Annotated in this window: 52 protein-coding genes, 1 pseudogene and 1 riboswitch (2 of these 54 running past the window's edge); of the genes and pseudogenes, 30 read left to right on the top strand and 23 right to left on the bottom strand. The window is 72.9% G+C overall.

The annotated features are described in order from the left end of the window. The 3 genes in view from BMY19_RS19865 to nthA are tightly spaced (each overlapping or abutting the next) and all read right to left on the bottom strand, a layout consistent with a single transcriptional unit that may run on beyond the window. Positions 1-253, bottom strand: partial view of a nitrile hydratase accessory protein gene (locus BMY19_RS19865; RefSeq protein ID WP_056525624.1) — the 5' portion only. Its footprint begins 71 nt before the window's first position; 253 of the gene's 324 nt are visible here — the first part of the coding sequence; it begins with the start codon at positions 251-253; the stop codon falls past the left edge of the window. Then, on the bottom strand, positions 250-909 hold the full coding sequence (nthB, locus tag BMY19_RS19860) for a nitrile hydratase subunit beta (RefSeq protein ID WP_100252707.1): 660 nt from the start codon (positions 907-909) through the stop codon (positions 250-252). The genes BMY19_RS19865 and nthB overlap by 4 nt, the downstream gene beginning before the upstream one ends. Continuing rightward, on the bottom strand, positions 906-1,577 hold the full coding sequence (gene nthA, locus BMY19_RS19855) for a nitrile hydratase subunit alpha (RefSeq protein WP_091681267.1): 672 nt from the start codon (positions 1,575-1,577) through the stop codon (positions 906-908). The genes nthB and nthA overlap by 4 nt, the downstream gene beginning before the upstream one ends. Before the next feature lie 202 nt (positions 1,578-1,779). On the opposite strand from nthA, the gene BMY19_RS19850 reads away from it, so the two are divergent. Then, positions 1,780-2,484: a sigma-70 family RNA polymerase sigma factor gene (locus BMY19_RS19850; RefSeq protein WP_091924839.1), complete on the top strand. Its 705-nt coding sequence runs from the start codon at positions 1,780-1,782 to the stop codon at positions 2,482-2,484. Between the two features lie 165 nt (positions 2,485-2,649). After that, complete coding sequence (locus tag BMY19_RS19845) at positions 2,650-2,937, top strand: hypothetical protein (RefSeq protein ID WP_244534966.1); 288 nt, start codon at positions 2,650-2,652, stop codon at positions 2,935-2,937. A gap of 111 nt (positions 2,938-3,048) precedes the next feature. Here BMY19_RS19845 and BMY19_RS19840 read toward each other — a convergent pair whose 3' ends face one another. Continuing rightward, positions 3,049-4,440 carry an amidase gene (locus BMY19_RS19840; RefSeq protein ID WP_100252705.1) on the bottom strand — a complete coding sequence of 464 codons (1,392 nt, stop codon included), beginning with the start codon at positions 4,438-4,440 and terminating at the stop codon, positions 3,049-3,051. Between the two features lie 4 nt (positions 4,441-4,444). After that, the gene (locus BMY19_RS19835; RefSeq protein WP_100252704.1) at positions 4,445-6,046 is read right to left on the bottom strand and encodes an ABC transporter substrate-binding protein; all 1,602 of its coding nucleotides are present in this window, start codon (positions 6,044-6,046) and stop codon (positions 4,445-4,447) included. Positions 6,047-6,254: 208 nt separating this feature from the next. Between BMY19_RS19835 and BMY19_RS19830 the strand changes: the two genes are divergently transcribed. Genes BMY19_RS19830 through BMY19_RS19815 form a run of 4 tightly spaced genes read left to right on the top strand, consistent with a single transcriptional unit; the run spans position 6,255 to position 12,796 of the window. Next, on the top strand, positions 6,255-7,799 hold the full coding sequence (locus tag BMY19_RS19830; protein ID WP_170863008.1) for an acetolactate synthase large subunit: 1,545 nt from the start codon (positions 6,255-6,257) through the stop codon (positions 7,797-7,799). Then, positions 7,796-10,153 (top strand): penicillin acylase family protein, encoded by a 2,358-nt coding sequence (locus tag BMY19_RS19825; protein WP_100252702.1) that lies wholly within the window; start codon positions 7,796-7,798, stop codon positions 10,151-10,153. Before BMY19_RS19830 ends, BMY19_RS19825 begins: the two co-directional genes overlap by 4 nt. 31 nt (positions 10,154-10,184) lie before the next feature. Further along, positions 10,185-11,657, top strand: coding sequence for a M81 family metallopeptidase (locus BMY19_RS19820; RefSeq protein WP_100252701.1), 1,473 nt, complete (start codon positions 10,185-10,187; stop codon positions 11,655-11,657). After that, positions 11,654-12,796 (top strand): M20/M25/M40 family metallo-hydrolase, encoded by a 1,143-nt coding sequence (locus BMY19_RS19815; RefSeq protein WP_100252700.1) that lies wholly within the window; start codon positions 11,654-11,656, stop codon positions 12,794-12,796. Before BMY19_RS19820 ends, BMY19_RS19815 begins: the two co-directional genes overlap by 4 nt. A gap of 17 nt (positions 12,797-12,813) precedes the next feature. Here the strand turns inward: BMY19_RS19815 and BMY19_RS30980 are convergent, their stop codons facing one another. Next, entirely contained in the window at positions 12,814-12,978 is a 165-nt protein-coding gene (locus BMY19_RS30980) for a hypothetical protein (protein ID WP_165923085.1), read from the bottom strand. A 73-nt stretch (positions 12,979-13,051) separates the two neighbouring features. Beyond that, on the bottom strand, positions 13,052-14,446 hold the full coding sequence (locus BMY19_RS19810) for an amidase family protein (protein ID WP_100252699.1): 1,395 nt from the start codon (positions 14,444-14,446) through the stop codon (positions 13,052-13,054). A 317-nt stretch (positions 14,447-14,763) separates the two neighbouring features. Between BMY19_RS19810 and BMY19_RS30975 the strand changes: the two genes are divergently transcribed. Beyond that, positions 14,764-14,925, top strand: coding sequence for a hypothetical protein (locus BMY19_RS30975; RefSeq protein ID WP_012317896.1), 162 nt, complete (start codon positions 14,764-14,766; stop codon positions 14,923-14,925). Positions 14,926-14,988: 63 nt separating this feature from the next. Here the strand turns inward: BMY19_RS30975 and BMY19_RS19805 are convergent, their stop codons facing one another. Both BMY19_RS19805 and BMY19_RS19800 read right to left on the bottom strand, forming a co-directional pair. Then, positions 14,989-15,912, bottom strand: coding sequence for a metallophosphoesterase family protein (locus BMY19_RS19805; protein ID WP_042674390.1), 924 nt, complete (start codon positions 15,910-15,912; stop codon positions 14,989-14,991). Positions 15,913-15,973: 61 nt separating this feature from the next. Beyond that, a pseudogene (locus BMY19_RS19800) lies at positions 15,974-16,465 on the bottom strand (VIT1/CCC1 transporter family protein); the annotation flags it as partial. A gap of 295 nt (positions 16,466-16,760) precedes the next feature. On the opposite strand from BMY19_RS19800, the gene BMY19_RS19795 reads away from it, so the two are divergent. The 3 genes from BMY19_RS19795 to lpxK are packed head-to-tail and all read left to right on the top strand — an operon-like array spanning position 16,761 to position 19,854. Continuing rightward, on the top strand, positions 16,761-17,546 hold the full coding sequence (locus BMY19_RS19795) for a lysophospholipid acyltransferase family protein (RefSeq protein WP_100252698.1): 786 nt from the start codon (positions 16,761-16,763) through the stop codon (positions 17,544-17,546). Then, positions 17,543-18,874: a 3-deoxy-D-manno-octulosonic acid transferase gene (locus BMY19_RS19790; protein WP_100252697.1), complete on the top strand. Its 1,332-nt coding sequence runs from the start codon at positions 17,543-17,545 to the stop codon at positions 18,872-18,874. The genes BMY19_RS19795 and BMY19_RS19790 overlap by 4 nt, the downstream gene beginning before the upstream one ends. Beyond that, positions 18,874-19,854 carry a tetraacyldisaccharide 4'-kinase gene (gene lpxK, locus BMY19_RS19785; protein ID WP_100252696.1) on the top strand — a complete coding sequence of 327 codons (981 nt, stop codon included), beginning with the start codon at positions 18,874-18,876 and terminating at the stop codon, positions 19,852-19,854. The genes BMY19_RS19790 and lpxK overlap by 1 nt, the downstream gene beginning before the upstream one ends. A 16-nt stretch (positions 19,855-19,870) precedes the next feature. On the opposite strand, the gene BMY19_RS19780 is transcribed toward lpxK, so the two are convergent. Continuing rightward, the gene (locus BMY19_RS19780; RefSeq protein ID WP_020093695.1) at positions 19,871-20,089 is read right to left on the bottom strand and encodes a DUF2093 domain-containing protein; all 219 of its coding nucleotides are present in this window, start codon (positions 20,087-20,089) and stop codon (positions 19,871-19,873) included. A gap of 62 nt (positions 20,090-20,151) precedes the next feature. Continuing rightward, positions 20,152-21,138, bottom strand: coding sequence for a bifunctional riboflavin kinase/FAD synthetase (locus tag BMY19_RS19775; RefSeq protein ID WP_100252695.1), 987 nt, complete (start codon positions 21,136-21,138; stop codon positions 20,152-20,154). A 276-nt stretch (positions 21,139-21,414) separates the two neighbouring features. On the opposite strand from BMY19_RS19775, the gene BMY19_RS19770 reads away from it, so the two are divergent. The 6 genes from BMY19_RS19770 (at position 21,415) to BMY19_RS19745 (ending at position 25,541) form a co-directional block, all read left to right on the top strand. Continuing rightward, positions 21,415-21,798 (top strand): response regulator, encoded by a 384-nt coding sequence (locus BMY19_RS19770; RefSeq protein WP_012317888.1) that lies wholly within the window; start codon positions 21,415-21,417, stop codon positions 21,796-21,798. Between the two features lie 110 nt (positions 21,799-21,908). Next, positions 21,909-22,442, top strand: a complete 534-nt coding sequence (locus BMY19_RS19765) for a protein phosphatase CheZ (RefSeq protein ID WP_020093693.1) — start codon at positions 21,909-21,911, stop codon at positions 22,440-22,442. Between the two features lie 133 nt (positions 22,443-22,575). Further along, a complete protein-coding gene (locus BMY19_RS19760) occupies positions 22,576-23,364 on the top strand; it encodes a creatininase family protein (RefSeq protein ID WP_100252694.1) in 789 nt (262 codons plus the stop codon). Positions 23,365-23,434: 70 nt separating this feature from the next. Next, complete coding sequence (locus BMY19_RS19755) at positions 23,435-24,184, top strand: DUF1223 domain-containing protein (protein WP_100252693.1); 750 nt, start codon at positions 23,435-23,437, stop codon at positions 24,182-24,184. 110 nt (positions 24,185-24,294) lie between these two features. After that, positions 24,295-24,852: a sigma-70 family RNA polymerase sigma factor gene (locus tag BMY19_RS19750; RefSeq protein WP_100252692.1), complete on the top strand. Its 558-nt coding sequence runs from the start codon at positions 24,295-24,297 to the stop codon at positions 24,850-24,852. After that, on the top strand, positions 24,852-25,541 hold the full coding sequence (locus tag BMY19_RS19745) for an NrsF family protein (protein WP_100252691.1): 690 nt from the start codon (positions 24,852-24,854) through the stop codon (positions 25,539-25,541). Before BMY19_RS19750 ends, BMY19_RS19745 begins: the two co-directional genes overlap by 1 nt. A gap of 63 nt (positions 25,542-25,604) precedes the next feature. On the opposite strand, the gene BMY19_RS19740 is transcribed toward BMY19_RS19745, so the two are convergent. After that, complete coding sequence (locus BMY19_RS19740) at positions 25,605-26,096, bottom strand: YcgN family cysteine cluster protein (RefSeq protein WP_020093688.1); 492 nt, start codon at positions 26,094-26,096, stop codon at positions 25,605-25,607. Between the two features lie 314 nt (positions 26,097-26,410). On the opposite strand from BMY19_RS19740, the gene BMY19_RS19735 reads away from it, so the two are divergent. The 4 genes from BMY19_RS19735 (at position 26,411) to BMY19_RS19720 (ending at position 31,120) form a co-directional block, all read left to right on the top strand. Further along, complete coding sequence (locus BMY19_RS19735) at positions 26,411-28,708, top strand: transglycosylase domain-containing protein (RefSeq protein ID WP_100252690.1); 2,298 nt, start codon at positions 26,411-26,413, stop codon at positions 28,706-28,708. Between the two features lie 4 nt (positions 28,709-28,712). Then, positions 28,713-29,396: a DUF1214 domain-containing protein gene (locus tag BMY19_RS19730; RefSeq protein WP_100252689.1), complete on the top strand. Its 684-nt coding sequence runs from the start codon at positions 28,713-28,715 to the stop codon at positions 29,394-29,396. After that, positions 29,384-30,058 carry a DUF1254 domain-containing protein gene (locus BMY19_RS19725; protein ID WP_020093685.1) on the top strand — a complete coding sequence of 225 codons (675 nt, stop codon included), beginning with the start codon at positions 29,384-29,386 and terminating at the stop codon, positions 30,056-30,058. The genes BMY19_RS19730 and BMY19_RS19725 overlap by 13 nt, the downstream gene beginning before the upstream one ends. Positions 30,059-30,154: 96 nt before the next feature. After that, entirely contained in the window at positions 30,155-31,120 is a 966-nt protein-coding gene (locus tag BMY19_RS19720) for a PLP-dependent cysteine synthase family protein (protein WP_100252688.1), read from the top strand. A gap of 67 nt (positions 31,121-31,187) precedes the next feature. On the opposite strand, the gene BMY19_RS19715 is transcribed toward BMY19_RS19720, so the two are convergent. Further along, positions 31,188-32,018: a hypothetical protein gene (locus BMY19_RS19715; RefSeq protein WP_100252687.1), complete on the bottom strand. Its 831-nt coding sequence runs from the start codon at positions 32,016-32,018 to the stop codon at positions 31,188-31,190. A 53-nt stretch (positions 32,019-32,071) separates the two neighbouring features. Next, positions 32,072-32,284 carry a hypothetical protein gene (locus BMY19_RS19710; protein ID WP_056525564.1) on the bottom strand — a complete coding sequence of 71 codons (213 nt, stop codon included), beginning with the start codon at positions 32,282-32,284 and terminating at the stop codon, positions 32,072-32,074. Positions 32,285-32,720: 436 nt separating this feature from the next. On the opposite strand from BMY19_RS19710, the gene BMY19_RS19705 reads away from it, so the two are divergent. Together BMY19_RS19705 and gshB are read left to right on the top strand one after the other, a co-directional pair. Next, positions 32,721-33,014, top strand: a complete 294-nt coding sequence (locus BMY19_RS19705) for a hypothetical protein (RefSeq protein ID WP_100252686.1) — start codon at positions 32,721-32,723, stop codon at positions 33,012-33,014. A 46-nt stretch (positions 33,015-33,060) separates the two neighbouring features. Then, positions 33,061-34,017: a glutathione synthase gene (gene gshB, locus BMY19_RS19700; RefSeq protein WP_100252685.1), complete on the top strand. Its 957-nt coding sequence runs from the start codon at positions 33,061-33,063 to the stop codon at positions 34,015-34,017. A 10-nt stretch (positions 34,018-34,027) separates the two neighbouring features. Here the strand turns inward: gshB and BMY19_RS19695 are convergent, their stop codons facing one another. Next, positions 34,028-35,563, bottom strand: coding sequence for a cation:proton antiporter (locus BMY19_RS19695; RefSeq protein WP_100252684.1), 1,536 nt, complete (start codon positions 35,561-35,563; stop codon positions 34,028-34,030). 57 nt (positions 35,564-35,620) lie between these two features. Beyond that, positions 35,621-37,066, bottom strand: coding sequence for a carbohydrate porin (locus BMY19_RS19690; RefSeq protein ID WP_100252683.1), 1,446 nt, complete (start codon positions 37,064-37,066; stop codon positions 35,621-35,623). A gap of 122 nt (positions 37,067-37,188) precedes the next feature. Between BMY19_RS19690 and BMY19_RS19685 the strand changes: the two genes are divergently transcribed. Further along, complete coding sequence (locus tag BMY19_RS19685) at positions 37,189-38,787, top strand: gamma-glutamyltransferase family protein (protein ID WP_100252682.1); 1,599 nt, start codon at positions 37,189-37,191, stop codon at positions 38,785-38,787. A 157-nt stretch (positions 38,788-38,944) separates the two neighbouring features. On the opposite strand, the gene BMY19_RS19680 is transcribed toward BMY19_RS19685, so the two are convergent. The 3 genes from BMY19_RS19680 to BMY19_RS19670 all read right to left on the bottom strand — a co-directional run bounded on the left by BMY19_RS19680 (position 38,945) and on the right by BMY19_RS19670 (position 41,700). Next, positions 38,945-39,802 carry a class I SAM-dependent methyltransferase gene (locus tag BMY19_RS19680; protein ID WP_100252681.1) on the bottom strand — a complete coding sequence of 286 codons (858 nt, stop codon included), beginning with the start codon at positions 39,800-39,802 and terminating at the stop codon, positions 38,945-38,947. Between the two features lie 11 nt (positions 39,803-39,813). Beyond that, positions 39,814-40,323: an OsmC family protein gene (locus BMY19_RS19675; protein WP_020093675.1), complete on the bottom strand. Its 510-nt coding sequence runs from the start codon at positions 40,321-40,323 to the stop codon at positions 39,814-39,816. Between the two features lie 258 nt (positions 40,324-40,581). Continuing rightward, positions 40,582-41,700, bottom strand: a complete 1,119-nt coding sequence (locus tag BMY19_RS19670) for an aminotransferase class I/II-fold pyridoxal phosphate-dependent enzyme (RefSeq protein ID WP_100252680.1) — start codon at positions 41,698-41,700, stop codon at positions 40,582-40,584. Positions 41,701-41,790: 90 nt separating this feature from the next. Here BMY19_RS19670 and BMY19_RS19665 point away from each other — a divergent pair, with 90 nt between their 5' ends. From BMY19_RS19665 to BMY19_RS19655, 3 genes are all read left to right on the top strand, one after another. After that, complete coding sequence (locus BMY19_RS19665) at positions 41,791-43,056, top strand: adenosylmethionine--8-amino-7-oxononanoate transaminase (RefSeq protein ID WP_100252679.1); 1,266 nt, start codon at positions 41,791-41,793, stop codon at positions 43,054-43,056. Between the two features lie 134 nt (positions 43,057-43,190). Continuing rightward, positions 43,191-43,580, top strand: a complete 390-nt coding sequence (locus BMY19_RS19660; protein WP_020093672.1) for a response regulator — start codon at positions 43,191-43,193, stop codon at positions 43,578-43,580. Between the two features lie 135 nt (positions 43,581-43,715). Then, positions 43,716-44,288, top strand: coding sequence for a MarR family winged helix-turn-helix transcriptional regulator (locus BMY19_RS19655; RefSeq protein WP_244534965.1), 573 nt, complete (start codon positions 43,716-43,718; stop codon positions 44,286-44,288). Between the two features lie 9 nt (positions 44,289-44,297). On the opposite strand, the gene zigA is transcribed toward BMY19_RS19655, so the two are convergent. Beyond that, positions 44,298-45,518, bottom strand: coding sequence for a zinc metallochaperone GTPase ZigA (zigA, locus tag BMY19_RS19650; RefSeq protein ID WP_100252677.1), 1,221 nt, complete (start codon positions 45,516-45,518; stop codon positions 44,298-44,300). Positions 45,519-45,703: 185 nt separating this feature from the next. Here zigA and BMY19_RS19645 point away from each other — a divergent pair, with 185 nt between their 5' ends. Both BMY19_RS19645 and BMY19_RS19640 read left to right on the top strand, forming a co-directional pair. Beyond that, positions 45,704-47,848, top strand: a complete 2,145-nt coding sequence (locus tag BMY19_RS19645; protein ID WP_170863006.1) for a TonB-dependent receptor — start codon at positions 45,704-45,706, stop codon at positions 47,846-47,848. A gap of 207 nt (positions 47,849-48,055) precedes the next feature. Next, positions 48,056-49,042 (top strand): helix-turn-helix domain-containing protein, encoded by a 987-nt coding sequence (locus BMY19_RS19640; RefSeq protein WP_100252676.1) that lies wholly within the window; start codon positions 48,056-48,058, stop codon positions 49,040-49,042. A 79-nt stretch (positions 49,043-49,121) separates the two neighbouring features. Here BMY19_RS19640 and BMY19_RS19635 read toward each other — a convergent pair whose 3' ends face one another. Both BMY19_RS19635 and BMY19_RS19630 read right to left on the bottom strand, forming a co-directional pair. After that, entirely contained in the window at positions 49,122-50,582 is a 1,461-nt protein-coding gene (locus tag BMY19_RS19635; RefSeq protein WP_100252675.1) for a peptidase, read from the bottom strand. Beyond that, entirely contained in the window at positions 50,576-52,762 is a 2,187-nt protein-coding gene (locus BMY19_RS19630) for a TonB-dependent receptor (RefSeq protein WP_100252674.1), read from the bottom strand. Before BMY19_RS19630 ends, BMY19_RS19635 begins: the two co-directional genes overlap by 7 nt. A 284-nt stretch (positions 52,763-53,046) precedes the next feature. Continuing rightward, a riboswitch (cobalamin riboswitch) is annotated at positions 53,047-53,240 on the bottom strand. A 104-nt stretch (positions 53,241-53,344) separates the two neighbouring features. Here BMY19_RS19630 and BMY19_RS19625 point away from each other — a divergent pair. Continuing rightward, positions 53,345-53,812 carry an NUDIX hydrolase gene (locus BMY19_RS19625; RefSeq protein WP_100252673.1) on the top strand — a complete coding sequence of 156 codons (468 nt, stop codon included), beginning with the start codon at positions 53,345-53,347 and terminating at the stop codon, positions 53,810-53,812. Positions 53,813-53,954: 142 nt separating this feature from the next. Continuing rightward, a complete protein-coding gene (locus BMY19_RS19620) occupies positions 53,955-55,355 on the top strand; it encodes an RluA family pseudouridine synthase (RefSeq protein WP_100252672.1) in 1,401 nt (466 codons plus the stop codon). Here BMY19_RS19620 and BMY19_RS19615 read toward each other — a convergent pair. Next, positions 55,322-55,804, bottom strand: the 3' portion of a protein-coding gene (locus BMY19_RS19615; RefSeq protein WP_100252671.1) for an alpha/beta fold hydrolase. The gene runs 231 nt beyond the window's last position; the window shows 483 of its 714 coding nt (coding positions 232-714); its start codon lies off the right edge, out of view; its stop codon occupies positions 55,322-55,324. The genes BMY19_RS19620 and BMY19_RS19615 overlap by 34 nt on opposite strands.

The raw sequence follows: 55,804 nt of genomic DNA, 5'->3' as shown, positions 1-55,804 counted from the left end.
GGAAGGCCTCGGTCCTCGCCGCGACGCTCTCGGGCCCCGCCACGCCACGCTCGGCCAGGAGCGCTTCCAGCGTCGCGAGCCACGCGCCGTAATCGGCCGCCTGCTCGGGGGCCTCGGTGGGGCGGATCTGGCGGCCGAGGCGGTCCGCCCATTCCGACCACGTGAACAGCCCGGATTCGCGCAGAGACACCACCAGGGCGAAGACCTGCGCCTCCCAGGGCGCCGCGAAGGGGCTGGGCGACGGCGCGGTCACGCGGGGTCCAGGTACGGTTCGAAGGCCGCCACCGTGACGACGCCGCCCGGGTCGCCGCTCTCGCCCCACAGCTCCTGCGCGGTGAAGGCGACCGTGTAGAGCCAGGTCGGGTTCTCACCCGACCCGTAGGCGTTGGTGTCGGGGAAGACGTAGACCCCGTCGACGCGCACGATCCGGCCGCGCTTGCCGCGCACGTAACGGGGCAGCCGCGTGTGGCCGGTCGGGTGGATGTTGCGCGCCAGGACGGCGCGGCCGACCGCGAAGCGCGCCGGGGCATCGGCGGCGCGGCTGCTCGGGAAGCCGGCCCGGAAGCGCTGCTCCAGGCCCTCGCGGGCCAGGACCCGCGCGACGGGCTTGGCCTTCTCCGCGGATCGGCCGCTCGCCAGTTCGGCCGGCGTCACCAGCCCGGTGCCGACGACCTGCTTCTCCAGCGCTCTGAGCCAGATCTCGTAGTAGCTCGACGCGAGATATTCCGCCGGCGGCAGGGATTCGCGGTTGGCCCGGCTGCCGTCGAGGTTCCAGGCGCCCGTGTAGCCCATGGCCATGGCCAGCGCGAAGACGCGGCGCTCCCACGCGGCGTGGAAGACTGGCTCGTCCGGCTCCGGCACCACCGGCCCGAAGCCGTGCGCCCCGCCGAGATCCTGGGCTCCGTTCATACCGGCATCTCCGCGGGCGCGACCGGGATCGCCCTGGGCAGGCCCGTACCGATCATGGAATCGCGGGTGACGAGGGCGGCCAGGGCCTCCTCGGAGAAGCCCTCGGTCTCGGCCGGGCGCATCGGCAGGACCATGTAGCGGGTCTCGGCCGTCGAGTCCCAGACGGTGATGCGGGTGGTTTCCGGCAGCGTCACCCCGAACTCGGCGAGCACGCCGCGCGGGTCAATCACCGCCCGCGCCCGGTAGGGCGGCGCCTTGTACCAGACCGGGGGCAGGCCGAGCACCGGCCACGGGTAGCAGGAGCACAGGGTGCAGACGACGAGGTTGTGGATCTCCGGCGTGTTCTCGACCACCACCATGTGCTCGCCGCCGCGGCCGCCGATATCCAACTCGGCGATGGCCGGCGTGGCGTCGGCCAGGAGCCGCGCCCGGAAGGCGGGATCTGTCCAGGCCCGGGCCACGACCCGGGCCCCCGCGTGGGGGCCGACCTTGGTCTCGTAGAGCTCGACCAGGGCATCGAGGGCCGCCGGGTCGACGTAGCCCTTCTCGGTCAGCAGCGATTCCAGGGCGCGCACCCGGGCCTCGACCGGCGACAGGTCGCTGCCGTGGTGATGATCGTGGTGGTGATCGTCGTGGCCATGCGCGTGCTGCGCGTGATCGTGAGTCATCCCGCTCTCCTGACGCTGCGCAGTCTGCATCGACCGGCCCGCCGCTGCCAGCCCGGGGGCCCGGATCCGGCCGCCGTTGTCACCCCGGTCACCATGCTTAAATTCCCTGTCACAATTGGGAGCGTTTGGCATCGGTTCAGGATTCCACCGCTACCGACGTTAGAGCTATTCCAGTATACCAGCGTTGGAGGCGGAACCGTTCATGACTGAGGACGCTGCGGACCGGCCAGACGGAGGCGCGGGCACCCGGGACGGGGCCGGCTACGCTGCTTCCATCGGCCAGCACCTCGCCCTGCCGATCCGGGAGTATTTCAAGGTCGTGGAGCTGGAGCCTCTGCCGGCGCAGCTCGCGGCCCTGGTGTCCCGCTTCGAGGCGGCGGTCACGGCGCACGGCGAGACGGTCCCCTTCGACTTCCGCGGCGACATCATCAAGGCCCTGCCGGCCCTGCGCACCTTCGCCCTGTCGCTCGTGGGCGACGTGAGCCGCGCCGACGACCTAGTGCAGGAGACCTTCGTGAAGGCCTGGGCCAACCAGCAGCGGTTCCGGCCCGGCACCAACTTCACCGCGTGGCTGTTCACGATCCTGCGCAACCAGTTCTACACCGACCTGCGCAAGACGCGGCGGGAGGTGGAGGACGTGGACGGGACGCATGCCGGGCAGATGACCAGCCCGTCCGACCAGGAGGATGCCAGCACCCTCAAGGTCGTCTGGGAGCGTCTCGGCGACCTGCCCTCCGCGCAGCGCCAGGCGCTGCTGCTGGTGGGTGCCGAGGGCCACACCTACGAGGAGGCCGCGGTCATGCTCGGCTGCCAGGTCGGCACCGTGAAGAGCCGGGTCAGCCGTGCCCGGTCGTCGCTCCTCGACACGCTCGGCGTCGTCGTGGCCGGGCAGGTTCCGGCCGCGTGATCGATCCGTCCCCGAACGGCGCAGCCTGACGCGGCCGCGCTCCGGCACCGCCGCACGCAGGATGTGGATCCGCCGCCGGGCCCGCGCCGATCCTGTGCGCGTCGTCACGAGAACCGGACGCCGCGGCCCTTATGGTCGATGTCAGTCATCGATTCGGGGGCGCACATGCAGCACGTGTCCGCAGACAACGACAGGGTGGCGGAGTGGTGCGCGGCGCATCCCGTCCTTCTCGCCTTCGGCCTGTGCGCGTTCGGCCTCGCCGTCGTCGCCGCGGTCTGGGGATTCGGGATCCTCACACCGGCCACGGCCACGGTCATCGCCTTCATCTATGTGGCCTGCCTGGGCGGCTTCCTCATGGAGTACCTCGGGATCAATGAACTCATCAGAGGCTTGAGATTCCTCTGGTTCGTTCTGACGGGCGTCTGGTGGCTGTTGACCTTCTGGCGGGCGTGACGGGGCCGTAGATCCCGTCTCCGCGTCACCGGATCGCCCGCGGTCTTCCGCAGGATGGGGGCGTCGGCAGGTCCGCTGCCGAACGCCGGAGGCGCCGAGACTCCGCGGGTCTCACACCGGCGGCCGGCGCAGGTGCCAGTCGGTCGCGCGCTGATAGGCCTGTCCGATCCGCAGCGCCGTCGTCTCCTCGTAGCCGCGGCAGACGATCTGCAGCGAGAGCGGCAGCCCGGACGCGGTGAAGCCGTTCGGCAGCGCCAGGGCGCAGAGATCGAGCAGGTTGCCGAAACGGGTGAAGCGCGACGGGAGGTGCGCCTCGTCGACGGCGTCGAGCGCGACGGCCGCGCTCTCCGTGGTCGGCGTCAGGAGGGCGTCGATGCCCGCGAGGGCGGCGTCGTACTGCTGCTTCATCGTGGCCCGGCGGTGGAAGGTGCCGAGATACTCCTGGGCCGAGACGTTCGCGCCGGCCAGGATCCGGGCCCGGACGGCGTCGCCGAGCTGGGCGGACGGATCCTCCGCCAGATCCCCGTTGACGAAGTAGGCCTCCGCGTTGGTGATCTGGCTCATGGCCACGCAGTCGCTGAACCGGAACGGCAGGACGACGTCGACGATCTCGGCGCCCTGCCGGGCCAGGAGGTCGAGGGCCGCGTCGTAGGCGGCCAGCATGTCGGGGGCGACCCCGTCCCGCTCCGAGGCCGGCATCCGGCCGAGGCGCAGGCCGCGGACCCCGCGGTTCAGCGCCGGCCAGGGCGCGTCCGGCGCGACCCCGCGGGTCGTCGGATCGCGGGGATCGGGGCCGGAGATCGCCTCGTAGAGCAGCGCCGTGTCCTCCACGGTGCGGGCCAGCGGTCCGGGCGTGTCGAGGGTCATCGAGAGGGGCACGATCCCCCAGGTCGAGACGCGCCCGACCGTCACCTTGAGGCCCGTCAGCCCGCAGAAGGAGGCCGGCAGGCGCACCGAGCCGCCGGTATCGGTGCCGATGCCCCAGGGCGCCATCCGGGCCGCCACCGACACGCCGGTGCCGCTGCTCGACCCGCCGGGGGTGCGCGGCGTCTCCGGATCCCAGGGGTTCCACGGCGTGCCGAGATGCTGGTTCGTGCCCCAGCCGCCGTAGGCGAACTCCACCGTGTGGGTCTTGCCGAGCACGATCATGCCCTGGCCGATGAGGCGCCGGGCGATCGTCGCGGTGCGCGCGGCCCGGCGCGCCCGGTGGGCGGCCGAGCCGCCCATGGTGATCCGGCCCTCCAGGTCGATCAGGTCCTTGAGCACGACCGGGACGCCGTGGAGCGGCCCCACGGCGTGGCCGGACCGGATCGCCCGGTCGGCCCCCTCGGCGGCGAGGCGGGCATCGGCGGCGAAGACCTCCGTGAAGGCCTGGAGCTTCGGCTCCAGCCGGTCGATCCGGCCGAGGAGGGCGTCGACGGCGTCGACCGGCGAGAGGGTCCGCGCCTGGATCGCGCGGCCGAGCTCGGCCGCGGAGGCGTGTACGGGATCGATGTCGGGCATAGGGTCACTGCACGCTGACGAGGGTGAGGTCGACGAACCAGGATTGCGGCGAGACGAAACCCTGGACCTTCTTGGACATCCCGCGGGGATTGAGGTCGTGGACGACGAACAGCCAGGGCGGATTGTCCACGAGGCGCTCGTGGGCGACCTTGGTCTGGGCGTCGATCACCTTGGCGTCGGTGGTCTCGGCGAGCGCCTTGAGGGCGGCGTCGAACGCGTCGTCCTTCCAGGTGGGGAAGTTGAAGCCGGCCGGCGGGAACCGGTCGCCCGCGAAGTAGCGCGCCATGACGGCCGGGTCCGACGAGGGCGACGAGACGTTGAGCGCCATCGCGCCCTGGAGGGTCGGCGCGTCGGGAAGCGCGCGGCCGGCATTCAGCAGCACCTGCCACTCGACCACGTTGAAGGTCAGGTCGACGTTGCAGGCCTGCTTCAGGTTCTCCTGCAGGTACTCGTTCATCGGCATCGGCAGCATCTGCCCCGAGCCGGAGGAGGAGATCATCACCTTGAGGCTCAGCGGCTTCTTGTCGGTGTAGCCGGCCTCGGCCAGCAGCGCCTTCCCCTTCGCGGCGTCGAAGGTGTAGCGGTTCTTCGGGCTGCCGAAATTCGGGTCCCGGTCGTTCAGCCACCCGCTCGCGGGCTCGGCGGTGCCGTTGAGGAGCTCCACGATCCCGGCCCGGTCGATGCAGTAGTTCAGGCCCTGCCGGACGCGGACGTCCTTCAGCGGGCTGTCCTTGGCGCCCATGTTGAAGAAGTAGGGCCAGACATGCGGGTACGAGCCCGTGGTGATGGTGAAGCCCGCCTGCTTCATCGACGGGATCGCGTCGGGCGCCGGCACCTCGATCCAGTCGACCTGGCCGGCCCGCAGGGCGGCGACGCGGGCATTCGCCTCCGGGATCGGCAGCAGCCGGACCTTGTCGACCTTGGCCATCCGGTTCGGGTCCCAGTAGCCGTCGAACCTAGCGAGATCGACCGCCTCCCGCGGGGCGACGCGGGTGATCCTGAACGGGCCGGTGCCGGCCGCCGGCAGGGCCGCGACCTTGCTCCAGTCGCGCCCGGCCTTCTCGAAGGAGGCGGGCGAGGTGAAGAGCAGGTAGACCACCATGTAGGGGAAGTACGAGGCGACCTGGGTGGTGGTGATCTGCACGGTCGAATCGTCGATCTTCCTGTAGCTCCCGACCAGCGGCGCCCGCGCCCGGGAGATGCCCGCGCCCTGCGGCTCGAATTGCGGGCTGTCGTTCTTGAAGTAGCGGTCGAGGTTCCAGATCACCGCGTCGGCGTTGAACGGCGTCCCGTCGTGGAACTTCACGCCCTGGCGCAGGTGGAAGGTCCAGACCGCCTTGTCGTTCGGGTCCTGCTCCCAGCGCTCGGCCAGCGCCGGGATGATGCCGGCGAGCTTGGTGGTGCTCTTGAGGTCCCACTGCACCAGCCCCTCGAAGATCGGGTAGCCGAGGAAGCGCATCCCCTCGAAGCCGTTGTTGGGCATGCCCGTCGTGGTGGGGATGTCGCTCGCCGTCATGGCGATGCGCAGGACGCTCTCGGCGCTGGCCGATCCCGTCAGGGCCACGGTACCCGCCAGGGCGGCGGCAATCAGGCGGCGAGATGTCATCCGGATCCCAATCGTCGAAGTTGCGGCGCGCCGGGCGCAATTCCCGCGCCACGCTCAGGCTTAGGCCCTGCGTCCGGCGAACAGAAGATGCCGGACGTCGCCCCTTGCGCGTGGCGCCCGCTGCGCCACGATAATAAAAATGCGAGTCGCCAGCCCGGACGGCCGGCCCCCGAAGGAGACGCCCGTGACCGACGAGACGCCGCGCGCCATGAACGGGGCCGAGAGCTTGGTCCGGACCCTCGTGGAGGGCGGGGTCGAGGTCTGCTTCACCAATCCCGGCACCTCCGAGATGCACTTCGTCGCCGCCCTCGACCGGGTCGAGGGCATGCGCTGCGTCCTGTTCCTGTTCGAGGGCGGGGCGACCGGAGCCGCCGACGGGTACGCCCGCATGGCCGACAAGCCGGCCTCGACCCTGCTCCATCTCGGGCCCGGCCTCGCCAACGGGCTGGCCAACCTCCACAACGCCAAGAAGGCGCGCACCCCCGTCGTCAACATCGTCGGTGAGCACGCCACCTACCACCGCGAGTACAACGCGCCGCTCACCTCGGACATCGAGGGGCTGGCCCACCCGATGTCCTCCTGGGTGCGGACCGGCATGAGCGCGACCGAGATCGGCTCCGACGGCGCCGCCGCCATCGCGGCCGCCCAGACCGCCCCGGGACAGGTCGCGACCCTGATCCTGCCGGCCAACACCGCCTGGGATCCCGGCGCCGGCCCCGCGCCGGTGCCGCCGATCCCCGAGCGGGCGCGGGCCGGCGACGACGCAATCGCGGCGGCCGTGAAGGCTCTCCAGAGCGGCGAGCCGGTGCTCCTGCATCTCGGCGACCGGGCCGTGCGGGGCGAGGGCCGGGTCATCGCCGATCGGATCGCCCGCAAGACCGGCGCCCGGCTGATGGCGATGACCTCCAACGCCCGGATCGATCGCGGCGCCGGCACCGTGCCGATCGAGCGCCTCCCCTACCCGATCGACCAGGGCATCGACGCCCTGAAGGGCTTCCGCCACATCATCCTGATCGGCGCGACGCCGCCGGTGGGCTTCTTCGCCTATCCGGGCAAGCCGAGCCTGCTGGCGCCGGAGGGCAGCACTACGATCACGCTGGCCACGCCCGAGGAGGACCAGATCGACGCCCTCGAGCGGCTCGCCGAGGCCGTCGCGGCCCCGCCGGCCGAGCCGGTCGCCGTCGGGCCGCGCCCGAAGCTTCCGACCTCCGGTCCCCTCGACCAGGACACGATCGGGCAGGTGCTCGGCGCGCTGATCCCGGAAGGTGCGGTGATCTGCGACGAGTCGATCACCACAGGCCGCAACTTCTTCGCCCTGACCCGGGACGCCGCGCCCCACACCTGGCTCCAGCTCAGCGGCGGCTCGATCGGCCTCGGCATCCCGATGGCGACCGGCGCCGCGGTGGCCTGCCCCGACCGCAAGGTCATCAACCTGCAGGCCGATGGCAGCGGGCTCTACACGGTGCAGGCGCTCTGGACCCAGGCCCGCGAGCACCTCGACGTGGTGACGCTCGTCTGGTCGAACCGCTCCTACGCGATCCTGCGGGCGGAGCTCACCAACGTCGGCGCGCTCAATCCCGGTCCGAAGGCGCTGGGCATGCTCAGCCTCGACGATCCGGCCACCGACTGGGTGAGCCTCGCCCGCGGCTTCGGCGTCGCGGGGCGGCGGGTCGAGACCCTGCCGGACTTCATCGAGGCGTTCCAGAACGCGCTGGCCAGCAAGGGGCCGCACCTCATCGAAGTGGCTCTGTGAGCGGGACGGCCTACGCCCTCCCCGGCCTCGACGGGCCGGCGGAGATCCGCGTCGACCGCTGGGGGCTGGCGCATATCCGCGCCGGCACCCCGCTCGACGCGTTCCGCGCGCAGGGGTTCAACGCCGCCCGGGACCGGCTCTGGCAGCTCGACCTCTGGCGCAAGCGCGGCCTCGGCCTGCTGGCGGCGGATTTCGGACCCGGCTACCTCGCCCAGGACCGGGCCGCCCGGCTGTTCCTCTACCGCGGCGACATGGCGGCCGAGTGGGCGGCCTACGGGCCGCAGGACACGCGGGCGATCGTCACCGCCTTCGTGGCGGGGATCAACGCCTACGTCGCCCTCACCGAGGCGCGGCCCGACCTGCGCCCGCCGGAATTCGCCGTGACGGACACGCGCCCGGCCCCGTGGCAGCCGGAGGACGTGGTGCGCATCCGCAGCCACGCGCTGATCCGCAACGTCCTCTCCGAGGTCGCCCGCGCGCGGGTGCTCGCCCGGGGCCGGAGCTCGGCGGACGGGCTCGCCGTCGACGACCTGCGCAAGCGGATCAGCCCGCCGCACGACCTGGTCATCCCCGACGGGCTCGACGCCGCCGACTGGCCGGACGATCTCCTCGACGCCTTCCGGCTGGCCACGGCGACGGTGGGGTTCGTCCCGGACCGGATGGCGGCGACGCGCGCCGAGGCCTGGGACTGGTCCAAGGTCGACGCGCACGGGGCCGTCACGCGCGGTCCCCGCGCCGCGCCGAAGGAGCCGGCCGAGGGCTCGAACAACTGGGCGGTCGGGCCAACCCGCACCGCCACCGGGCGGCCGATCCTGGCGAGCGACCCGCACCGGGTCTACCTGCAGCCCTCGCTGCGCTACGCCGTCCACCTGACCGCGCCGGGGCTCGACGTGATCGGGGCCGGCGAGCCGGCCCTGCCCGGCATCTCCATCGGTCATAACGGCCACGCCGCCTTCAGCCTCACGATCGCGCCGATCGATCAGGAGGACCTGTTCGTCTGCGCGACCGACCCGGCCGATCCCGACCGCTACCGCTCCGGCGACGGCTGGGAGCGGATCGCGCGCGTCGCCGAGCGGATCCCGGTGCGCGGCGGCCCGGACGAGACCGTGATCCTCGGCTTCACCCGGCACGGGCCGGTCCTCCGCGAGGAGAGGGGCCGCGCCTTCGCGCTGCGGACCGTCTGGTCGGAGCCCGGCGCTGCCGCCTATCTCGGCAGCCTCGCCTATCTCGGCGCCACGACGCCCGAGGGCTTCGGCGAGGCCCTGCGCCACTGGTCGGCGCCCTCGGTGAACCAGCTCTACGCCGACGCGTCGGGGCGGATCGCGTGGTTCATGGCCGGCAAGGCGCCGGTGCGGCCCGGCCACGACGGGTTGCTGCCGGCGCCGGGCGACGGCCGCTACGACTGGGCCGGCTTCCACGATCCCGCCGCCCTGCCCCGAAGCGTCGATCCGGAAGCGGGCTGGCTCGCCACCGCCAACGAGATGAACCTGCCGCCGGACTATCCCGCGGAGGACCGGAGGGTCGGGTTCGAGTGGGCCGAGCCCTGGCGCGCCCGCCGCATCCGGGCGGTCCTCGGCGGGCAGGACCGGCACAGCCTCGCGGATTCGCGGGCGCTCCAGGGCGACGTGGTCTCCGAGCCGGCCCGGCGGCTGGCCGACCTGATGCGCGCCCTGCCGGCGGCGGACGATCCCGACGCCGCCGCGGCCCAGGCCCTGCTGGCCGCGTTCGACGGCGCGCTGCACCACGGCTCCGCGGCGGCCGCCCTCATCGAGGTGGTCTGGGTGCGGCACCTCCGCCCGGCCCTGGTCGCGGCGCTCGTGCCCGATGCCGGGACGCGCCGCCTCCTCCCGCCCGGCGACACGCAGAGCCTGATCGAGCGGCTGGAGACCGGTCTCGACCCGGCGACCCGCGCGTCCCTGCTCACCGACGCCCTCGGCGCCGGCCTTCGCACCTGCCGGGAGCGGATGGGCACCGATGCCGCGGGCTGGTCCTGGGGCCGCCTGCACCACGCGCTGTTCGCGCACCCGCTGATGGCCCTGGCGCCCGGATCCGGCTGGGACGTCGGCCCGCTGCCCGTGGGCGGCGCCGCGGCATCGGTCATGCACGCGGAGTACCGGACCGACACGTTCCGGCTCACCCACGGCGCCTCGTTCCGCATGGTCGTGGACGTGGGCGACTGGGACCGCTCGGTCTTCATCAACGTGCCGGGCCAGTCGGGGGACCCGGGCAGTCCGCACTACGCTGACCTGGCCCCGGTCTGGGGGCGCCAGGACTACGTACCGATGCTCTACGGCCGCGCGGCCGTGGACGCGGCGACCGAGACGGTCATCACGCTGACCCCGAGCCCCGCCTGACCCGGCGGCCGGGACGGATTGGGACAGGACCTTGAAGATCTTCATCGCCGGCCTCGCCACCGAGACCAACACCTTCGCGCCGCTGCCCACCGGACGGTCGGCGTTCCACGCCGACTACGCCCGCCGGGACGGCAGCCGGAACCCGCCGAGCCTGAGCAATATCGGCCTCAAGGCCTGGCGCGCGCTGGCCGAGGCGGACGGGCACACCGTCGTCGAGAGCCTCTCGACCTTCGCGCAGCCCGGCGGGATCACCCTGCGGGCCGTCTACGAGGAGCTGCGCGACGCCCTGCTGGAGGACCTGGAGGCCGCGATGCCGGTCGACGCCGTGCTGCTGTTCATGCACGGCGCCATGGTGGCCGAGGGCTACGACGACTGCGAGGGCGACACCCTGGAGCGGGTCCGCGCCATCGTGGGGCCGGAGGCCACGATCGGCGTCGAGCTCGACCTCCACTGCCACCTCACCGAGACGATGCGGGCCAGCGCAGACGTCATCGTGATCTACAAGGAATACCCCCACACCGACATCGTCGACCGCGCCCGCGACCTGTACCCCCTGGTCGTCCGGACCGTGGCGAAGGACATCCGGCCGGTGATGGCCTACGCCGACTGCCGGATCGTCAACATGTGGCGCACCAGCCGCGAGCCGGTCGCGGGCTTCGTTCGCCGGATGGAGGCGCTGGAAGGGCGCGACGGCATCCTGTCGGTCTCCTTCGGGCACGGCTTTCCCTGGGGCGACGTGGCCGACGTCGGCGCCAAGATGCTGGTCGTGGCCGACGGCGATGCTGGCAAGGCGCAGGCGCTGGCCGACGAGCTAGCCGGGGCCGTCTGGGCGATGCGGGAGGAGGCGGCGAGCCACTGCGACACGATCGACGCGGCCATCGACCGGGCGCTCGCCTCCGGCGACCCGCGCCCGATGGTGCTCGCCGACTTCGCCGACAATGCCGGCGCGGGCGCACCCTCCGACAACACCGCGATCCTCGCCCGCCTCGCCGAGCGGGGCATCGCGGACGTGGCGCTCGGCCTGATCTGGGATCCCGGCGCGGTCGGCATCTGCCACGAGGCCGGCCTCGGGGCGACCTTCACCCTCCGGATCGGCGGCAAGTGCGGCGTGACCTCCGGGAACCCGGTGGACCTGCGCGTCACGGTCCGCGGCCTGTCGGACGACCACAGCCAGACCGGCCTCAGCGGCGGCCGGGCCAATCTCGGCCCCGCGGCCTGGGTGGAGGCGGACGGGATCCATGTGGTGCTGACCCACAAGCGCCAGCAGGCCTTCGCGCCCGACGCGTTCACGGGCCTCGGCCTGAGCCTCGACGACAAGCGGATCGTCGTGGTGAAGTCGATGCAGCACTTCTACGCCGCCTTCGCGCCGATCGCGAGCGAGGTCCGCTACGTCGCGGCGCCCGGCGCCGTCCCGCCGGATTACGGCGCGATCCCCTACACCAAGCGGTCCGGCCTCTACTGGCCGCGCGTCGCCGATCCGTTCGCCGAGGAGAACGCCCGATGATCCCGGACCTGTCCTTCGACGCGCGCGAGATCCTCGCGACCCTGCAGCCCTGGGTGCTGTGCGAGAGCCCGACCCACGACGCGGCGGCGGTCAATCGCATGATGGGCGTCGCCGCCCGCGACCTCGCGCTTCTCGGGGCGACCGTCGAGACGATCCCGGGCCGCATGGGCCTGAGCGACTGCGTCCGCGCCCGGTTCCCGCACCGGGACCGCGACGCGCCCGGCATCCTGGTGCTCGGCCACCTCGACACGGTGCATCCGGTCGGCACCCTCGGGAGCCTGCCGTGGCGGATCGAGGGCGACCGCGCCTACGGTCCCGGCATCCTCGACATGAAGGGCGGCAACGTCATCGCGCTCGCGGCGATCCGCGCCCTGGCGGCGGCCGGGATCGAGACGCCGCTGCCGGTGACCGTCCTGTTCACCGGCGACGAGGAGATCGGCAGCCCCTCCACCCGCGACCTGATCGAGGCGGAGGCCGCCCGCCACGCCGTCGTGCTGGTGCCCGAACCCGGCCAGCCCGAGAACGGGGTCGTCACCGGCCGCTACGCCATCGCCCGCTTCGACCTCGAGGCCCTGGGCCGCCCGAGCCACGCCGGCGCCTCGCCCCACGAGGGGCGCTCGGCGATCCGCGCGATGGCGCGGAAGATCCTCGCCATCGACGCGCTGTCGGATGCCGACTGCACCGTCTCGACCGGGATCGTCTCGGGCGGGCAGTGGGTGAACTGCGTCCCGACCGTCTGCCGCGGGCAGGCGCTCAGTATGGCCAAGCGCCAGGCCGACCTCGACCGCGGCGTCGCGCGGATGCTGGCCCTGTCGGGCGAGGAGGACGGCGTCCGCTTCAGCGTGACCCGCGGCGTGACCCGGCCGGTCTGGGAGCCGGATGCCGGCTGCATGGCGCTCTACGAGCAGGCGCGCGCGCTGAGCGAGGCGCTCGGCCAGCCCCTGCCCCATCGCAGCGCCGGCGGCGGCTCGGACGGCAACTTCACCGGCGCCAACGGCGTCCCGACCCTCGACGGGCTCGGACCGCTGGGCCAGGGCTACCACACCCTGGAGGAGCACGTGCTGATCGAGACCCTGCCGCAGCGGGCCCGGCTCTTCGCGGCCCTGCTCGCCAACCTCGGCGCCGCCGGCCGGCCCTGAGGCCGGCCGCGCCGCGATCAGGCGCGACCCCGGCCGAGGGCCGCGACCGCCAGTGCGCCCAGCAGGCCCCCGGCCGTGCCGCCGCCGAAGAAGCCCGCCAGGGCGAGGAGCGGTCCCGACGACGCGGTCAGGAGACAGAGCAGGGTGCTTCCGAGGCACCCGCCGGTGGCGATCATCGACATGCCGCGCCTTATGCAACCAATGGTTGTAGAAGCGGAGCGGCGACGGTTCGGTTCCGGCGGACGCAGTTGCGCCTCAGGCCGGGTCGACCGGCATCTCCGGCACGCCGCCGGCCTCGATCGCCGCGCCGGCCGCGAGGCAGAGGTCTTCCCGGTAGCGGGCGGCGACCAGCTGCACGCCGACGGGTGTCCGCCCGACGAGGCCCGTCGTCACCGTGAGCGCCGGGACGCCGATCGGCGCCAGCCCGACCTGCAGCAGGTTCGCCTCGAAGGCCCGGGCGATACCGGCATCGCCGGTGCGGTCGAGACCGTCCGGGAAGGGCAACTCCCCCGAGACCGGGACCAGCAGCACGGGGTTCTCGGCCAGGAACAGCGCCCAGTCCCGCGCCAGCGTCGCGCGCCGCGTCAGCGCCCGCGCGATGGCGTCGGGCGCCATCGCCTCGGCCCGCGGCCGGAAGCTCTCCAAGAGGCCGATCGCCGCCGGATCCCCCTCCCGCTCGGCCGCGGCCCGGACCGCCGCGTAGCCGTCGCCGAGCCAGAGCTGGAGCTGCAGCTCGCACGCCTCCCGGATCGGCGGGGTGTCGGCGATCTCCGTGACCGCCCACCCGGCCTCGCTCAGGCGCCGCGCGGCCTCGCGCAGGGCGGCCTCGACCTCCGGTGCGGTAGCGAGCCCCCCGGGCCGCACGCAGAGCGCGACCTCGCGCGCGACGGGCGGTCCCTCGAGCGGTGCCGGCACCCACCACGGGTCGCGCGGGTCGGGCGCCGCCATGACCTCGAGGCCGAGGCGCACGTCGGCGATGCTGCGGGCGAGCGGGCCCGAGACCGCCATCAGCTGGGGACCGATGCCGCGCTCGGGCGAGGACGCGTTCCAGGCCGGGATCCGGCCCAGGCTCGGGCGCAGCCCGTGCACCCCGCAGGCATAGGCCGGGTAGCGCACCGAGCCGGCGATGTCGGTGCCGTGCGCGATGGCGCCGATCCCGGCCGCCACCGCGGCGCCGGCGCCCCCGGAGGAGCCGCCGGGCGTCAGCGCCGGGTCGCGGGGATTCCTGGTGTCGCCGTGGAGCTGGTTCGTGGTGAACCAGCGCAGCGAGAAGGCCGGGGTGTTGGTCCGCCCGAGCAGCACGGCGCCGGCCCGGCGCAGGTTGGCGACGACGGGATTATCGTCCATCGCCACGAGATCGCGCTGGAGGCGCAGCCCGTTCGTCGTCGCGAAGCCGCGCTGGTCGGCGTTGACCTTGACGGTGACCGGCACGCCCGCCAGCGGACCGGGGGCCTCGCCGCGCGCCCGGGCGGCGTCCACCGCGTCCGCCTGCGCCAGCACGTCCTCGGGCCGATGCTCGACCACGGCGTTGATCCGCCCGTTGACCGCGTCGAGCCGGTCGAGGGCGTCCCGCGCCACCTCCCGGGCCGAGACCTGGCCGGAGCGGATCAGGGCCGCGAGGTCGGTCGCCGTCAGACGCCAGAGCTGCATGGGGTGTCCTTTCGCGCCCGGACGGGCGGGATCCATCCTACGATTCGCACCGCCCGGGCGGCTCCCGGCCGACCCGCGCAGCATATTCAAAATGCAAGACGGCGGCCGCTTTTTTGCGCACCCGCGGATCGCGAGGCCGGCCAAGGCTTTGCCGCATTGCAGCAGAAGGACCTAAGCATTTCGACGTATACGACCCTTGCTACCTTTGGAACGACTGATAACCTCGCCCTCGTTCGCGCGTTCGACCGGCCAATCCAGCGAGAAGGGACGATTTCCTCAGACGAAAGCAGGCAACCTCCAGCATAAGGCAGGCTCCCATGGCAGAGGTGATTCGCGTCAGGCCGACTCACGACGGCACCTATACCGTGTATCGCGGAACACTCGCGTTGATATGCGGTCTCACCCGCCTCCAGGCCGAGCGCTACGAAGCAAGTCTCAGCCGACAGCAGCGCGCCGACCTCGCGGTCGCCGGCATCTGAACCGCAACGTTGCCGATCATGGGGCCGGCGCCGCCGTCACGACGGCCGTGCCGGCTCACGCCCTCAGGCTCCGCCCGGCGCGCCGAGGTCGAGCGTGCCGAGATCGCCCACGGTGCCCGACGCGTCGAGGCCCCGCCGACGGGCCGTGACCGAGAACCCCTGGTCCGCCCGGCCGATCTCGAACAGCAGGTAAGAGGCCCGGCGCGACGCGATCGCGCCGTGACCGTCCGCGCGCGCCGAGGCGGAGGGGGCTCCGATGACCGGGACGGTCCGCCCGTCCGGCCCCGCGATCCGGGCGGTGCTGGTGACGTGATTGTGACCGTGCAGGATCAGGTCCGCGCCGGCCCGCCCGATCATCGCGGTGAACGCCGCCGCGTCCTTGAGCTCGCGCCCCGGTGAGGCGCCGCCGGGCTGCGGCGGATGGTGGATCATCACCACACGGAACGGCCGACCGGGCTCGGTGGCCAGGGCGCGGAGCAGGGTCTCGGCCGCGGCGAGCTGCGACGCGCCGAGGCGGCCGGTCGCCACGAAGGGCTTCGTCGGGATCGCGCTGGACAGGCCGACCAGGGCCAGCGGGCCGCGGCGCCGCAGGTACGGGAAGTGGCCCCAGGAGCCCGAATCGTCCCCCGTGTAGCGGCCGCAGGCGGCGAGCAGGCCTTCCAGGGAGCCGCGGACATAGGCGTCGTGGTTGCCCGGCACGAAGCTCACCGCTTCGGGGGATCCGAGGGCTTCCAGGAAGGTGCGGGCGGTCTCCCACTCGCTGGGCAGGCCGATGTTGCACAGGTCGCCCGTGCAGGCGACGTGCGCGGCCTCCTGCGCCTTCAGATCGGTGACCAGGGCCTCCAGCACGGTCATGTCGTGGCTGCGCGAGCGCCCCCGCCGCCAGTTGGCGTAGCCGGTGGCGCGCTTGCCGAGGAGCTGGCGGAGGCGCACCGGCCCGAGGGGCCCGACATGCGGATCGCTGAGATGGGCGAGGCGGAAGGTCAACGCCGGTGGTCACCCTCGACACGGGGAAAGGCGCCCCGCATCGCGGGCGCGGCGCGTCCCGTCAAGCGCTTCCGATCAGCATCCCAACCACCAGCACCAGCGCGCCGCCGAGCATGACCTGCAGGGCCGCGCGCCAGAACGGCGTCGCCATGAAGCGCGTGCGGATCGCCGCGATGACCGCGAGTTCCACGATCACCACCAGAACCGCGAGGCTCGTGGCCAGGACGAACGGGTTCGGCCAGCCGGCCGGGAGCGTGTCGGGGATCGCGTAGGGCAGCGTGTGGCCGAGGCCGCCCAGCGTGGTCATCGCCCCGCAGACGAGGCCGCGCAGCCACGGATCGCCGCGGCCGGTGACGGCGCCGTCGTCCGACAGGGCCTCGGTGAACCCCATGCTGATGCCGGCCCCGACCGAGGCCGCGAGCCCCACCAGGAAGGTCGCGCCGTTGTGACCGGTGGCGAAGGCCGCCGCGAAGATCGGCGCGAGGGTTGAGACCGAGCCGTCGATCAGGCCGGCGAGGCCGGGCTGCACGTAGCGCAGCACGAAGGCGCGGCGCGCCTCGGCGTGCAGGTCGGCGGCGCTGTCGAGGGCGGCGGCCATGCGAATCTCCTTCTTTGGATCCATTCCAATCTATAATCTGGAATTGATCTAAACAAGGCCCGCTGCCGTGTTTTCGCCGCGCCGCGGGAGCATCCGCGGCGTCGGAACGCCCGCCGATCCCGGCGGCCTAACCGTGTGGTTGTGGACGAGGCCGATTGTCTCGTCTCCGGAGCGGGAGCTAGACCATGCGCGGTCGAATTCGATCCGGACCCGATCGGGCGGCGGCACGCCGGCCCGCCCCAAGCGTGACATGAGCCTCGGTAAGCGTCTCCTCCGCCAGCCCCCCGTGCAACGCCTCCTCGGCCGTCTCGCGGCGGCCTATCTGCGGCTCGTGCGCCTCACCAACCGCTTCGAGATCCACGCGGGCGAGGCGTCCGCGGGCGCGGCGGACGGGTGGATCGATGCGCGCACGCCGCTGATCCTCGGCATGTGGCACGGCCAGCACATCATGATGCCGCTTCTGCGCCGGCCGGGCGACCGCGTGGCGACGATCATCTCGCGGAACCCGGACGGGAACATCAACACCATCGCGCTGGAGCGCTTCGGCGTCCGCGTGATGCGCGCCTCCGGCGCCCGCGGCCGCGGCCGCGCCACCGATCAGCGCGCCAAGGGCGGCGCGGAGGGCTTGCGGGCGATGCTGCGGGCGCTGAAGGCCGGCGAATCCGTGGCCTTCAGCGCCGACGTGCCGAAGGTTTCCCGCCGGTGCGATGCCGGGATTCTCACCCTCGCGCGCTTCTCCGGCCGGCCGATCGTCCCGGCGGCCGTGGTGACGAGCCGGCACCTGCGCTTCAGTTCGTGGGACCGGGCCTGCCTCGGGCTGCCCTTCGGCCGCGGCGCGATCGTGCTGGGCGACCCGATCTACGTCCCGCGGGACTGCGAGGGCGAGGCGTTCGAGACGCTCCGCCGCTTCGTCGAGGCCGAGATGAACCGGGTCCACGCCCGTGCCTACGCTCTCGTCGGGCGCTCCGACCGGGCGGCGCTCTACCGCGACCAGATCCCCGAGATCGGGCAGGCGCCGGTGGGAGACCTCGCGTGAGACGCCCCTCCGTGACCCTGCCGCTACAGGCCTACCGGGCCGGCCTGCGCATCGGCGAGCCGGCGCTGACGGGCCTGCTCGCGTGGCGCGCGCAGCGCGGCAAGGAGGATCCGCGCCGGCTCCCGGAGCGGCGGGGCCTGCCGGGCCGGGCCCGGCCGGTCGGGCCGCTTGCCTGGATGCACGGCGCCAGCGTCGGCGAAGCCCTGTCGCTGATCGGGCTCGTCGAGGGCATGATCGCCCGCGGCTTCTCGGTCCTCGTCACCACCGGCACGCGCACGGCCGCCGAGCTGGTCGGCGTCCGGCTGCCCCCGGGCGCGGTGCATCAGTACATGCCCCTGGACGCGCCGCGCTGGGTCGGACGGTTCCTCGACCACTGGCAGCCGGACCTCGCGGTGATCGCTGAGTCGGAGATCTGGCCGAACACGATCCTGGCGCTCGACGAGCGCGAGATCCCGCTGATCCTGGTCAACGGGCGCATGTCGGAGCGCTCGTTCCGGGGCTGGGAGCGCTGCCCGCGCACCGCGAAGGCGCTCCTGGCGCGGATCGCGATCTGCCTCACGCAGACCCAGGAGGACGGCGAGCGCTTCGCCAAGCTCGGCGCGCCGCGGGTGAGCATCGCCGGCAACCTGAAATTCGACGCCTCGGTGCCGCCGGCCGACGCGCAGCAGCTCGCCTATCTGGGATCCATGGTGGCCGGCCGGCCGGTCTGGGTCGCGGCGAGCACGCATTCCGGCGAGGAGGCCATGGTCGCCTACGCGCACGCGATGCTGAAGGCGCAGTTCCCCCAGCTCCTGACCATCATCGCCCCGCGCCACCCGGCCCGGGGGGGCGAGGCCGTCGCCTGCGCGAACGCCGTCGGCCTGCGCAGCGCGCAGCGGTCCGCCGGCGGGCGGCCCCATCCCTCGACCGAGGTCTACGTCGCCGACACGATCGGTGAGCTGGGGCTGTTCTACCGCCTCAGCCCCCTGGTGTTCCTCGGCGGCTCCCTGGTCCCGCGCGGCGGCCAGAACCCGATCGAGCCGCTGCGTCTCGAATCGGCGGTGCTTCACGGGCCGCACACCGAGAATTTCGGCGTGATCTACCACGCCCTCGACCGCGCCGGCGGCGCCATGCCGGTGCGCGACGGCGTCGAGCTGGCGGCGGTCGCCGCCGAGCTCCTCGGCGACCGGGAGCGCCTCGCCGACATGGCCCGCGCCGGGCAGCGCGCCCTGGAGCCGTTCGAGGGGGCGGTGGCGCGCACGCTCGCGGTCCTCGACCCGTTCGTGGCGCAGATGAAGCTCCAGCGCCTCGACCGCGGCAGCCCCGCGCGCCCGCTCGCGCGGGCCTGATGAGACCGCCGGCCTTCTGGGCCGCGGGGCCGGATCACCCGGCCGCGCGCGCGCTGGCGCCGGTCGGCGCGGCCTACGGGGCGCTCGTGGCGCGGCGGATGGACCGCCCTGGCGCGCGGGCCGGCTGCCCGGTCCTGTGCCTGGGCAACTTCACCCTCGGCGGTGCCGGTAAGACGCCGGCCGCCCTGGCGGTCGCGGGCCTCGTCGCCGAACTCGGCGCCGCGCCGGCCTTCCTGTCGCGCGGCTACGGCGGCCGGCTCGCGGGTCCGGTGCGGGTCGATCCCGCGCACCACGCCGCCGCCGATGTCGGCGACGAGCCGCTGCTCCTCGCCCGCCTCGCGCCCGCGATCGTCGCCCGCGACCGCCCGGCCGGGGCCGCTCTGTGCCGGAGCCTCGGCGCCGACGTCGTCGTGATGGATGACGGCCTCCAGAATCCGAGCCTCGCCAAGGACCTCAGCCTCGCGGTGGTCGACGGACCCGCCGGCCTCGGCAACGGCCTGCCGTTCCCGGCGGGGCCGCTGCGCGCGCCGCTCGCCCGGCAGTGGCCGCATGTCGGCGGCCTGATCGTGATCGGCGACGGGGCCGGGGGCGAGGCGGTCGCCCGGGCGGCCGCGCGGCGCGGCCTGCCCGTCCACCGGGCGCGCCTCGTCCCGGAGACGGACGATCTGGCCGGCCGCCGCTGCCTCGCCTTCGCGGGGATCGGCCGCCCGGAGAAGTTCTTCGCGACCCTGGCCGAGGCGGGGGCGGTGATCGTCGGGACGCGCCCCTACCCCGACCATCATCCCTACCGGGCGCGCGAGCTGGCGGCGCTTTCCGAGGCGGCCCGGCGCCTCGACGCCGCGCTCGTCACCACCGAGAAGGACGCGGTGCGCCTGCCGCCGGCCTTCGCGGCAGGCGTGCGGGTGCTGCGCGTCCGCCTCGCGCTCGACGACGCGGCCGCCCTGCGCCGGCAGATCCGCGGCGCGCTCTCCGCACCGTGACCGTCGGGGGCGACCGTCAGGGGCGGCCGGTTTCCTTGAGCCGCCTGAGGATCGCCTCGGGGGAGACGTAGGCCTCCTGGCGGGCGGCGCTCCAGTAGCGCAGGGCGTCCAGCGGGATCGGCTCGCCGGTCACCGCGCAGCGCACGAAGCTGCCGGGCTTGACCACCCGCATGGTGCCGTCGCCGTACTCGACGACCGCCTCGCCGTTGTTCGCGCGCTCGTAACGACCCAGCACGTCCGCCTCCTGCTCGATGGTGCCTTCTACACGATCCGCGCGCGCCGCGATGCCCGCGGGGCTCAGGTCAGCATCGACGGGGTCTCATCCCGTGCCAGCATGGTCCGGGCCGTGGCCGCGTCGACATGCATCCGCTCGACCAGCGCCTCGGCGCTGGCGAACCGCTCCTCGCCGCGGATGTACCCGACGAACTCCACGGCGATGTCCTGCCCGTAGAGATCGCCGGAGAAGTCGAACAGGTAGGTCTCCAGCAACGGTGCGCCGTCGTCGAAGGTCGGGCGGCGGCCGTAGCTCGCCACGCCGTCGCGGAACGCGCCCGAGGCCAGGCGGACCCGCACTGCGTAGATGCCGTGCGCGAGCCCGCAATCGGGCAGCATCACGTTTGCGGTGGGGAAACCCAGTTGGCGGCCGCGCTTGTCGCCGTGGCGGACCGCGCCGAGGACGAACCAGCGGTAGCCGAGCAGCGCGTTGGCGCGGGCGACATCGCCGGCCGCGAGGGCCGCGCGGATCGCGCTGGAGGAGACCGGCTCGGTCTCGCCGCCGAGGGCGACCGGCGCCACGATGTGGCAGCTCATCCCCGCCTCCCGGCAGAGGTCGGCCAGGATCGCGGGCGTGCCCTCGCGGCCGCGGCCGAAGTGGAAATCGTGTCCGACGACCACGCCGGACAGGCCCAGCGACCGCTTCAGGAAATCGAGCACGAAGGCGCGGGCGCCGGTCTCCGCCAGAGCCCCGTCGAAGCGGCGCACGATCAGCCCGTCGAGGCCGAGATGCGCGAACACGATCTCCTTGGCGGCGAGGCCGGTCAGCCGGAACATCGGCGCGTCGGGCGTGAAGTAGGCCCGCGGGTGCGGCTCGAAGGTCAGGATCGCGGCCGGCCGGCCGGCCGCGCGGGCGGCGGCGCGCACGCTGTCGACGAGCATCCGGTGCCCGAGATGGACGCCGTCGAAGTTGCCGATCGCCGCCACGGCCCCGGCCAGGGCCGGCGGGACGGGGGCGTCGGCGCGGCAGATCGTGAAGGGTCGCGCGGCCGTGTCGTCGCCTGTGGCCATCGGTTCGGGTCGAGTGCTCGGAAGGGTCGGATAGGGTCGCCTGACATGTCCGCGAGGGGCCCGACGCGGCCGGACCCTGCCGAAAGGCGCCCGGAGGGTCAAGCGAGGCGACGCCGCGCGGGCGGCCATGCGCCGCCCGCGCCGATTAACGGCTTCGCAATGCGCATGCCCTATTTGAAATGCTGTGCAGCGCAGCTAAATTGCAGCGTTAGCGAAGCGTTAATCTATCCGGGAGCCGCCGCGGCTTCCCGCCGGGCAATACGGAGCAGTTGTTCGATGGCTCTCGACCTGAGCATGCCGATCCTCGTTGTCGACGATTACCAGACGATGGTCCGCATTATTCGCAATCTACTGAAGCAGCTCGGCTTCGAGGAAGTCGACGACGCTTCCGACGGGACCGAGGCGCTCGCACGACTGAAGGGTCGCAAGTACGGGCTGGTCATCTCCGACTGGAACATGGAGCCGATGACCGGATACGAGCTGCTCCGTCACGTGCGCGCCGACGAAAATCTTCGCACGACGCCGTTCATCATGGTGACGGCCGAATCGAAGACCGAGAACGTGATCGCGGCCAAGAAGGCCGGCGTGAACAACTACATCGTCAAGCCCTTCAACGCGGCCACGCTGAAGTCGAAGATCGAGGCGGTCTGCGGCAGCTGACCGGCCTCCTGTCTTCGACCACCGCGCGTCCGGACGGATCGCTCCCGCGCCGCCGGACGCCGAGACGTGGCGTGGCCGGCGAGGACGGCCACAGATCCGAGGAGGAGAGCATGTCGTCAGCCGCCGCACGGCAGACCGATCTGCGGCTTCGCGAGCCGCAGACCGTGATCTCCGAGCTGATCGAGATCGCGGATTACATCGCCCATCTCCGCGAGGAGATCGGGGCGCTGCGCGCGAACGAGATGAGTCGCGACCGGATCCCCATGGCGCACGAGGAGCTCGGCAGCGTCGTGGAGGCGACCGCCGGCGCCACCAACACCATCATGGAGGCTGCCGAGGCGATGCTCGGCCTGCCCGACGGGCCGGGCTACCGCGACGCGGTCGAGGAGCGCATCAACACGATCTTCGAGGCCTGCGCGTTCCAGGACATCACCGGCCAGCGGATCGCCAAGGTGGTCGAATCGCTGCGCCTGTTCGAGCAGCGCCTCGCCCGCTTCGTCGGCGCCGTGAAGGCCCGCGACGCGGCCTCCATGGATCCCGCCGAGCGTGCCCGGCGGACCCGGGCCGAGGACCTCATGCTGAACGGCCCGCAGGCCGTGGACGCCACGCCTTCCCAGGACGACATCGACGCGCTGTTCGCCTGACGCGATCCGGGCCGGCGCGGGACCGGTTGCTTGAGGAAGGATCGCCGGCGCGACGGTCGACTCGGCGCCGGCCTGCCGGCTAGATCGCCTTCCGGACCCGCCGCATGCGGGGCGGGCGGAGGCCGCGGCAGAGATGACGGCGCAGTTCTGGTCCGAGCTGACCACCGAAGACTTCACCCAACGGGACATGGGTCGCGCGATCGCCGTCCTGCCGGTGGCCGCCGTCGAGCAGCACGGTCCCCACCTCCCCCTCGCGACCGACACCGTGATCGCCGAGGGCTACATCGCCCGGGTGCGCGACGGCGTGCCGGCGGATCTCGACGTGCTGCTGCTGCCGGTCCAGCCGGTGGGCAAGTCCGACGAGCACGACGCGTTTCCCGGCACGCTGTCCCTGGAAACCGGGACGGCGCTGTCCGCCTGGACGGGCATCGGCGCGGCCGTCCACCGCGCCGGCTGCCGCAAGCTGGTGATCGTCACGAGCCACGGCGGCAACAGCGCGCTCATCGATCTCGTGGCGGGTGAGCTGCGCGCCCGGTTCGGCATGGTCGCGGTCACGACATCCTGGGCGCGGCTCGGCTATCCCGAGGGTCTGTTCCCGGCGGACGAGATCGCCCACGGCATCCACGCCGGCGGCATCGAGACGGCGCTGATGCTGGCCCTGCGGCCGGACCTCGTCCGGACGGACCGGGTCGCGGATTTCCCGCCGCGCACGCTGTCGATGATCCGCGACTTCACCCACCTGCGCGCCGGCCGCCCCGCCGCCTTCGCGTGGAAGGCCGGCGATCTCCAGGCTTCGGGCGCCATGGGCGACGCGCGGCTCGGCACGGCCGAGGCGGGCCGCGCGGCGCTCGACCACGGCGCCCGGGCCTTCGTCGCCCTGCTGCGCGACGTCGACGCCTTCGAGCTCGCGCCGCCGGTGTAACCGCCGCCGCGCCGCCGCCGAAGGAACCGGTACGCCGGGTCCGAACCGCCGGCGTGCGGGAGTTCCGGCCATGCGCCCTGCCCTCTTGATCGCCGCCGCCCTGCTGTGCGGCAGCCTCTACCCGGCCGACGCGGCCGAGCGCCCCGTCGTCGTCGAGCTGTTCACCTCGCAGAGCTGCTCCTCCTGCCCGCCCGCGGAGGCGCTGATCGGCCGCCTCGCCCGCGAGCCGGCGGGGGCGCAGGGCGATGTCCTGCCGCTCGCGTTCCACGTCACCTACTGGAACCATCTCGACTGGCGCGATCGCTACGCCCTGCCGGCCGCCACCGCCCGCCAGGAGGCCTACGCGGCCCGTCTCGGCGGACCCACCTACACGCCGCAGGCGGTGATCGACGGGCAGGTCGGGCTGGTCGGCTCCGACGAGGCCGGCCTGCGCGCCGCGATCGCGCGCGCCCGGCAGGCCGGGCCCGGCATTCCCGTGACGCTGGCCCGCGACGGCGAGCAGGTCGTCGCGCAGATCGGTGCCGGGGCCGGCGGCGCCGCGGGCCGCGTCCTCCTGATCGGGTACGATCCGAGCCACACCACCCGCGTGCTGCGCGGCGAGAATGCCGGGCGCACCATCGAGCAGGCCAACATCGTCCGGTCGGTGCGCGACGTCGGGCGCTGGTCCGGCTCCGCCGCGACCTTCGCGTCGGCGCGTCCCGAGGGCGAGACGGCGGCCCTGCTGCTCCAGTCCGAGGACGGGCGGATCCTGGGCGCCGCGCGCCTCGCCGCGTCTCCCGCAACGTCGCCCGCCGCGACGGTCCGGGAGGCCGTGCGATGATCCTCGCCGTCCCGGGCGGGATGCCCGCGCGCGGCTGGGTGCTGGCGTCGGGATCGGACCGTGGGGTAGACACGCCGCGTGCCGGGGGACGGAACGACGGCGGAGCCCGGATGGCGCTCGAACAGGAACTGGCGACCCTGATGGCGGCGGCCCAGAGCGGCGACACGGCCGCCTATCGCGCGCTGCTGAAGGCCTGTCTGCCCGTGGTCTCGGCGATCGCGCGGGCGCAGGGCGTGCGCGGCGAGGCGGTGGACGACGTCGTGCAGGACGCGCTGATGACCGTCCACCGGGCTCGGGCGAGCTACGATCCGGCCCGGCCGTTCCTGCCCTGGCTGCGCGCCATCACCCAGCGGCGGGCGATCGACCAGCTGCGCCGCGCCGGGCGGCGCCCGCGGGAGGTCAACGACCCGCTGGCCTACGAGGCGGAGGTCGATCCGGGGCCAGCCCCCGGCCACGGGCTGGAGGCGCGGGACCGGGCCGCCGCCCTGGCCAGGGCGGTGGCGGCCCTGCCCGACGGCCAGCGGCAGGCGGTCGAGCACCTGGGCCTGCGCGAGCTGTCGCTCGACGAGACCGCCGCCCTTACCGGCCGCAGCAAGGGGGCCCTCAAGGTGAACCTGCACCGGGCGCTGAAGGCGCTCCGGGCCAGCCTGACGCAGGAGCGGGAGTGATGCCCGGAGAGGGGAGCAACTGGGCCGGCGGCGACCTGTCCCGCCACGAGCGGCTGGTCGAGGAACTCGCGGTCGGGCTCGAACCCGTGCGGCCGCTGCCGGCCCCGGAGGCCCGCGCGGCCCTCTGGCTCGGCGTGACGCTGGTGCTCGGCGTGGTCCTCGCCGCCTGGGTCGGGACCGGCGGCTTCATGCTGCGCATGCATGTGCCGGATCTGGCCCTCGCGGCGGTGGGCGCCGTACTGACGGCGATCACGGCCGCCTACGCGGCCTTCGCCACCAGCGTGCCGGGACGGTCCGGCCGCTGGGCGCTGCTGCCGCTGCCGCCCCTCGCGCTCTGGATCGGCGCGAGCGGGCTGGGCTGCCTGCGCGACTGGATCGCGCCGGGGGCCGAGATGCACGGCGAGCACCCGATCACGGGCTGCTTCAGCTTCCTGATCTGCGTCTCAGTGCCGCTGTCCGTGCTGATCGTCGTGATGCTGCGGCGCGCCTGTCCGCTGCGGCCGAACCTCACGGCCGCCCTCGGGGGGCTGGCGGTGGCGGCGGCGGCGGCGGCGCTGCTGATGCCGGTCCACCCGCACGACGCCACCGCCACGGACCTGCTGTTCCACGCGGCGGCGGTCGCCATCGTGATCGCGGCGAACGGATTGGCCGGAGGCCGGCTGCTCGGCCGGCACGCCGGGGCCGGCTAGGGCGTACCGACCGAGGCTCGCGAACTCGGCCGATCGCTCGAGGGGACGTCCGGTGCGGTCGCTTCACACCGCGCCGGGATCGAGGCCCGGCCAAGCCACGATCCGGTCCGGCAACTCGTCCTCCGAGAATTCCTCCTCGTTGCCGGCGAGCCGGCCGCGGACCGAGATGCCCGCCTCGTGCACGCTCGCGGCCCGGCCGGAGACCAGGGGGTGCCACGGGTAGAGCGGCTGCCCGTCGCGCACGAGCCGGTACGCGCAGGTCGGCGGCAGCCAGGCGATCGACCGCACCGCCTCCGGCGTCAGGCGCACGCAGTCGGGCACCCGCTTCTGCCGCCGCGCGTAGTCGCGGCACCGGCAGGTGAGGCCGTCGAGCAGGGTGCACCCGATATCGGTGTGGTGGACCTCGCCGGTATCCTCGTCCTCGAGCTTCATCAGGCAGCACCGGCCGCAGCCGTCGCACAGGCTCTCCCACTCGGACGGGGTCATGGCTTCGAGCGTCTTGGTCCGCCAGAACGGCTCGACCGCCCCGCGGCGCGGCGCCTCGGGCTTGGGCATCGGGAAAGTCTCTCGGATGGGAAGCCGCCTCTCTGCCCGAGGCGCAGCACCGCTGCAAGCGTGGCAGCCGAGTGTCGCCGACGGCCGCCCTGCGATTGCCATGCGACCGGATCGCCCCGTCGTGCGTTACGGCCAAGCTCGTCCGCGGCGAATCACGAGACTGCGCAGAGCCTCGCCGCCGGTTCCGGATCCTGCTATGGACGTCGGATGCCGTGCGGTGGCGCCGGCGCAGGGTTCGGGTCCGCGGCGCGGGCGCCCGACCATCCGCCGCCAGGTTCCGCCGCAGAGGCGCTCGACAAGCCGGGTTCGACATCGTGCGCCTGCCGACGTTCACCGAGATCAAGGTCCGCCTCGAACGCGCCGCCCTCGCCTTCGACGCCTGGGTCAACGCGAGCCTGTACGACGGCGGCCAGTCGACGGGTCAGGCTTACGAGCGCTTCCAGCGCGTCATGAGCCGCTTCGCGGTGCGCGGCTGGAAGCGCGTCGCCCTCGACCTGACGAGCGAGGGAGTGACGATCGGGACCGGCGGTGCCATCCTGATGCTCGCGCTGGCGCAGCCCGCCTTCCAGCTCACCAGCGAGAACTGGCTGAAGCAGCAGGATCTCGCCGTCACCTTCCTCGACCGCTACGGCACCGAGGTCGGGCGGCGCGGCATCAAGCACGACGACTCGCTGAAGCTCGACGACTTTCCCGACATCATGATCAAGGCGCTGGTCTCCACCGAGGACCGGCGCTTCTACGAGCACTGGGGCATCGACCCGATCGGCACGCTGCGGGCGCTGGTGAACAATTCCCGCGGCGGCAGCGGCACGCAGGGCGGGTCCTCGATCACCCAGCAGCTCGCCAAGAACCTGTTCCTGACGAACGAGCGCTCCCTGGAGCGGAAGGTCAACGAGGCGTTCCTGGCCCTGTGGCTCGAGAGCCATCTCACCAAGAACGAGATCCTGAAGCTCTACCTCGACCGCGCCTACATGGGCGGCGGCACCTTCGGCGCAGTGGCGGCGGCGGACTACTATTTCGGCAAGCCGCTCAAGGACATCAGCCTCGCCGAGGCCGCCATGCTGGCGGGCCTGTTCAAGGCGCCGACCAAGTACGCCCCGCACGTCAACCTGCCGGCGGCGCGCGCGCGGGCGGCGGACGTGCTGCACAACATGGTGGAGGCGGGCTTCGTCACCGAGGGCCAGATCCAGACGGCGCTCCGCAACCCGGCGACGCCGGTGACCCGCACCCGCGACATCACCGCCGACTACTACCTCGACTGGGCCTTCGGCGAGATCAAGGCGATGGCCGACGCGGGCAAGCTGCGCAACGACCGCGTGCTGACCGTGAAGACGCCGCTGGACCTCGCGATCCAGAAGCGGGCCGACGAGGCGGTGGCCGACATCCTGCGCAAATCCGGCGACGCCTACGACGTGGACGAGGCCGCCATGGTGATCCTCGATCCCGACGGGGCGCTGCGCGCCATGGTGGGCGGCGCGGATTACGGCGAGAGCCAGTTCAACCGCGCCACCGACGCGCTGCGCCAGCCCGGCTCCTCGTTCAAGCCCTACGTCTACTCGGCCGCGCTCGCCTCCGGGCTGTTCAAGCCCGACACGACGGTGGTCGACAGCCCCGTCTGCATCGGCAACTGGTGCCCGCAGAATTACGGCCGGTCCTATGCCGGACGGGTGCCGATGTGGCTCGCGGTGGCGAAGTCGATCAACACGATCCCGATCAAGATCTCGATCTCGCTGGGCAAGGCCATGGGCATCTCCCACGAGGCCAAGGCCGCCAAGGCGGGCCGCGCGAAGATCACGGAACTCGCGCACAAGATGGGCATCACCTCGAACCTGATCGATACGGTCTCGATGCCGATCGGCTCGGACGAGGTGACGGTCATCGACCAGGCGGCGGGCTACGCGGTGTTCGCCAACGGCGGCTTCCGCGCCAAGCCCTACGCGGCCATCGAGGTGAAGAACTCGTCCGGCGAGGTGATCTACCGCCACGCCGACGAGGCGCCCGAGCGGGTTCTCTCGCCCCAGGTCGTGGCGGACATGAACTTCATGCTCAACAAGGTGGTCGAGGAGGGCACCGGCAAGCGGGCCCAGCTCGAGGGCGTGAAGGTGGCGGGCAAGTCCGGCACGACGAACGCCTACCGGGACGCGTGGTTCGTCGGCTACACCGGCAATTACGTCGGCGCCGTCTGGTTCGGCAACGACGACCACACCTCGACCAACAAGCTCACCGGCGGCTCCCTCCCGGCCCAGCTCTGGCACGACGTCATGGAGCCGGCCCACCAGGGCATCGAGATCAAGGGCCTGCCCGGCCTGAAGGAGAGCCCGCGCGCCGCCCAGCAGCAGGCTTCCGGCGGCCCGACCGCGCCGACCGATCCGAATGCCAGCGCCTACGGCAAGCTCTCGCGCCGCTCCTTCGAGGTGATCAGCGGCCTGAACGGCCTGTTCCGCACCGTCGAGCGCGCGCCCGGCTCGGCCGCGGACGCGCCTGCCGGCGCCGGAAGCGCGCCGAGGACCGGCCGGAAGCCCGGCGATCGGGCGGCGGCGCCGCCGTCGGGTCAGCTGCGCGAGGTCGCCGAGGGCACCCGCCCGGTCGGCGGCTTCACCGAGGTGCGGTGAGCGCATGAAGCTCATGATCCCCGAGGCGCTCGGCCGGACCTCCGTGTTCGCCGGCGCCCCACGCAACGGCGCTGCGCGCTTCGTCCTGCGCCTCTGGCGCAAGAGCTCGATCGCCGGCCTCGCCGCCTACACCCTGGCGCTGGGCGCCGTCCTGGGACTCGCCAGCGCCGACTGGGCCACGAGCGGCGGCTACCCGTTCGGCGGCGTGCAGGTCGGAGCCTGGACCGCGTGGCCGCGGGCCGGCGCGGCGAATGCCGATCCCTACACCCGCGCCGTCAACGCGCGTCGCGGCGAGATCCCTCTGGCGGTCGGTGAGGGCCTGCTTCTGACCGCGGCGGTCGACGATTCCGGTCAGGCGCTCGACGCGACCTGCACGTACCGGATCGGCGGCGCGACGCCGCCCGCCCGCGCCTGGACCGTCACGGTCGCCGGGCGCGGCGCGCGCGAACCCGGCCGCGCGCCGCTGCGCGAGGGCTTCACCTCCACGGAAGTGCTGCGCACGGCCGACGGGCGCTTCACGATCACGCTCGCGCCGGATGTCCAGCCGGGCAACTGGCTCCCGAGCCCGCGGGCGAGCGGGCCGGTCCGCCTCGCCCTGCGCCTGTACGATACGCCGGTCGCCGCCAGCGTCGGGTCCCTCGACCGAAGTGCCGTGCCGGCCATCACCCGCGTGGGGTGCGCCCCGTGAGCCTGCGCTTCGTCTACGCCACGCTGATCGGCCTCGTGCTCGCCGGGATCGTCCACATCGCGGCGGTCCTGGCGATCCCCGCCCTGTCGGAGGCCGACGCGGTCTCGCGCGCCCGCACCAGCGAGAACCTGGACCATCCGCAATCGATCTACGCGGTCGCGACCGGCGACGACCCCTCCCCGCCCGAGGCGTGGCTGCCGATCCCGGATCCGGCGGTCGCCGTGGGCGTCTGCGCCTACAACCTCGCGGACGGGCCCATGCGCGTCTCGGCCCGCACCGGTCCGCTGTCGCTCTCGCTCGCCGCGCATGCCCGCCGCGGGGCGTTCTACGCGGTGACCGATCAGGCCGCGGTCCGCGGGGCCCTGGATCTCGTGATCCTGACCCGGGCGCAGTACGACGAGGCGCTGGCCGACGACGACGAGAACGATCCGAGCCGCGACGTGCGCATCGTCGCGCCCGACGCGCGCGGCTTCGTGGTGGTGCGGGTGATCGCCGGTCTCCCGAGCCAGAGGCCCGCCGCCAACGCCGCCGTCCAGGCCGTCTCCTGCACCACCGACACGCCGACGGACGATGCGTCCGCGGGCAAGGACACGCCCGGCAAGGACACGCCCGGCAAGGACGCGTCGGGCAAGGATGCGTCGGGCAAGGGAGCGGGACGCTGAGCGAGGACGCCGCACGGGTCCGCGGCGCCGGTCGGCCGGTGCCGAGCCCCCGCGGCCCGCGTTCTCCCGGATGACGGCGCCGGCCCCGCCGACGCGATGACTGCAGCCGCCGCGACGATGCCGTCCTCGGCCGCCGGGATCACGCGATCCGCCCTCGATCTGATCGGTAACACGCCGCTCGTCGCCCTCGACCGCGTCCATCCCGGTCCGGGCCGCATCCTCGCGAAGGCCGAGTTCATGCAGCCCGGCGGCAGCGTCAAGGACCGCGCCGCCCGCGCCATCCTGCTGGCCGCGCGCGCGGACGGCCGCCTCGCCGCGGGGGCGCCCGTGGTGGAGATGACCAGCGGCAACATGGGGGCCGGCCTCGCGGTGGCCTGCGCGGCCCTGGGGCACCCGCTCGTGGTCACGATGTCGGCCGGGAACAGTCTCCAGCGCGTGCGGATGCTCGAGGCGCTCGGTGCCGAGGTCGTGCGGGTGCCGCAGGTGGACGGCGTCCCGGGGCAGGTCACCGGCGCCGACGTGCGGGCGGCCGCGGACGCGGCGGAGCGCGTCGCGACCGAGCGGGGCGGCTTCTACATCGACCAGTTCCACGCGCCGGAGGGCGTGCGCGCGCATCGCGACACGACCGGACCGGAGATCTGGGCGCAATCGTCCGGCCGGGTCGATGCCTGGGTGGCGGCCGTGGGCACGGGCGCGACCTTCCTCGGCGTGGCCGCGGCCCTGCGCGCGCGCAACCCGTCCCTGATCTGCGCCGCGGTCGAGCCGGCGGGCTGTCAGCCCCTCGGCGGATCGCCGGTCACGAAGCACCGGCACTCGATCCAGGGCACCGGCTACGGCAGCGTCCCGCCGCACTGGACGGCCGGCCTGATGGACTTGTCCATCCCGGTGACCGACGCGGCGGCCGAGGAGTGGCGGCGGGCCCTGGCGATGCGGGAGGGCCTGCATGTCGGCTACTCGGCGGCGGCCAACGTCGCGGCGACGGTCGCGCTGCTGTCGTCCGGGCGTCTCCCCAGCGACGCGACCGCCGTGACCGTCCTCTGCGACACCGGACTGAAGTACTAGGGCCGGCGGAGCCCGGCCTCCCGCCATCCGCGCGGCACGACCTTCATCCCGGGACGTCCTCGAGCGCTCAGTATTTGACCACCAGCGGTTCCGCCTGCGCGACCGGCGGCGGGGGCGGCAGCGGAACCGGCCCGAGGCCGCACCGGGCCGCGGCGTCCGGCGGCAGGAGCGGGTCGAGCAGGTTGCGGCGCGCGGCCAGCATCAGGATGGACCGCTCGGCCGAGACCGATTCCGGTGCCGGCGCGGCCGCGAACAGGTGCTCCAGCGCGAACCGGTAGCGGGCGAGCCGCAGGCCGGCCTCGAAGCGCACCCAGGCGATCAGGCAGCGGTTCTCGGCGACCCGCTGGACGGCATCCCGCACGGCGTCGTCGTCGAGGGTCTTGGCGAAGGGCAGGCTGCGCAGGCGAGCGGCATCCGCGTCGATGACGCGGGCGGCCAGCGCCACGAAGAGCGGGATCAGCCGCGCGTCGGCGGTCACGTCGTCGCTGAGCTTCCGGTAGCGGGAGACTGGGGAGCGGGACGGCTCCTCCGTCAGGGCCTCGTAATAGGCGCCGACTTCCTCGTAGCGCCACGTCGGCGGGAGCGCGTGGGCGCTGGCGAGGCCGAACACCGTGTCCTGGAAGGCCGTGAAGTTGCTGGCCGGCGCGACGAACCGCCACGCGCGGTCGCGCAGGGTCAGTTCGTCGTCGGTGAGGCCGGAATCGAGCAGGAGGCGCCCGCGATCCCGGGTGCTGAAGCTGCCCGTCGTGTCGATGAGCCCGTTCCAGACCCCCGTGCGCGGCCGGCCGAAATCGCCGCTCTGGGTGCAGGCCGCGAGCAGGGCGAGCGCGGCGCCGGCGGGGGCGAGGCGCAGCGCGGTGCGCGCGCGGTCGGGCTGCCGGCGATCCGGGGCTGACATGGGAGAACCGTCGGTGGTGTCGCGCGGCCGGGCTGACATGCGCGGGGACGTCCTCAGGACGCGAGGCGCTCGTAGCGCACGCCGAGGAACAGGAGGATCTCGCCGCGCCGCTCGCCGGAGCGCGGGATCCGGCAGGTCCGCCGCGACTCCGCGCCCGGGAACGGGATCAGGGTGGCGGACGGGGCCTGGGCGGCTCTGCGTGCCGGATCGGCGGCGGGCTTCGACGAACGGGCTTCGCCGGTCTCCAGCGGCTTGATGAGGGTCATGGTCTCCGGCTCCTGTCGGCGGTCCGAGCATCTGGCCCGGGCCCTTCGGAGGGCGTCGGCAAGGGCTACCGAAACAATCCAGCACGACGTGGTTAACGGAGTCTTTCCGGGCCCCCGCCGGGAATCGCGGTGCTGGCAGGAGTTGGCGCGTGAATTGCGTGGGTGTTCGCGCCCATGGCGGGCGTTTCCTCCCTTCGACTTGAGGCCCTGTCCGATCCGGACGGGGCCTTCTTATGTGCGGACGGCCCGCCGGGCGGCGGCGCTGTGCGACCCGCGCGCCACACCGCGGCGAAGCGTGGCCGCGACGTTGCCGCGCGGAACCCGTCGGGACCCTCGGCGCTTGCCTACCGCCCGGCCCGACCGATATGCCGGGCACGGGCGATGGCGGGACCGCCGTGTCGGCTCTCCGCCCGATCGAGATTGAGGACACCGCTGAATGCGACTGGTTCCGGAACGATCCCTGCGCGCCTTCCGCCGCCGCGGCTTGGCTACTGCGGCGCTGGCGCTGTTCACGCTGACCGCCGGCCCCGCCTACGCCCAGCGGGAGGATCAGGGCCTGCAGCTCGGCTGCGCGAACGACTATTTCCGCCTCTGCGCGGGCGTCGATCCGAACAGCCAGGACGCGGATCGCTGCATGATGCGCAACCGCAAGCGCCTGTCCCCGGAATGCCGGGCGGCGATCGGCGACTACGACAAGCGCACCGGCAGCAAGTCTCTGTCCGACGATTGAGACGGGACCCAGTCGAGTTGCCCGCCGTTGGCGAGGGGCGTTTGGTATGAGCCTGACCGTCGCGGTCCAGATGGACCCGATCCAGAATATCCGGATCGCGGGTGACACCACCTTCGCCCTGCTGCTGGAGGCCCAGCGGCGGGGGCACGCGCTCGTCTACTACACGCCCGACCGGCTCTCGATGCAGGGCCGGCGCGTGACGGCCCGCGTCGAGCGGCTGACCGTGCAGGACGTCGAGGGCGCGCACTTCACCCTGGCGCCGCCGGAGCGGATCGATCTCGCCGAGGCGGACGTGGTGCTGATGCGCCAGGACCCGCCCTTCGACATGGCCTACATCACGGCCACCCACATGCTCGAGCGGATCCATCCGTACACCCTCGTGGTCAACGATCCCTTCGAGGTGCGCAACGCGCCCGAGAAGCTGTTCGTCCTCGACTTCCCCGAGCTGATGCCGCCGACGCTGATCAGCCGCGACAAGGCGGAGATCGAGGCCTTCCGGCTGGAGCACGGGACCGTGGCGATGAAGCCGCTGCACGGGCACGGCGGCGCGGCCGTGTTCAAGGTCACCGAGAAGGACCCGAATTTCGGCTCGATGTTCGACCTGTTCGCCACGACCTTCCGGGAGGCCTGGGTCGTGCAGCGCTACCTCGACCGGGTCACCGAGGGCGACAAGCGCATCATCCTGGTCGACGGCGTCCCGATGGGGGCGGTCAACCGCGTGCCGGCCGCGAACGACATCCGCTCCAACATGGTGCGCGGCGGCGCCGCCTCCGCCTCCGAGCTGACCGACCGCGAGCGCGAGATCTGCGCCACGATCGGCCCGGAACTGGCGCGGCGGGGCCTGATCCTGGTGGGCATCGACGTGATCGACGGGCACCTCACCGAGATCAACGTCACCTCCCCCACCGGCATCCGGGCGATCCAGCGACTCGGGGGCCCCGACCTGTCGGTCGCGGTCTGGGACGCGATCGAGGCCCGGATCGCCGCGCGCAAGGGCGTCTGACGGGGCGCGCTCAGGTCTCCGCGCGCGGGGTCGCGCTGAGCTCGGCCCAGTCGAATTCCTCCTCCAGCAGGTAGTAGGCGTCGTCGCCGATCCGCCCCTGGCGGCGCAGGGCGAGCACCGCGTCGCGGGCGGCCTCGACGGCGCGCCGCCGCGCGGCATCCGCCGGCAGGCTCTCCGGCGCCAAGCCCTCGTCGTGCGCCTCGGCCTCCGCGAGGGCCGCGCGGAACTCGGCGCGCAGGGCGTCGGTCGCCGGCTCGTTCTCGGCGTCGGCGAGGCTCTCCAGGGCGGCCTCGTAGGCCGCCGCGCGGGCCCAACCGGTCTCCCGGCCCACCGGATCATCGTCCTCCAGCCGCAGACGGGCGAGCAGTGGCCGCAGGGTCAGGCCCTGGATAATCAGGGTGCCGAGCACCGTGACGAAGGCGGTGACCACCACGAGATCCCGGTGCGGGAACTCGGCGGGCAGTGCCAGGGCGGCCGCCACGGTGACGATCCCGCGCATGCCCGCCCACGACAGGGCGATCCCCGGGCCCAGCCGCGCCGGGGCGCCGGCCTGCCGGAGGCCGAACCCGCGGATCCCTGTGGTCGGCATCACCCAGGCGAGGCGGGTCAGGACCACGGTGGCGAAGGTCGCGCCCGCGAGGATCAGCGCCTGCCACGCGTCCGCGCCGCTCAACCGGTCCCGGATCGGGTCGATCTGGATGCCGATCAGCACGAAGGCCAGGACGTTGAGCACGAACACCGCCGTGTCCCAGACCGCGTAGGAGATCACCCGGGCGCGGGGCGCGGTGACGCCGGGTGCCCGGCGGGCGACCATCACCGCGAAGGTCACGATGGTCAGGACCCCCGACAGCTCCAGCCGCTCCGCGGCGAGCCAGATCCCGAAGGCGGCGACGAACTGGAGCACGATCGCGCTCGCCGGATCGGTCACGCGCCGGGTCACGGCCACGAACAGCAGGCCGAGGCAGGGGCCGACGACGAGGCTCGCGACCACGCCCAGGAGGAAGGCCGGCGCCACCTCCGCCGGGTGGAAGGTGCCGGCCATCGCGGCGGTCACGCCGAGCCGGTAGATCAGCAGCGAGGCCGCGTCGTTGAGCAGGCTCTCGCCGCGCAGGATCGTGGCGAGCCGGTGCGGCATCGGCGCGTGCTTGAGCACCGCCAGCGCCGCCACGGCGTCGGGCGGCGCGACCACGGCGCCGAGCACGATGCAGGCGGAGAGCGGCATGTCCGGCACGACGAGCCGCGCCACGACCGCGACCGCGACGGTCGTCACCGCCACGGCCCCGACCGCGAGCCCGAGCACCGCGCGCCAGTTCTCCTTCAGGTCCCGCACCGAGGCATCGAACCCGGCATCGAGCAGGACCGGGGCCAGGAACAGGGCGAGCGCCAGTTCGGGATCGAGCCGCAGGTTCGGGACGCCGGGTACGAAGGCGAGGCCGACGCCGCCCAGCGCCAGGAAGGCGGGATACGGCGCACCGAGCCGGCGCGCGACGCCGGCCAGGAGGACGGCGCCGAACAGGACGCCGACGACCCACTCGAAAATCAACATGCTGCTGAAAGAGGCGGAGGCCCGGGAGCGTTCCGGGTGCCGCGGTCGCAGGCCGGCTCAGTACTGCACGGTCGCGCGCAGGCCGAGCACCGCCGCGTTGCGCAGCCGGCGCCCGTCCGGACCGGCGATTCCGGCACCCGGCCGGATGACGTACTGCGCGTCGGGCTGCACCGTGAAGCCCGGCACGACCACCGCCTGATAGGTCGCCTCGATCACCGCCTCGGCGCGGCGGCGCGGCATCGGCATCCCGGTGTAGAGGATCGTGTCCCGGTCGGCCCGCTGGGCGTCGTCGCCGATGCGGGCGTAGGCGAAGCTGAGTCCGATCGTGTCGTCGTCGCGCCCCTCGAACAGGCCCTTGTAGGCGAGGCCGGTATCCACGTAGGCGTCGATCAGGCTCGAACGCGTGGGCGACCACGCCGCGCGCACGAAGAAGCCCAGGCCCTCGTCGTCCTTGCCGGATTCCCGGTAGAGGGTCTGGTCGTAGATCGCGTAGAGGCCGGCATTGCCGCGCACTGGCCGGCCGATCCCGGTGGCGTTCGGGTCGGCCAGCGGCACGCCGGTGATGTCGAAGCGCAGGCTGTCGAACCGGCCGAAATGCTGCCAGCCGCCGAGGGTGATGTCCCCGGGCAATCCCCGGGCGCCGGGCGCGATGTTGTACGCGTAGGTGGCCTCGGCGATGACCAGGGCCGGATCGCGCAGGCGGAAATTCGTGCCCGTCCGGTCGAGGCGCTGCGCCTCCGGATCCCGACCGGGGCGGTTCGCGCCGGCCGGATCGCCGTCGTAGAGGCCGATCTGCAGGGAGAAGCCGTTGCCCGGCACGTACTTGGCCCGGATCGCCGGCGCCGCGAGCGGGTAGGCCGGGCCGCCGCTCGGCAGGTCGAGCCCGGTGATGGCTGGCCAGCCGAAGGTCGAGTTCACGAACAGGGTCGCGGTCTGGCTGACGAAGAACTCGGTATCGGCGGCCTGCTGGCCGATCCGGATCCCGAGCTTTCCGTCCATCAGGCTCTGGTCGAGCCAGAGCACGTAGAGCCGCGTCGACGGCAGCGCCTCGATGACACTCGTCGTGAGCAGGTTGCCGACGTAGTAGCGCGACAGGCCGGTGCCGTGGATGAAGTAGGCGTTGGCGTGGACCGTCGCGCCCTGCCAGCCCGCGAGCTTGTCGAGGTCGAGGTTGAGGCGCAGGTTGAGGCGGTCCTCGACGATCGCGCCCTGCCGCAGGCCGCCGACCGGGTTGCCGAGCACGTCGACGATGTAGGTCAGGCTGTACTCGATGCCCCGCTCCTTCAGGACCGGGCGGATCCCCAGCGGATCGCCGAGCGGGCCGAGCGAGGGTTCGACCGAGCGGACGTAGCCGCCGGAGGCTTGGCTGGTGGTCTCCGGCTGGGAGACTGAGACGCGCGGATCGGCGCCCGCGCCCTCGAAGACCGAGGGCACGTGCTGCTGGGCAGCGGCGGGCACGGCCGACAGGGCCAGGGCAAACAGGGCTATGAACTTCCGGACCATGGGCCGCTAGTCGGCGACAGTGCGGGCCGCAGAATAGCACGGCGTGCTGGTCGAACACGCTCGACCTTTGCAGGAGCCGCGCGCTCGCCTAACCGTGCGGCCGGTACACCACAGGACCGTCGATGCCCGAGACCCCCGTCTTCACGTCCGCCGCCGTCGCCGCGCCCCACAGCCTCGCCGCCCAGGCCGGCCAGACCGTCCTGGCGCAGGGCGGCAACGCCATCGAGGCGATGGTGGCGATGGCCGCCTCCATCGCGGTGGTCTACCCGCACATGAACGGCATCGGCGGCGACGGCTTCTGGCTCGTGCGCGAGCGCGGCGGGCGGGTGCGCGGCATCGAGGCCTGCGGTCCGGCCGGGCGCCTCGCCACGATCCCGCGCTATCGCGAGAAGGGCTACGACGCGATCCCCGCCCGCGGCCCCGACGCGATGGTGACGGTCGCGGGCGCGGTGGGCGGTTGGCGCCTCGCCCTGGAGCTGGCGCGGGCGCTGGGCGGCCGCCTCCCGCTGGAGACCCTGCTGGCCGACGCGATCGCGCAGGCGCGGGCCGGCGTCCCGGTCTCCCCGTCGGAGGCGCGCTACGTGCCCCAGGAACTCGACACCCTCCACGACGCCCCGAACTTCGCGCGGACGTTCCTGAAGGACGGCAAGCCGTTCCCGGCCGGCGAGACCCGGAGCCTCCCGCTGCTCGCCGCCACTCTGGAGCAGCTCGCCCATGCGGGCCTCGGCGACTTCTACCGCGGCGATATCGGCCGGGAGATCGCCGCCGACCTGGAGCGCCTCGGCGCGCCGGTCACCCGGGCGGATCTGGAATCCTTCGCGGCGGTCGAGCGGGCGCCCCTGTCGATCCGCCGCCGCGACGCGACGCTCTACAACTTCCCGCCGCCGACCCAGGGGCTCGCGGCGCTCCTGATCCTCGGGATCTTCGACCGTCTCAACATCGCAGAGCCCGAGACCACGGCCCATTACCACGGGCTGATCGAGGCGACGAAGCGGGCCTTCGCGATCCGCGACCGGGTGGTCACCGATTTCGCCCGCCTGCGGCATGATCCCGCCGCGTTCCTGTCCCCGGACCGGCTCGCCCGCGAGGCCGCGCTCGTCGACATGGGCCGCGCCGCCCGGGTGCCCCTGCCCGATCCCGGTCACGGCGACACGGTCTGGATGGGCGCCATCGACAAGGACGGCCTCGCCGTCTCCTACATCCAGTCGGTCTACTGGGAGTACGGCTCCGGGACGGTCCTGCCCGCCACCGGCATCTGCTGGCAGAACCGGGGCATGTCGTTCTCCGTCGACCCGAAGGCCGTGAATCCTCTGGAGCCGGGCCGGCGCCCGTTCCACACGCTGATCCCGGCGCTCGCCGCCTTCGACGACGGGCGGGTGATGAGCTACGGCAGCATGGGCGGCGACGGGCAGCCGCAGTTCCAGGCCCAGATCTTCACCCGCTACGCCGATTACGGGATGTCGGTGGCGGACGCGGTCGACGCCCCGCGCCTGCTCTACGGGCGCACCTGGGGCGCACCCTCCCTCAGCGTGAAGGTGGAGGACCGGTTCGATCCGGCCCGCATCGCGGCCCTCGGCCGACTCGGCCACGAGATCGAGGAACTCGGCGGCTCCTACATCGACTCGCTCGGCCATGCCGGCATGCTGGTCCGCCATCCCCGCAACGGGCGTATCGAGGCGACCCACGACCCGCGCTCGGACGGCGGCGCGCTGGGTCTCTGAGGCCGTTTCCGATCGACCGCTTCGGCGGCCGTCGCGCCCTTCGTCATCACGCGCGCAGCGCAGTGACCCAGGGCAGCGGGACGCCCCGGATCGTCGCGCGGGCTGGATCGCTTCGCTCCGCTCGCGAAGACGGTGAGAGCGAGCAGCGCCGCGGAACCTATCCCGCCTGGACGAGCCAGCAGGCAGCGCGCAGGCGCACGGCGCCGCCCGCCGCGTGCCGCCGGAGGGCCTCCGCCACGGCCGCCTCGGCGCGCGCCCGGAGATCCGGCGCGGCCTCGCGGAAGAGATGGGAGCTCGGCCCGAGGTTCAGGGCGACGTGGGTGGCCGCCGCGACCGCCGCCGCGTCGGTCTTGCCCTGCCCGAGGACGATGTCCCGGTCGAGGGCATCGCAGGTGACGGCGTCGAACCCGGCCCCGCGCAGGAGCGCGACGAGCGGGTCGGCGTCGGCGAAGCGGAACGGACCCGGCGTGTCGGGCTGCGGCGGCGGCGGCACCTCCGGCAGGAGCGGCAGCACCGCGTCGCGCGGCACGCCGACCCACAGGTTCTCGGCGAGGGGCCGCCAGCACAGGAAGGTCATCCGGCCGCCCGGCCGGAGCATCCGGCGCACGTTGGCGAAGGCGCGGGCGGAATCCGGGAAGAACATCACGCCGAATCGCGACACGACGTGGTCGAACCGGCCGAGATCGGCCGTCTCAACATCGGCCTCGACGAACCGGAGCGACACGCTTGCGGGGGCCTCCGCCTCGGCGCGCTCCCGCCCCACGGCGAGGAGCGGCGCCGAGATGTCGGCGCCCGTCACGCTCCCGGCGGGCCCGACCCAGCGCGCGGCCTCCAGGGTCGTGGCGCCCGCGCCGCAGCCGATGTCGAGTACCGTCTCGCCCGGGACGAGCCCAGCGCGGGCGAAGAGCGCCTCCGTCAGCGGGACGAACATCGCGTCGAGGACGGCCTGATTGCGCGCCCAGCGCGTACCGACCTCGCCGTTCCAGTACTCGGCCTGGGTGATGCCGCCCGCCATGGTGCGCTCCGTCAGGCCGTCGTCGCGGCGACCGACAGTTCCGGCTTGTGGTTGAGGGTCTGGAACACGACGCAGTAGCGCTCGGTCAGCTTCAGGAGCTGCGCGAGCTTGTCCTCCGGCGCGTCGGTGTCGAGCTCGAAGAACAGGCGGATGTTGCGGAAGCCCACCGGCGCCTCCTTGTCGACCCCGAGGGTGCCGCGGAAATCGAGGTCGCCCTCGGCGCTGACCGTGCCGGCGCGCAGCGGGATCTCCAGGGCGGTCGCCACCGCCTTGAGCGTCACGCCCGCGCAGGCGACCAGCGCCTCCAGCAGCATGTCGCCCGAGCACAGCTCCGCGCCCGAGCCGCCCGTGGCCGGATGCAGCCCGGCCTCCGCGATGGCGCGGCCCGTCTCGACCTTGCAGGCGATCTTGGTGTCGTCCAGCGTGCCCCTGGCCTTCAAGGTGATGACCGCCGCGTCCGGCGCGGTGCGGTACTTGTCCTTGATCGGAGCCTGGAGGGCTCGCAGCGCGGTGGCGTCCATGGCGTCGTCCTCTCGATGATGTCGCCCGACCTCGGGCAGCCGGATCGGGTTCTCGATGCGCGAAACGCCTTAGCAGGTTGTCGCGACGCCCTCACCGTCTTTGCGAGCGCAGCGAAGCAATCCAGCGTGGCGCCACGATCCCAGGGGTCGTGCCGCCCTGCCTAGCTTCGCTGCGCTCGCAGAGACGAACGGTGTCCGCAGCCGCTTGTTCGGCCCGCAGATATGAGAATCGGCGCGATCACCGAGAAGCGCCCGCGCTCAACCGATCAGGGCGGCCACGGCCTCCGCGAGGGCGTCGACCTGAGCCTCGTCGTGGGCGGCCGAGAAGGCGACCCGCAGCCGCGCGGTGCCGGCCGGCACGGTCGGCGGGCGGATTGCCACCACGAGGTAGCCCTGCGCCTCCAACGCCGCCGAGATGTCGAGCGCCGCCTGCGCCTCGCCGACCAGGACCGGCACGACCGCGCTCTCGGCCTCCGGCAGGCCCAGGCGGGCGGTGAAGCGCCGGGCGAGGGCGAGCGGACGGGCCCGGCGCTCTGGCTCCGCCTCCAGGATCGCCAGCGCCTCCAGGGCCGCGGCGGCCGAGGCCGGTGGCAGGCCGGTGGTGTAGACGAAGCTGCGGGCACGGCTCGTCATCAGGTCGATGACCGGGCGCGAGGCGCAGAGATAGCCGCCATACGAGCCGAGCGCCTTCGAAAGGGTGCCCATCTCCAGGGGCGCCCGCGGTCCGTCCTCGACCACGCCGATGCCGTGGGCGTCGTCCACGAGCGTCCAGGCGTCGAAGGATTCGGCGATGCCCAGGATGTCGCCCAGGGGCGCCCGGTCGCCGTCCATGCTGAACACGCGCTCGGTCAGCACGAGGGCGCGCCCGTGGTGCGGCCGGTGCTCGGCGAGCCGCGCCGCGAGGTCGCCGGGATCGTTGTGGCGGAAGGTCAGGACCCGCGCGCCCGAGAGCCGCGCGCCCGCCCACATGCAGGCGTGGGACAGCTCGTCGAGCAGGACGAGGTCGCCCCGCCCGGCGAGCGCCGGGGTGATGCCGAGATTGGCGAGGTAGCCGCTGCCGAAGACCAGAGCGGCCTCCGTGCCCTTGTGGCGCGCGAGGCCGGCTTCCAGGGCGCCGAGATAGGGGTGGTCGCCGGTCACGAGCCGCGACCCGCCCGCCCCCGCGCCGTGGCTCGCGACCGCGGCCCGGGCCGCCGCGATCACCCGCGGGTGATGCGAGAGGCCGAGATAGTCGTTGCACGAGAAGGAGACGAGCGCCCGTCCCCGCCGCGCCGCCGCGGCGCCGGCGCCGCGCGCCGTCGGCACCAGCTTGCGGCGCAGGCTGCCGGCCTCGAGGGCGTCGAGTTTCCCGGTGGCGAAGGCGTCGAGGCTGTCCATGGGGACGGGGATGGGCGGTGCCGCGAAGACAATGTCAAGCGGCGCGTGCCGGTCCTTGACCCCCGTCCGAGGCCACATCATGCCAGGCGCATGACCTTCGCAACGCCCGCAGGCCATCTCTGGCGGCCCTACACGCAGATGCGCCGCGCGGCACCGCCCCTGGAGGCGGTCGCGACCCAGGGCACCCGCATCCGCCTCGCCGACGGGCGCGAGCTCGTGGACGGCATCGCCTCCTGGTGGACCGCGGTGCACGGCTACAATCACCCACACATAGCGGGCGCGGTGGCCGACCAGCTCGCGCGCATGCCCCACGTGATGTTCGGCGGCCTCACCCACGCGCCGGCGGAGGCCCTGGCCCGGCGGCTCGCCGCCCTGCTGCCGGGCGATCTCGACCACGTCTTCCTCAGCGATTCGGGCTCGGTCGCCGTGGAGGTCGCGCTCAAGATGGCGGCGCAGATGTGGATCAACCGCGGCGTCACCGGGCGGACGAAGGTCCTCGCGTTCCGCGGCGGCTACCACGGCGACACGATGGGGGCGATGTCGGTCTGCGACCCCGAGGAGGGCATGCATCGCCGCTTCGGTGCCTACCTGCCGAGCCAGATCTTCTGCGACCTGCCGCGCAGCGCGGCCGAGACCGCGGCGCTCGACGCGGCCCTGGCGGCCCATCGCGACACCCTGGCGGCGGTGATCGTCGAGCCGCTGGTGCAGGGGGCCGGCGGGATGCGGACGCACCCGCCGGAGGTGCTGGCGACGGTCGCCGGGCTGGCGCGCCGCCACGGGCTGCCGCTCATCGCCGACGAGATCTTCACCGGCTTCGGGCGCACAGGCAGCCTGTTCGCCTGCGAGCAGGCGGGGATCGTGCCCGACATCCTGTGCCTGTCGAAGGCGCTCACGGGCGGCACGATGGCGCTCGCCGCCACGGTCGCCCGCACGGAGGTGTTCGCGGCGTTCTGGTCCCAGGATCCGGCGGCGGCGCTGATGCACGGCCCGACCTTCATGGCCAATCCCCTCGCCTGCGCGGCGGCCAATGCCAGCCTCGACCTGTTCGAGACCGAGCCGCGCCTGAGCCAGGCCCGCGCCATCGCGGAGCGCCTCGCCGCGGGGCTGGAGCCGCTGCGGCGTGTGCCCGGCGTGGCCGATGTCCGGGTCCTCGGGGCCATCGGCGCGGTCCAGTTCGCGCGGGCGCCCGATCTGGCCGTCCTGAAGGCGGAACTGCTCGCCCGCGGCGTCTGGGTGCGGCCCTTCGGCGACATCGTCTACCTCACACCCGCGCTCACGATCGATGCGGCGGATCTCGACCGGCTCATCGAGGCTGTCGCCGGGGTGGTGACCGAGCTGGCGCCGGCATCGACATGAGGCCCGCGCGTTCCACTTTCCCGTGACGAGCCCCCGTGCCGGCCTGCAACCCGGGACCGTTTCTGCCGTTGGGCCTACGGCTGGAGATGCGTGCGGCGGCCCGCGCGGCCGGGTGCTGCCGAAGGGAGTACACAGTGGCGAGCGAGCAGACGGGTTCGAGCGGCGATCGGCCGGTAATCCTCCTCGTCGAGGACGAGGCGCTGACGATCATGGACCTCGGGGACGTGCTGGAGGAAGGCGGCTACGACACCGTCCAGTGCGCCTCGGCCGAGCGGGCGCTCAGCATCCTGCAGGCGCGCCCGGACATCTGCGGGCTGGTCACGGACGTGCAGCTCTCGGGCAAGACCGACGGCTTCGACCTCGCGAGCTCCGTGGCCGAGGCGCGGCCGCAACTGCCGATCCTGATCGTGTCCGGGCGCGCGGCCCCGGACCCGGCCCGCATGCCCGAGCATGCCGAGTTCATCGCCCGTCCCTGCACCGGCGAGGACATCCTGGACCGTCTCCAGCGTCTCATGCACTGCTGAGCGGGCCTCCGCGCCAGCCCCGTCATCGCACCGTCACCGGTCGGCGCCACAGGGACCTGGGCGGCCGCTTGATGGGGGTGGACGGTGCAGATTCAGGATCGTCCGGCGGCCGCCGGCTCTAATTCGGGCGCTCCGGTGGGCGACAAGCAGAAGCGCGATCATCAGGACGAGGCCGCGGTGCTCGGACTCCCGTCCAAGAAGCTGAGGCCGCCCGGCGTGCGCAGCGTCGGCTGGGCGCTGGTGCAGGCGGCGCGCCTGCACCGGTCACGGACCGGCGATCGTCTGGCGAAGCTCGGCCTGTTCGCCGGCCAGGAGCAGGTGGTGCAAGCGCTCGCAGCGGCCGGCACGATGACGATGGGCGATCTCGCCGCCCTGCTGCGTGTCCGGCCGCCCACCGCCTCCAAGACCGTCACGCGGCTCGCGGCCCTCGGCATCGTCGAGCGCCGGGCCGAATCGGGCGACGGCCGCGTGGTGCGGGTCCAGCTCACGGAGACCGGCAGGGCCATGGCCGAGGCCATCGAGCGGATCCAGGAGGAGGTCGAGGCCGAGTTGCTCGACCACCTCGACAAGACCGACCGCCGCCGCCTCCGGAAGCTCCTGCGCAAGGCGGCCCGCGGCCTCGCGGAGGCGGCCGGCGCATCCGGTCAGACGACCGAGGCGGATGCCGAGATCGAGGCCGAGGACGAGGCGGAAGCGTTGGCGACCTGACCGTCGCCCTCAGGCCGCGCGGCGCCAGGCCGGGAACGGGTCCGGCAGGCTGCGATAGGGCGCGGGATCGAACGGCGCCCGGTCCGCGCCGGTCTCGAGCAGGCAGGCGTCCAGCGCTGCCGTGAGCGCCGCGGCGTCCATGCCGGTGCCGATGAAGACCAGCTCCTGGCGCCGGTCGCCCCAGACCTCGCTCCAGACGTCCCGGAGCCGCGCCTGGAACTCGGGCGCCTCCGGCCAGCGCCGCCGCGGCACGGCCGACCACCAGAACCCCATCGCCGAGACCCGGGCCACAGCGCCCGCCAGGGAGAACTCGCCGACCCAGTCCGGCCGGGTCGCGAGCCAGAAATGGCCCTTCGCGCGGATCAGACCCGGCCACGTGGCGTTGACGAAGGCGTTGAAGCGCTCCGGGTCGAAGGGCCGCCGGGCTCGGTAGACGAAGGAGGCGATGCCGTACTCCTCGGTTTCCGGCACGTGCGCGTGGGCGCCGTAGAGTTCCTTGAACCAGAGCGGGTGCTGCTGCGCCTTCTCCTCGTCGAAGAGGCCGGTGTCGAGGATCTCGGCGAGCGGCGCGCGCCCGTGATCGGTCTCGAGGATGCGGGCATCGGCGTTCAGGCCGCGCACGACGGAGCGCACCAGCGCGAGGTGCTCGGCCGGCACGTCGCGCGCCTTGTTGATGACCACCACGTCGGCGAACTCGATCTGCTCCACGAGCAGGTCCACGAGCGTGCGCGTGTCCTCGGCGCCCGCCGTCTCGCCGCGCTCGCGCAGGAAGGCGGCCGAGCCGTAATCCTTCAGCAGATTCACCGCGTCGACCACGGTCACCATCGTGTCGAGGCGGGCGAGATCCGAGAGCGACCGGCCGGCCTCGTCGCGGAACGAGAAGGTCGATGCGACCGGCAGCGGCTCGGCGATGCCGGTCCCCTCGATCAGCAGGTAGTCGAACCGCCCCGTCTCCGACAGCCGCCGGACCTCGGCGAGCAGGTCGTCGCGCAGGGTGCAGCAGATGCAGCCGTTGGTCATCTCGACCAGGGTCTCGTCGGTCCGGGACAGGTCGGCGCCCCCGGCGCGGACCAGATCGGCGTCGATGTTCACCTCGCTCATGTCGTTCACGATGACCGCGACGCGGCGGCCGTCGCGATTGTTGAGCACGTGATTGAGCAGGGTCGTCTTCCCGGCCCCGAGGAAGCCGGACAGGACGGTAACGGGAAGGCGGGTGTCGCGCTGGGTCATGGCGCGATCAAAATGTTATAACGTTTCAAAGTCAACCGGCGTCTTGAGCTTGTGCGGGCGCGCCGCCCGGATCGCTGTTGCAACGATGTAACGTTTCTCGGCCGTGTCCGACACCGGCGGGATTAACGCTTGCACCGGACCGAGGCACCGCAACAATGAAACGATATAACACTGTGTGAGTCTCGATGCTTCCCACGCGCCGCTTCGGCTTCCTCGCCAGCACGGTCCTGTCCTCGACCGTCTGCGCCGGCCTCCTCACGCCCTCCGCCGCGCGGGCGCAGCAGGCCGTCGCCCTCGACGAGATCAGCGTCACCAGCCCGAGCCCGATCCAGCCGTCGCGCGGCGCGGTCGCGGCGGATGCGGCGGTGCCGATCGGCGTCCTGCCGGTGGCGACCAACACGTTCTCACCGGTGACGGTGGTGACCCAGGACCAGATCGCGCGCGACCAGCCCCGGACCCTGGGCGACGCCCTGTTCGACCGTCCGGGCATCTCGGGCACGACCTACGCGCCGGGTGCGGCCTCGCGACCGATCATCCGCGGACTCGACAATGCCCGGGTGCGGATCCAGGAGAACGGCATCGTCAACGGCGGCGTGTCCGACCTCGGCGAGGATCACGCCGTGCCGGTGAACCCGCTGGTCTCCGACCGGATCGAGGTGATCCGCGGTCCCGCGACCCTGCGCTACGGCTCGGGGGCCATCGGCGGCGTCGTCTCGGCCGACAACAACCGGGTCCCGACCTTCATCCCGGCGAACGGGGTGCAGGGGCAGGTCACCAGCGGCTTCTCCAGCGTGGATAACGGCCGGCTCGGGGCCGCCACGGTGGACGCCGGCGGCGACGGCATCGCGGTCCACGCCGACGGCTTCAAGACCGCCAACGACAGCTACGCGATCCCCGGCGGGATCCAGCGCAACTCGTACAACGAGTCGCAGGGCGGCGCGGTCGGCATCTCGGCGATCGGCGACCGCGGCTTCGTGGGCATCTCCTTCAGCCACTACGACGCGGTCTACGCGATCCCCGGCGGCGTTGCCGAGCAGGACCGGACCCGCCTGACCCCGAACCAGGACCGGGTCCTGTCGCGGGGCGAGTACCGTCCGCTCGACGGGCCCTTCGAGGTGATCCGCTACTGGGCGGGCTACTCGGTCTACCGCCACAACGAGGTCGGGATCGGCGACGACGGGATCGAGGGCGTCCAGGCGATCTTCAAGAACCGCGAGGCCGAGGGCCGCCTGGAACTCCAGCACGTCCCGGTCATCACCGAGTTCGGCAGGCTCACCGGCGCTCTGGGCTTCCAGTCGGACCGGCGCGTGATCAACACACAACTCGAATCGTTCCTGCCGAAGACGGAGTCGCGCGCGAACGCGGTCTACCTCTTCGAGGAGCTGGAACTGCGCCCGGGCACGCGGCTGCAGGCCGCCGGGCGCTACGAGGTCGACCGGCTGTCGAGCACGGCGGCCCAGTTCCCCTCCGACTACGTGCCGGTCGACGGCCAGGAGCCGTTCCAGTACGCCCGGACCCGGCGCTTCGCCCCGAAGAGCGCCAGTATCGGCGCCCTGCAGGACCTGCCCTACGGCTTCGTGGCGAGCCTCACCGGCTCCTACGTCGAGCGCGGGCCCACGGGCTATGAGCTGTTCTCGCAGGGCCCGCACGACGCCACCGCGACCTTCGAGATCGGCAACCCGAACCTCAAGAAGGAGCGAGCCCGGACCGTCGAGGCCAGCATCCGGCGGGCCGAGGGGCCCTTCCGCCTGGACGCCACCGGCTACTTCACCCGCTACACCGGCTTCATCTACCGGAACTACACGGGTCTGACCTGCGACGACGACTTCGCCTCCTGCGGCGTCGGCACCGACAACCGGCAGATCGTCTACCAGCAGCAGAACGCGACCTTCTACGGCGCCGAGATCATCGGCCAGTACGACCTCGTGCCGGTGGGCAACGGCTTCGCCGGCGTCGAGGCGCAGTTCGACTTCGTCCGCGCCCAGTTCGACAACGGCGCGAACGTGCCGCGCATCCCGCCCTACCGGCTCGGCGGCGGCGTCTACCTGCGGGCCGACGGATGGTTCGCGCGGGTGAACCTGCTCCACGCCTTCAGCCACGACGCCACGGCGGTGTACGAGACGCCGACCCCCGGCTACGACGACCTGCGCGCCGAGCTGAGCTACACCAAGGCCGTCGATCCCGCGGTCTACGGGGCGAGCGCGATCACCCTCGGCCTCCAGGGCCGCAACCTCCTGAACGACGATATCCGCAACTCGACCTCGTTCAAGAAGGACGAGATCCTGCTGCCGGGGCGGAACGTGCGGCTGTTCCTGACGGCGCGGTTCTAGGGTCGGACATCAGGCCGCGTGATCGTGATGATGCTCGAGAGGGATGGATCATCGCCGGCCCGCTTCCGGACGGCGCTGTTTGGCCGGGCGCCGCTGCTCCGCCCCTTGTCCCCCGTCTAACCTGTTGTGAAGGTAGATTATATACAATAAACGCCGGGGTTCCCGATCTTCGCCACCGGGTGGCGACAGGGGTGCCCAGGGCGGCGGATGCAACCGTTTTTCTCGACAGATGGGATTCATCCCAGAAACGCGGTCCGCCAATGGCGGGAACTGGTCTGCGAGCGGCTCGTGCCTGCCGAGATCGAGACGCCGGACGGTCTCCCGTTCCAGGGACGGCTGGACGTGACGTGTATCGGCGCGATGCCGATCTCGCATTTCTGGCACACAACCGTGCGGACCAGAATCACGGACGCCGAAGCGCGACGCCGCGGGAACCCCGATCGGGTTTTCGTGCTCCTGAAGCTGTCCGGACGGGATACAATCCAGCAGCTTGACCGGGAGGCGAAGACCAAGCCGGGCGACCTCATCTTGCTCGACTCGAGTTCATCCGTGATGGAGGCGGAGACCGGCGACTCCTTGGTCATCGATCTGCCGCGCCAGCGTTTCGAGACCGTTCTGGGCCCGTCCCGACTCTACACCGCGCTCACGGCCGCAGCACACCTCGCCTCGACGACCCTGACGGGCTCGTACCTTCAGGAACTCGTCCGGGTCAGCGATCGCCTCACTCCTGACGCGGCCGAGCGCATGGCATCGATCGGCGTCGACCTGATCGTGGCGAGCCTCGCCGAACGGATGGCGCAGGAGGCGCCGCGTTCCATCCACGGCAACGTCACGGTCCAGCGCGCCAAGGCCTATGTCGAGGCGAACCTGAGCGACCCGAACCTGGACCCGCCCCGGCTCGCCGCCGCGATGGGCGTGTCGTTGCGGCGGCTGCAGGAGCTGTTTCATGAGCGCGGCCGGCACATCTCCGACTACATCTGGGGACGCCGCCTGAAGGCGGCAGCCAAGCGCCTGGGCGACCCGGCCTGCGCCCACCTGTCGATCGGCCTGTTGGCTTATGGCTGCGGTTTCAGCAGCCAGGCGCATTTCGCGCGCCGCTTCAAGGATCGCTACGACGTGAGCCCCCGTGAATACCGACAGGCGCACAGGCCGGACGTGGAGGTATCTGCGTCCGCCTTCGGGCTGTCGTCCTGATGCGCGGCACGACCGGATCGGATCGGAAGCCACCGCCGGGCCGATCTCGACCGCTCGACAGCACACGCTGAAACCGACCTCAGGCGGACAGCGTCCGACGCAGCCTGCGCCAGCCCGCCACGATCCCGGTGACCGCGATGCCCGCCGCCAGGAGATTCAGGACCCACTGGGCCGTATCGTGCAGGGGGCGGTTGCCGGTGAGCCCCGGCAGGTCGAGCCGGTGCGCGGCGTCGAACAGCCAGCGGTTGATCCGGCCCGAGCGGTCTAGGCGCTGGAGGATCGTGCCGTCCCGGGGATCGACGTGGAGCCACGTGGCGGCCGCGTCGCCGAAGCGCAGGCGCAGCACCGGAAGCGGCCGTGGGTCGGCCCCGTGGGGATACCAGTAGGCGTCGTAGGCGTATAGCGGGCGGATCGACCGGAGGGGACCGTCCGCGAAACCGTCTGCCGCGGCCGTCGCGATGCTGCGCGCGTCGAGGGCGGTCGCGCCGTCCGCTGCGACCGTCCGGAGGCCGTCCGCCGTCTCGGTGACGATCCACCAGCGTCCGCCGATGGCGGCGAAGCGCAGGGTGCGCGTATCCGGCAGGGCGCCATCGCGGAGCCGGTGCGGATCGAGGCCGAGCGCCGGCGGGATTCCAGCATAGGCGGCGCGCAACGCTACCGGCGGGCTGGTCGCGCTGAACCAGCGGTTCGGGTTCATGGAGATCCAGCCGCTGACGATGAACGTGCTCAAGCCGAGGCCCCCCGCGAGGCCGAGCAGGTGGTGCCAGCGCGCCAGCCCGCGATAGGGCGTGACCGCCCCGGCCGCGTAGCGCCGCCGAAGGCGCAGGCGCCAGATCCCGATCGCGCCTCCACTCAGCGCGCCGAGGGCGGCGAAACCGGAGAGCCACAACAGGATCGTCCGCCACAGCTCCGGCCGGGCCCGCAGCGGCGTGAGGTAGATCCAGTGCGCCACCGAACCCACCCAGTTCCAGCCCCGCTCGAAGCGTGTCGTGTCGAGGGCGATCTCGCCGGTCACCGCAGACACGTAGAGTTCGGTCCCCGCGGCGTCGCCGAGGGCCACCTTCAGGAAGGGCCGGAGCGGGTCGTAGCGGGCCGTGACGGTCCACTGGTCGCGCGCGACCAACTCGGACTGCGCAGCCGGAGCACCACCGGCCGCGACACGCAGCGCATCTGCGGGTGTCAGCGGGCCGAGCCGCGCGCCGGTCCGTGCCGAGACCGTCACCCGGGTGCCGTCGTGGCCGGCGATCCGGTAGACCGGCTCGTCGCCCCGCATCTCCAGGCCGAAGGCGGCCGGCACGCCGGCGAGCCCGCCGGCGCGGAGCGCGTTGTCCGGCGCGACCGCGACCTGATCCCAGGCGATCGGGGCGAGCCGCGACAGCCGCTCGGCCTCGGTGAGCGCCGGGAACGGCACGTAGAGCATCACCAGCCCGGAGCCGATCCACAGCGCGAAGAACAGCCCCGCGGCTATCCCGGCCCAGCGGTGGAACAGGAGCAGCCAGCGCCGTCCCGCCTTGCCGAGCCGGCGCGGTCGGCTCACCACGTCACCGTGTAGGCGACCTCGACCGAGCGCGGGCGCCCGAGCAGCCAGTTGGTCCCGACCCCGTTCACGGCGTTGCCCGAGATCGCGTAGACCTTGTCGAACAGGTTGTAGACCCGCACGGACAGGCGCGAATCCGCCGTCACCTGATGGTCCAGGACCGCGTTGACGAGGTTGTAGGCGGGGCGCCGCGCCGTGTTGCCGAAGTCGCTGTAGACCTGCCCGACGTTCTGCAGTCCGACCCGCGCGGTCCAGTCGCGGGTGACGTCCCAGGTCAGCCAGAGGTTGGCCACGCGCTCGGGCACGTCGATCGGCTGGTTGCCGGCATACGAGACGGTGGCGCCGTTCACCGTCTGGTCGAACCGGTCGTACTGCGCGTGGAGGAGCGCGAGGTTGCCGTCGAGCCGCCAGCCCGGCGCGAAGCGCCAGCCGAGCGCCAGCTCGAAGCCCTGCGAGGACTGGCTCCCCACCTGCGTGGACAGCGTCGGCTGGCCGGGGATCGCCGAGATCAGGTTGTCCTTGACGATCCGGTAGCCCGCGACGGTCCATTCGAGGGCGCCGTCGAAGGCCAGACCCTTGGCGCCGATCTCGACCTGATCGCCGGTCGCGAGCTTGAAGCCCGCCAGCGACTGCGACAGCGTGATCAGGCTGTTCACCGGGTCGGTGGCGAAGCTGTACTGGGCGTAGAGCGCGCTGTCCGGCGTCGGGTTGTAGACGAGGCCGAACCGGTAGCCGAGCGCCCGGTAGGTCTTCTCGAACCGCGATCCCGTCTGCAGGTCCTCGCGGTTCAGCGTCGGCACGTCGAGGCGCACGCCGGTGAGGAACGACAGCTTGTCCGACAGGATCACCCGGTCCTCGGCGAAGACCGAGGCCTGGCTCGTCTGCGTCGCGTAGGCTGGACGCGCCCGGCCGTTCTGCGGGAACAGGCCCGGATCGTAGCCGGTGAGCGGTACGCTGGTTGTCGGAGCGTCGAAATAGAAGTTGTTGGTGTGGCGGAAGTCGATGTGATTCACGTCGAAGCCGGCCACGAACTGGTTCGGCAGCCCGAACAGGCTGCCCCGGACCGTCGCGTCGAGGCGGTCTCCGACCTGCTCCTGGCTGTGGTAGATCTCCAGGTAGTCGCCCCGGTCCACGAGCCCGGTGCCGCGGTTGTAGCTGTACTGCTCGACGTCGAGCCAGTGGCGCCGGCTGGTCAGCCGGTAGGCGGTGTTGCGGATCGTGATGTCGGCCGAGGGGGACCACTCGGTCTTGAGCTGGGTCCAGTTGTCGGCCCAGGTGATCTTCGCGTCGCGGACGTTGTAGTTGTTGAACCGGATGAGATCCGGGATCCGTCCCTCGACCAGCGGGGTGCCCCAGTAGCGGGCGGGCTCCTGGTAGCCGAGATCGTGGCTCAGGGTGAAGGCGAGGTCGGCGCTCGGCCGGAACAGCAGGGCGGCGGAGACCGCGAGGTTGCGGAAATCGCCCTTCGGCCGCATCCAGCCGTCGGCGCGGTTGCTGCTGACGTTGAGGCGGTACGCGAAGGTGTCGCCGTACTCAGCCTGGCCCAGCGGGCCGCCGGAATCGAGGGCGAGCCGCGCGACCCCGTCGGTGCCGATCACCGCGCGGGCGGCGTTGATCGGCACGAAGACCGGCCTCTTGGGCACCACGTTGATGACGCCGCCGATGGCGCCGTCGCCGTAGAGCACCGAGGACGGCCCGCGCAGCACCTCGATCCGCTCGACGTTCCACGTGTCGAACGGGAAGGTCACGGTGTTGGCGCCGACGTAGAAGCGCGTGCCGTCGTAGAGCTGCTGGATCGAGTTCGGTCCGGCGAAGCCGCGGGACGTGAACGCGCCGTTGCCGTTGCCGGGCGCCGCGATGGTGGTGATGCCGGTCGCGTCCTGGGTCACGGCCTCGGCGATCGTGTCCTGGCCGCGCAGCCGCGCGGTCTCGCCCGACACGATGTCGAGGCTGGCGGGCGTCTCCAGCGGCGTCAGGCCGAGGCGGCTCGCGGTCCGGTCGCGCGTGCGCAGGTTGAGCCCGTTCGGCGGCAGGCGGCCCGGGTCGCCGCCCGCGCCCGCGACCGACAGCTCATCCAGCGTGACCGCCTCCTGGGCGGCGGCCGGACTGGCGAGGAGCGCGAGGAGAACGCCGCAGAGGGGGGCCCGCCCGCCGAGGCAGGAGCGATGGGTCGATGGAGACATGGGGAAAGCGGTCCGTGCGCGGCGCGCGCCGGCCCCCGCGTCCTACAGGCATTGTAATAACATTACAATGCACCCGCCGTGCGAAAGCCTCTCTCTGCGCGGGCGCGCGGCGGCGTCCTGCGACAGGGCTCGAGGGGCTCGGGACGGCGGAGACGGGCATGGGGAACGGCGTCGCGGGCGCGCTTGCTGTGGCACGTCACCGCGAACGAGGCCTCGGCGGCCGCCTCCCCTCGGGACTGGCGGCGCCTCGACACCCGCCAGGACACCCCGCCCGGCGCGTTTCGCGTGTGACCACGGCTGACGGCAGGTCTCCTGGCTCGCGGGTCGCCGCCCTCGCACCGTCTTCCCGGGGTGACCCAGTGACGTGGTGGTGAAGGGCTCGCCGCTTACAGTTGCGGGGGCAGCCGCGGCTTCGGGGCGAACCCCTCACCGCGTTCCCTTTTGATCCCCGAGGGGAACCGTCGAGCACAGCTTGGCCGTAGCGGGGGCGGGCGTCAACCGTGTGTCCGGTTGTTGCCGTGGATCGGCGCGCAGTGCGCCGGTCCGTTGCGACCGCGCCGACGACGGGCTAGCCCCTGCGGGATGACGGTCTGGCGGCCCCCTGCGGAGATTCGCGTGAAGGCGCTGGGCCTGCCCCGGCGCGGCAACAGCCTGCTCGTGGCCGAGGTCCGCGCGGATGACGGGCGGCTGAAAGGCGTCCGGCCGCTCGGCGGCAGCGTCGCGTTCGGCGAGCGGGTCGAGGACGCCCTGATCCGGGAGTTCCGGGAGGAGCTCGGCGTCACCGTCTCGGTGCTCGGCGGCCCCCGCGTCATGGAGAACATCTTCACGCACGAGGGGCAGGTCGGGCACGAGGTGCTGTTCCTGTTCCCCGTCGCCCTGCCGCCGGGGCGGTTCGACGGGCAGGAGCGCTTCGTCTTCCACGAGGATTCCGGCACCGCCTGCGTGGCGCGGTGGTGCGATCTGGACGGGCTCGACGTGCCGGGCGGTCCCGACCTCTTCCCCGCCGGCCTGAAGGACCGCCTCCGCGACGCGTGGCGCGCGGAGCCCTGACGGACCGGGCCGGCCCACTGCCTTTGCCGGTCGGCGCGGGCGATGCTACAGCCGGGCAATCCCATCGGTCCGGACGTCCGCGACGCCGCGGCCCATGCGCCCGGACGCTCCGTCCGACGCGGAGACGGGTGCCGGCGGAAGCATGACGATACGACCTCCCAGAAGCGGCGGGCCGACGGGGCGCAAGCCTCAGGCCGGCAAGTCCAGCGTCAGCAAGTTCAGGGGCGGCAAGGCCCAGGCCGACGGCCGCGCCCGCACGGGCCCGCGCACCAGCGCCCGCGACGCCGCCGAGCGCGCGGCCCGCAACCGCGGCGAGGATGCCGGCACCCGCGATCCCTGGGGCGCGCAGGCCGCTGCGGCCCCGGCGCCGGCCCGGCCGCCGAAGCCGCGCCGCGAGGCCGCCGCACCGCGCGACGCCGCGGCGGGCAAGCCCGGCGGCCGGCCGCCGGCCAAGCGCTCGGCGGCCCCATCCCCAGCCCTCGCCTCTGCCCCCGCGCCCGGTCCGACCCGGCGCGAGCAGCGCGCCGCCGCCTCCGCGACCCTCGCCTCCGGCGTGCAGACCCTGACCGTCGAGCCGGACGAGGCCGGGATGCGGATCGACCGCTTCCTCACCGCCCGCTTCCCGCTCCTGCCCTTCACCCGCGTGCAGACCATCGTCCGCAAGGGCGAGTTGCGGGTCGACGGCAAGCGCGCCAAGCCGAACGACCGGCTGGAGCCGGGCATGAGCGTGCGCGTGCCGCCGCTGCGCCTCGACCAGCCCACCGAGCGGCCGCGCAGCGCCGCCCGCGAGCAGGACGACGCCGCCTTCATCCGGTCGCTGATCCTCTACGAGGATGCCGACATGATGATCCTCAACAAGCCCTTCGGCCTCGCGGTCCAGGGCGGTTCGGGGACGGTCCGGCACGTGGACGGCCTGCTCGCCGCCCTCACGGGTCCGGACGGCCAGAAGCCGCGCCTCGTCCACCGGCTGGACAAGGACACGGCCGGGTGCCTGATCATCGCCAAGACCCGGCTCGCCGCCGCGACGCTGGCCAAGAGCTTCCGGTCCCGGGCGGCGCGGAAGATCTACTGGGCGCTCACCGCGGGCGTGCCGCGGGTCCGGCAGGGACGCGTCTCGACCTACCTCGCCAAGGAGGAGCCCACCGACGCCGACGCGCGGATGCGGGTCGCCAAGCACGGCGACGAGGGCGCGAGCCACGCGCTGACCTACTACGCGATGGTCGATCAGGCGGCCCAGAAGCTGTCCTGGCTGTCGTTCAAGCCGGTCACCGGCCGCACGCACCAGCTGCGCGCCCACGCGGCCCATATCGGCCACCCGATCGTGGGCGACCCGAAATACTTCTCCGTCGAGAACTGGGAGCTGCCGGGCGGCATCCAGAACCGCCTCCACCTGCTCGCCCGGCGGATCGTCATCCCGCACCCGCGGACCGGCAAGCCGGTCGACGTGAGCGCGCCGCTCCCGCCCCACATGGCGCAGAGCTGGAACCTCCTGGGCTTCGACGCCGCCCGCTACGACCCGATCGTCGAGGCTCCGGAGGCCTGAGCCCGCAGCCAGGGCACGATCGCGTCCGCCAGCGCGTCCGGGGCCTCGAGCGGCAGCATGTGGCCCGACCCGTCGATCACCCTCAGCGTCGCGCCCGGGATGCCGTCGCGGAGCTCCCGCGCCTCGTCGAGGCTGCGCAGGGCGTCCTGGGCCGCCGCCACGACCAGGGTCGGGCAGCCGATCGCGCCGAGGCGGTCGCCATCGGATTCGCGCGCGTGCCCGGCCTGGCGCAGGAAGACCTCTCCGCCGAGCCGGTCGCCCATCTGCCGGATCCGGCTCAGGAGGGCGCCGTCGCCGGCGCGGTCCGGGTGCACCGACTGGAGGATCGCCGCACGGCTGAGGCCCCGGTAGCCCTGCTGGCGGACCTGGGCGACCGCGGCGGCCTTCCGGCGCGCCTGGGCCAGCGTGTCGGCCCGCGACGAGGTGGCGACGAGGACCAGCGCCTCCAC

This window comes from Methylobacterium sp. UNC300MFChir4.1 (assembly GCF_900110155.1).
GTDB lineage: Bacteria > Pseudomonadota > Alphaproteobacteria > Rhizobiales > Beijerinckiaceae > Methylobacterium.
The sequence above is the reverse complement of the archived record's forward strand: the minus strand, read 5'-3'. Positions and strand labels throughout refer to the sequence as shown.

Coding starts and splice junctions, on each gene's coding strand:
- nthB (WP_100252707.1), bottom strand. CDS start 909: ATGAACGGAGCCCAGGATCTCGGCGGGGCGCACGGCTTCGGGCCGGTG.
- nthA (WP_091681267.1), bottom strand. CDS start 1,577: ATGACTCACGATCACGCGCAGCACGCGCATGGCCACGACGATCACCAC.
- BMY19_RS19850 (WP_091924839.1), top strand. CDS start 1,780: ATGACTGAGGACGCTGCGGACCGGCCAGACGGAGGCGCGGGCACCCGG.
- BMY19_RS19845 (WP_244534966.1), top strand. CDS start 2,650: ATGCAGCACGTGTCCGCAGACAACGACAGGGTGGCGGAGTGGTGCGCG.
- BMY19_RS19840 (WP_100252705.1), bottom strand. CDS start 4,440: ATGCCCGACATCGATCCCGTACACGCCTCCGCGGCCGAGCTCGGCCGC.
- BMY19_RS19835 (WP_100252704.1), bottom strand. CDS start 6,046: ATGACATCTCGCCGCCTGATTGCCGCCGCCCTGGCGGGTACCGTGGCC.
- BMY19_RS19830 (WP_170863008.1), top strand. CDS start 6,255: ATGAACGGGGCCGAGAGCTTGGTCCGGACCCTCGTGGAGGGCGGGGTC.
- BMY19_RS19815 (WP_100252700.1), top strand. CDS start 11,654: ATGATCCCGGACCTGTCCTTCGACGCGCGCGAGATCCTCGCGACCCTG.
- BMY19_RS30980 (WP_165923085.1), bottom strand. CDS start 12,978: ATGTCGATGATCGCCACCGGCGGGTGCCTCGGAAGCACCCTGCTCTGT.
- BMY19_RS19810 (WP_100252699.1), bottom strand. CDS start 14,446: ATGCAGCTCTGGCGTCTGACGGCGACCGACCTCGCGGCCCTGATCCGC.
- BMY19_RS30975 (WP_012317896.1), top strand. CDS start 14,764: ATGGCAGAGGTGATTCGCGTCAGGCCGACTCACGACGGCACCTATACC.
- BMY19_RS19795 (WP_100252698.1), top strand. CDS start 16,761: ATGAGCCTCGGTAAGCGTCTCCTCCGCCAGCCCCCCGTGCAACGCCTC.
- lpxK (WP_100252696.1), top strand. CDS start 18,874: ATGAGACCGCCGGCCTTCTGGGCCGCGGGGCCGGATCACCCGGCCGCG.
- BMY19_RS19775 (WP_100252695.1), bottom strand. CDS start 21,138: ATGGCCACAGGCGACGACACGGCCGCGCGACCCTTCACGATCTGCCGC.
- BMY19_RS19770 (WP_012317888.1), top strand. CDS start 21,415: ATGGCTCTCGACCTGAGCATGCCGATCCTCGTTGTCGACGATTACCAG.
- BMY19_RS19765 (WP_020093693.1), top strand. CDS start 21,909: ATGTCGTCAGCCGCCGCACGGCAGACCGATCTGCGGCTTCGCGAGCCG.
- BMY19_RS19760 (WP_100252694.1), top strand. CDS start 22,576: ATGACGGCGCAGTTCTGGTCCGAGCTGACCACCGAAGACTTCACCCAA.
- BMY19_RS19755 (WP_100252693.1), top strand. CDS start 23,435: ATGCGCCCTGCCCTCTTGATCGCCGCCGCCCTGCTGTGCGGCAGCCTC.
- BMY19_RS19750 (WP_100252692.1), top strand. CDS start 24,295: ATGGCGCTCGAACAGGAACTGGCGACCCTGATGGCGGCGGCCCAGAGC.
- BMY19_RS19745 (WP_100252691.1), top strand. CDS start 24,852: ATGCCCGGAGAGGGGAGCAACTGGGCCGGCGGCGACCTGTCCCGCCAC.
- BMY19_RS19740 (WP_020093688.1), bottom strand. CDS start 26,096: ATGCCCAAGCCCGAGGCGCCGCGCCGCGGGGCGGTCGAGCCGTTCTGG.
- BMY19_RS19730 (WP_100252689.1), top strand. CDS start 28,713: ATGAAGCTCATGATCCCCGAGGCGCTCGGCCGGACCTCCGTGTTCGCC.
- BMY19_RS19720 (WP_100252688.1), top strand. CDS start 30,155: ATGACTGCAGCCGCCGCGACGATGCCGTCCTCGGCCGCCGGGATCACG.
- BMY19_RS19715 (WP_100252687.1), bottom strand. CDS start 32,018: ATGTCAGCCCCGGATCGCCGGCAGCCCGACCGCGCGCGCACCGCGCTG.
- BMY19_RS19710 (WP_056525564.1), bottom strand. CDS start 32,284: ATGACCCTCATCAAGCCGCTGGAGACCGGCGAAGCCCGTTCGTCGAAG.
- BMY19_RS19705 (WP_100252686.1), top strand. CDS start 32,721: ATGCGACTGGTTCCGGAACGATCCCTGCGCGCCTTCCGCCGCCGCGGC.
- gshB (WP_100252685.1), top strand. CDS start 33,061: ATGAGCCTGACCGTCGCGGTCCAGATGGACCCGATCCAGAATATCCGG.
- BMY19_RS19695 (WP_100252684.1), bottom strand. CDS start 35,563: ATGTTGATTTTCGAGTGGGTCGTCGGCGTCCTGTTCGGCGCCGTCCTC.
- BMY19_RS19690 (WP_100252683.1), bottom strand. CDS start 37,066: ATGGTCCGGAAGTTCATAGCCCTGTTTGCCCTGGCCCTGTCGGCCGTG.
- BMY19_RS19685 (WP_100252682.1), top strand. CDS start 37,189: ATGCCCGAGACCCCCGTCTTCACGTCCGCCGCCGTCGCCGCGCCCCAC.
- BMY19_RS19680 (WP_100252681.1), bottom strand. CDS start 39,802: ATGGCGGGCGGCATCACCCAGGCCGAGTACTGGAACGGCGAGGTCGGT.
- BMY19_RS19675 (WP_020093675.1), bottom strand. CDS start 40,323: ATGGACGCCACCGCGCTGCGAGCCCTCCAGGCTCCGATCAAGGACAAG.
- BMY19_RS19670 (WP_100252680.1), bottom strand. CDS start 41,700: ATGGACAGCCTCGACGCCTTCGCCACCGGGAAACTCGACGCCCTCGAG.
- BMY19_RS19665 (WP_100252679.1), top strand. CDS start 41,791: ATGACCTTCGCAACGCCCGCAGGCCATCTCTGGCGGCCCTACACGCAG.
- zigA (WP_100252677.1), bottom strand. CDS start 45,518: ATGACCCAGCGCGACACCCGCCTTCCCGTTACCGTCCTGTCCGGCTTC.
- BMY19_RS19645 (WP_170863006.1), top strand. CDS start 45,704: ATGCTTCCCACGCGCCGCTTCGGCTTCCTCGCCAGCACGGTCCTGTCC.
- BMY19_RS19640 (WP_100252676.1), top strand. CDS start 48,056: ATGCAACCGTTTTTCTCGACAGATGGGATTCATCCCAGAAACGCGGTC.
- BMY19_RS19630 (WP_100252674.1), bottom strand. CDS start 52,762: ATGTCTCCATCGACCCATCGCTCCTGCCTCGGCGGGCGGGCCCCCCTC.
- BMY19_RS19625 (WP_100252673.1), top strand. CDS start 53,345: ATGACGGTCTGGCGGCCCCCTGCGGAGATTCGCGTGAAGGCGCTGGGC.
- BMY19_RS19620 (WP_100252672.1), top strand. CDS start 53,955: ATGACGATACGACCTCCCAGAAGCGGCGGGCCGACGGGGCGCAAGCCT.